General features: G+C 63.3%; 54 protein-coding genes and 1 tRNA gene (1 of these 55 only partly in view). 19 read left to right on the plus strand and 36 right to left on the minus strand.

The window, feature by feature from the left end; all coding sequences use genetic code 11:
- The 7 genes from EYS42_RS03200 to EYS42_RS03235 form a co-directional block, all read left to right on the plus strand.
- On the plus strand, positions 1-1,151 hold the 3' portion of the coding sequence (locus EYS42_RS03200; protein WP_130966386.1) for a sensor histidine kinase. 1,144 nt of this gene lie to the left of the window's left edge; the window shows 1,151 of its 2,295 coding nt (coding positions 1,145-2,295); its start codon lies beyond the left edge, outside the window; its stop codon occupies positions 1,149-1,151.
- 15 nt (positions 1,152-1,166) lie between these two features.
- Complete coding sequence (locus EYS42_RS17250; RefSeq protein ID WP_245503477.1) at positions 1,167-2,090, plus strand: response regulator; 924 nt, start codon at positions 1,167-1,169, stop codon at positions 2,088-2,090.
- A gap of 52 nt (positions 2,091-2,142) precedes the next feature.
- Positions 2,143-2,218: transfer RNA gene (locus tag EYS42_RS03215), tRNA-Phe, on the plus strand.
- Positions 2,219-2,559: 341 nt separating this feature from the next.
- A complete protein-coding gene (locus tag EYS42_RS03220; RefSeq protein ID WP_130966387.1) occupies positions 2,560-3,915 on the plus strand; it encodes a tyrosine-type recombinase/integrase in 1,356 nt (451 codons plus the stop codon).
- A 168-nt stretch (positions 3,916-4,083) separates the two neighbouring features.
- A complete protein-coding gene (locus EYS42_RS03225; protein WP_130966388.1) occupies positions 4,084-4,764 on the plus strand; it encodes an HNH endonuclease in 681 nt (226 codons plus the stop codon).
- Positions 4,765-4,938: 174 nt separating this feature from the next.
- Positions 4,939-5,178, plus strand: coding sequence for a hypothetical protein (locus tag EYS42_RS03230; protein WP_130966389.1), 240 nt, complete (start codon positions 4,939-4,941; stop codon positions 5,176-5,178).
- A 144-nt stretch (positions 5,179-5,322) separates the two neighbouring features.
- A complete protein-coding gene (locus EYS42_RS03235) occupies positions 5,323-6,045 on the plus strand; it encodes a rolling circle replication-associated protein (RefSeq protein ID WP_130966390.1) in 723 nt (240 codons plus the stop codon).
- Between the two features lie 58 nt (positions 6,046-6,103).
- On the opposite strand, the gene EYS42_RS03240 is transcribed toward EYS42_RS03235, so the two are convergent.
- The 22 genes from EYS42_RS03240 to EYS42_RS03340 form a co-directional block, all read right to left on the minus strand.
- The gene (locus tag EYS42_RS03240; protein WP_130966391.1) at positions 6,104-9,274 is read right to left on the minus strand and encodes a type I restriction endonuclease subunit R; all 3,171 of its coding nucleotides are present in this window, start codon (positions 9,272-9,274) and stop codon (positions 6,104-6,106) included.
- Positions 9,275-9,297: 23 nt separating this feature from the next.
- On the minus strand, positions 9,298-10,812 hold the full coding sequence (locus EYS42_RS03245) for a Fic family protein (protein ID WP_245503478.1): 1,515 nt from the start codon (positions 10,810-10,812) through the stop codon (positions 9,298-9,300).
- The gene (locus tag EYS42_RS17030) at positions 10,809-10,961 is read right to left on the minus strand and encodes a hypothetical protein (RefSeq protein WP_165456617.1); all 153 of its coding nucleotides are present in this window, start codon (positions 10,959-10,961) and stop codon (positions 10,809-10,811) included. The genes EYS42_RS03245 and EYS42_RS17030 overlap by 4 nt, the downstream gene beginning before the upstream one ends.
- A 136-nt stretch (positions 10,962-11,097) precedes the next feature.
- Positions 11,098-11,586, minus strand: a complete 489-nt coding sequence (locus EYS42_RS03250) for a hypothetical protein (RefSeq protein ID WP_130966392.1) — start codon at positions 11,584-11,586, stop codon at positions 11,098-11,100.
- A complete protein-coding gene (locus tag EYS42_RS03255; protein ID WP_130966393.1) occupies positions 11,576-12,931 on the minus strand; it encodes a restriction endonuclease subunit S in 1,356 nt (451 codons plus the stop codon). Before EYS42_RS03255 ends, EYS42_RS03250 begins: the two co-directional genes overlap by 11 nt.
- Positions 12,928-14,673, minus strand: a complete 1,746-nt coding sequence (locus tag EYS42_RS03260; protein WP_130966394.1) for a type I restriction-modification system subunit M — start codon at positions 14,671-14,673, stop codon at positions 12,928-12,930. The genes EYS42_RS03255 and EYS42_RS03260 overlap by 4 nt, the downstream gene beginning before the upstream one ends.
- Before the next feature lie 71 nt (positions 14,674-14,744).
- Entirely contained in the window at positions 14,745-15,695 is a 951-nt protein-coding gene (locus EYS42_RS03265; RefSeq protein WP_130966395.1) for a hypothetical protein, read from the minus strand.
- A gap of 1,466 nt (positions 15,696-17,161) precedes the next feature.
- The gene (locus EYS42_RS03270; protein ID WP_245503479.1) at positions 17,162-19,093 is read right to left on the minus strand and encodes an ATP-dependent nuclease; all 1,932 of its coding nucleotides are present in this window, start codon (positions 19,091-19,093) and stop codon (positions 17,162-17,164) included.
- Positions 19,094-19,290: 197 nt separating this feature from the next.
- Positions 19,291-19,587 carry a hypothetical protein gene (locus tag EYS42_RS03275; RefSeq protein WP_130966396.1) on the minus strand — a complete coding sequence of 99 codons (297 nt, stop codon included), beginning with the start codon at positions 19,585-19,587 and terminating at the stop codon, positions 19,291-19,293.
- Entirely contained in the window at positions 19,584-20,201 is a 618-nt protein-coding gene (locus EYS42_RS03280; protein ID WP_130966397.1) for a nucleotidyltransferase, read from the minus strand. The genes EYS42_RS03275 and EYS42_RS03280 overlap by 4 nt, the downstream gene beginning before the upstream one ends.
- Positions 20,202-20,203: 2 nt before the next feature.
- Positions 20,204-21,052, minus strand: a complete 849-nt coding sequence (locus EYS42_RS03285; RefSeq protein ID WP_130966398.1) for a pentapeptide repeat-containing protein — start codon at positions 21,050-21,052, stop codon at positions 20,204-20,206.
- A 333-nt stretch (positions 21,053-21,385) separates the two neighbouring features.
- Positions 21,386-21,853: an MbcA/ParS/Xre antitoxin family protein gene (locus tag EYS42_RS03290; RefSeq protein WP_130966399.1), complete on the minus strand. Its 468-nt coding sequence runs from the start codon at positions 21,851-21,853 to the stop codon at positions 21,386-21,388.
- A gap of 302 nt (positions 21,854-22,155) precedes the next feature.
- On the minus strand, positions 22,156-22,485 hold the full coding sequence (gene sorU / locus EYS42_RS03295) for a SorU family sulfite dehydrogenase c-type cytochrome subunit (RefSeq protein ID WP_371820138.1): 330 nt from the start codon (positions 22,483-22,485) through the stop codon (positions 22,156-22,158).
- 41 nt (positions 22,486-22,526) lie between these two features.
- Positions 22,527-23,753: a SorT family sulfite dehydrogenase catalytic subunit gene (sorT, locus tag EYS42_RS03300; RefSeq protein ID WP_130966400.1), complete on the minus strand. Its 1,227-nt coding sequence runs from the start codon at positions 23,751-23,753 to the stop codon at positions 22,527-22,529.
- A complete protein-coding gene (locus EYS42_RS03305; protein ID WP_004306457.1) occupies positions 23,750-24,382 on the minus strand; it encodes a hypothetical protein in 633 nt (210 codons plus the stop codon). Before EYS42_RS03305 ends, sorT begins: the two co-directional genes overlap by 4 nt.
- Entirely contained in the window at positions 24,379-24,912 is a 534-nt protein-coding gene (locus tag EYS42_RS03310; RefSeq protein ID WP_165456618.1) for an RNA polymerase sigma factor, read from the minus strand. The genes EYS42_RS03305 and EYS42_RS03310 overlap by 4 nt, the downstream gene beginning before the upstream one ends.
- Before the next feature lie 70 nt (positions 24,913-24,982).
- Positions 24,983-25,345, minus strand: a complete 363-nt coding sequence (locus tag EYS42_RS03315; protein ID WP_004306461.1) for a DUF305 domain-containing protein — start codon at positions 25,343-25,345, stop codon at positions 24,983-24,985.
- Complete coding sequence (locus tag EYS42_RS03320) at positions 25,342-26,727, minus strand: YncE family protein (protein ID WP_130966402.1); 1,386 nt, start codon at positions 26,725-26,727, stop codon at positions 25,342-25,344. Before EYS42_RS03320 ends, EYS42_RS03315 begins: the two co-directional genes overlap by 4 nt.
- Positions 26,728-26,897: 170 nt before the next feature.
- Positions 26,898-27,824 (minus strand): anti-sigma factor family protein, encoded by a 927-nt coding sequence (locus EYS42_RS03325; RefSeq protein WP_130966403.1) that lies wholly within the window; start codon positions 27,822-27,824, stop codon positions 26,898-26,900.
- 19 nt (positions 27,825-27,843) lie between these two features.
- Positions 27,844-28,347 (minus strand): RNA polymerase sigma factor, encoded by a 504-nt coding sequence (locus EYS42_RS03330; protein WP_054018143.1) that lies wholly within the window; start codon positions 28,345-28,347, stop codon positions 27,844-27,846.
- Between the two features lie 46 nt (positions 28,348-28,393).
- On the minus strand, positions 28,394-28,756 hold the full coding sequence (locus EYS42_RS03335) for a COG4315 family predicted lipoprotein (protein WP_054018144.1): 363 nt from the start codon (positions 28,754-28,756) through the stop codon (positions 28,394-28,396).
- A 69-nt stretch (positions 28,757-28,825) separates the two neighbouring features.
- Positions 28,826-29,257, minus strand: coding sequence for a nuclear transport factor 2 family protein (locus EYS42_RS03340; RefSeq protein WP_130966404.1), 432 nt, complete (start codon positions 29,255-29,257; stop codon positions 28,826-28,828).
- Positions 29,258-29,437: 180 nt separating this feature from the next.
- Between EYS42_RS03340 and EYS42_RS03345 the strand changes: the two genes are divergently transcribed.
- Positions 29,438-29,887 carry a hypothetical protein gene (locus EYS42_RS03345; protein WP_031943573.1) on the plus strand — a complete coding sequence of 150 codons (450 nt, stop codon included), beginning with the start codon at positions 29,438-29,440 and terminating at the stop codon, positions 29,885-29,887.
- Here the strand turns inward: EYS42_RS03345 and EYS42_RS03350 are convergent.
- The 4 genes from EYS42_RS03350 to EYS42_RS03365 form a co-directional block, all read right to left on the minus strand.
- Positions 29,869-30,786 carry an MBL fold metallo-hydrolase gene (locus EYS42_RS03350; RefSeq protein ID WP_130966405.1) on the minus strand — a complete coding sequence of 306 codons (918 nt, stop codon included), beginning with the start codon at positions 30,784-30,786 and terminating at the stop codon, positions 29,869-29,871. The genes EYS42_RS03345 and EYS42_RS03350 overlap by 19 nt on opposite strands.
- A gap of 154 nt (positions 30,787-30,940) precedes the next feature.
- Positions 30,941-31,984: a beta-propeller fold lactonase family protein gene (locus EYS42_RS03355; RefSeq protein WP_031943571.1), complete on the minus strand. Its 1,044-nt coding sequence runs from the start codon at positions 31,982-31,984 to the stop codon at positions 30,941-30,943.
- A 99-nt stretch (positions 31,985-32,083) separates the two neighbouring features.
- Positions 32,084-33,151 carry a YeiH family putative sulfate export transporter gene (locus EYS42_RS03360; protein WP_130966547.1) on the minus strand — a complete coding sequence of 356 codons (1,068 nt, stop codon included), beginning with the start codon at positions 33,149-33,151 and terminating at the stop codon, positions 32,084-32,086.
- Between the two features lie 62 nt (positions 33,152-33,213).
- Positions 33,214-33,480, minus strand: coding sequence for a hypothetical protein (locus EYS42_RS03365; RefSeq protein WP_031943569.1), 267 nt, complete (start codon positions 33,478-33,480; stop codon positions 33,214-33,216).
- Positions 33,481-33,625: 145 nt separating this feature from the next.
- Here EYS42_RS03365 and EYS42_RS03370 point away from each other — a divergent pair, with 145 nt between their 5' ends.
- Positions 33,626-34,558, plus strand: a complete 933-nt coding sequence (locus tag EYS42_RS03370; RefSeq protein WP_130966406.1) for a LysR family transcriptional regulator — start codon at positions 33,626-33,628, stop codon at positions 34,556-34,558.
- 233 nt (positions 34,559-34,791) lie between these two features.
- Here the strand turns inward: EYS42_RS03370 and EYS42_RS03375 are convergent, their stop codons facing one another.
- The gene (locus tag EYS42_RS03375; RefSeq protein ID WP_342635510.1) at positions 34,792-35,445 is read right to left on the minus strand and encodes an SOS response-associated peptidase; all 654 of its coding nucleotides are present in this window, start codon (positions 35,443-35,445) and stop codon (positions 34,792-34,794) included.
- Positions 35,446-35,470: 25 nt separating this feature from the next.
- Between EYS42_RS03375 and EYS42_RS03380 the strand changes: the two genes are divergently transcribed.
- Together EYS42_RS03380 and EYS42_RS03385 are read left to right on the plus strand one after the other, a co-directional pair.
- Positions 35,471-35,911, plus strand: a complete 441-nt coding sequence (locus EYS42_RS03380) for a LexA family protein (protein ID WP_130966408.1) — start codon at positions 35,471-35,473, stop codon at positions 35,909-35,911.
- 9 nt (positions 35,912-35,920) lie between these two features.
- A complete protein-coding gene (locus tag EYS42_RS03385) occupies positions 35,921-37,225 on the plus strand; it encodes a Y-family DNA polymerase (protein WP_130966409.1) in 1,305 nt (434 codons plus the stop codon).
- 34 nt (positions 37,226-37,259) lie between these two features.
- Here the strand turns inward: EYS42_RS03385 and EYS42_RS03390 are convergent, their stop codons facing one another.
- Positions 37,260-37,511 (minus strand): helix-turn-helix transcriptional regulator, encoded by a 252-nt coding sequence (locus tag EYS42_RS03390; protein WP_130966410.1) that lies wholly within the window; start codon positions 37,509-37,511, stop codon positions 37,260-37,262.
- 287 nt (positions 37,512-37,798) lie between these two features.
- On the opposite strand from EYS42_RS03390, the gene EYS42_RS03395 reads away from it, so the two are divergent.
- A complete protein-coding gene (locus tag EYS42_RS03395; RefSeq protein ID WP_130966411.1) occupies positions 37,799-40,003 on the plus strand; it encodes a hypothetical protein in 2,205 nt (734 codons plus the stop codon).
- 711 nt (positions 40,004-40,714) lie between these two features.
- Here the strand turns inward: EYS42_RS03395 and EYS42_RS03400 are convergent.
- Together EYS42_RS03400 and EYS42_RS03405 are read right to left on the minus strand one after the other, a co-directional pair.
- Positions 40,715-42,334 (minus strand): glycosyltransferase, encoded by a 1,620-nt coding sequence (locus tag EYS42_RS03400; protein ID WP_130966412.1) that lies wholly within the window; start codon positions 42,332-42,334, stop codon positions 40,715-40,717.
- Positions 42,331-42,972 (minus strand): hypothetical protein, encoded by a 642-nt coding sequence (locus tag EYS42_RS03405; protein WP_130966413.1) that lies wholly within the window; start codon positions 42,970-42,972, stop codon positions 42,331-42,333. Before EYS42_RS03405 ends, EYS42_RS03400 begins: the two co-directional genes overlap by 4 nt.
- A gap of 374 nt (positions 42,973-43,346) precedes the next feature.
- On the opposite strand from EYS42_RS03405, the gene EYS42_RS03410 reads away from it, so the two are divergent.
- Complete coding sequence (locus EYS42_RS03410) at positions 43,347-43,706, plus strand: DUF2237 family protein (RefSeq protein ID WP_130966414.1); 360 nt, start codon at positions 43,347-43,349, stop codon at positions 43,704-43,706.
- Positions 43,707-43,709: 3 nt separating this feature from the next.
- Here the strand turns inward: EYS42_RS03410 and EYS42_RS03415 are convergent, their stop codons facing one another.
- Together EYS42_RS03415 and EYS42_RS03420 are read right to left on the minus strand one after the other, a co-directional pair.
- Positions 43,710-43,931 (minus strand): DUF2805 domain-containing protein, encoded by a 222-nt coding sequence (locus EYS42_RS03415; protein ID WP_130966415.1) that lies wholly within the window; start codon positions 43,929-43,931, stop codon positions 43,710-43,712.
- Positions 43,928-44,437 (minus strand): thiol-disulfide oxidoreductase DCC family protein, encoded by a 510-nt coding sequence (locus tag EYS42_RS03420; RefSeq protein ID WP_130966416.1) that lies wholly within the window; start codon positions 44,435-44,437, stop codon positions 43,928-43,930. Before EYS42_RS03420 ends, EYS42_RS03415 begins: the two co-directional genes overlap by 4 nt.
- Before the next feature lie 182 nt (positions 44,438-44,619).
- Here EYS42_RS03420 and EYS42_RS03425 point away from each other — a divergent pair, with 182 nt between their 5' ends.
- From EYS42_RS03425 to EYS42_RS03435, 3 genes are all read left to right on the plus strand, one after another.
- Positions 44,620-45,426: a hypothetical protein gene (locus EYS42_RS03425; protein ID WP_130966417.1), complete on the plus strand. Its 807-nt coding sequence runs from the start codon at positions 44,620-44,622 to the stop codon at positions 45,424-45,426.
- 74 nt (positions 45,427-45,500) lie between these two features.
- Positions 45,501-46,106: a histidine phosphatase family protein gene (locus tag EYS42_RS03430; RefSeq protein WP_245503480.1), complete on the plus strand. Its 606-nt coding sequence runs from the start codon at positions 45,501-45,503 to the stop codon at positions 46,104-46,106.
- Positions 46,107-46,145: 39 nt separating this feature from the next.
- On the plus strand, positions 46,146-47,132 hold the full coding sequence (locus EYS42_RS03435) for a helix-turn-helix transcriptional regulator (RefSeq protein ID WP_130966418.1): 987 nt from the start codon (positions 46,146-46,148) through the stop codon (positions 47,130-47,132).
- On the opposite strand, the gene EYS42_RS03440 is transcribed toward EYS42_RS03435, so the two are convergent.
- Positions 47,133-48,506 carry a VWA domain-containing protein gene (locus EYS42_RS03440; protein ID WP_165456619.1) on the minus strand — a complete coding sequence of 458 codons (1,374 nt, stop codon included), beginning with the start codon at positions 48,504-48,506 and terminating at the stop codon, positions 47,133-47,135.
- Between the two features lie 82 nt (positions 48,507-48,588).
- Complete coding sequence (locus tag EYS42_RS03445) at positions 48,589-49,140, minus strand: metal-independent carbonic anhydrase family protein (RefSeq protein WP_130966420.1); 552 nt, start codon at positions 49,138-49,140, stop codon at positions 48,589-48,591.
- Between the two features lie 179 nt (positions 49,141-49,319).
- Between EYS42_RS03445 and EYS42_RS03450 the strand changes: the two genes are divergently transcribed.
- Positions 49,320-50,918: a sensor histidine kinase gene (locus tag EYS42_RS03450; RefSeq protein WP_130966421.1), complete on the plus strand. Its 1,599-nt coding sequence runs from the start codon at positions 49,320-49,322 to the stop codon at positions 50,916-50,918.
- Positions 50,915-51,649, plus strand: a complete 735-nt coding sequence (locus tag EYS42_RS03455) for a response regulator transcription factor (protein WP_130966422.1) — start codon at positions 50,915-50,917, stop codon at positions 51,647-51,649. Before EYS42_RS03450 ends, EYS42_RS03455 begins: the two co-directional genes overlap by 4 nt.
- A 62-nt stretch (positions 51,650-51,711) precedes the next feature.
- Here EYS42_RS03455 and pedF read toward each other — a convergent pair whose 3' ends face one another.
- Positions 51,712-52,206, minus strand: coding sequence for a cytochrome c-550 PedF (gene pedF, locus EYS42_RS03460; RefSeq protein ID WP_130966423.1), 495 nt, complete (start codon positions 52,204-52,206; stop codon positions 51,712-51,714).
- Positions 52,207-52,721: 515 nt separating this feature from the next.
- Between pedF and EYS42_RS03465 the strand changes: the two genes are divergently transcribed.
- A complete protein-coding gene (locus EYS42_RS03465; RefSeq protein WP_130966424.1) occupies positions 52,722-54,776 on the plus strand; it encodes a sigma-54-dependent Fis family transcriptional regulator in 2,055 nt (684 codons plus the stop codon).
- Here EYS42_RS03465 and EYS42_RS03470 read toward each other — a convergent pair.
- A complete protein-coding gene (locus tag EYS42_RS03470; RefSeq protein WP_130966425.1) occupies positions 54,750-55,736 on the minus strand; it encodes an MBL fold metallo-hydrolase in 987 nt (328 codons plus the stop codon). The genes EYS42_RS03465 and EYS42_RS03470 overlap by 27 nt on opposite strands.
- Positions 55,737-55,969 lie beyond the last annotated feature (233 nt).

Here is a 55,969-nt window from a genome sequence, read left to right on the forward strand (position 1 = left end):
ACGCCCGCGCCCGCGTGCAAACCATCCTGGACAACCTGAACTCGGGCGTGATCGTGTTCGACGCGCAGGGCCACATCGACACCGTGAACCCCGGCGCCACCCGCATCCTGCGCGCGCCCTTGTCGGCCTACCGGGGCCAGCCCCTGAGCGCCGTGCCTGGCCTGCAGGACCTGGCCCGCGGCATCAGCGACCGCTTTGCCGTGTACGCCAGCGACCCCGAGCCCGGCGAGCGCCAGCAGTGGCAGGAATCGTTCGAGCGCCCCACGGCCGACCCCGACATCATGCAGACCCTGCTGGTGCGCGGCGCCGACCTGCCCTCGCAGGCCCACCTCATCGTGTTCGACGACATCAGCGAACTGGTGTCGGCTCAGCGTTCGAAAGCCTGGGGCGAAGTGGCCCGCCGCGTGGCCCACGAGATCAAGAACCCGCTCACGCCCATCCAGCTCTCGGCCGAGCGCCTGCAGATGAAGCTGGAAGACAAGCTGGACGAGGCCTCGCGCGGGCTGCTGCACCGCAGCGTCAACACCATCGTCAACCAGGTGCAGGCCCTCAAGCGCCTGATCAACGAGTTCCGCGACTTCGCGCGCCTGCCCACCTCGCGCCTGGCCCCGCTCGACCTGAACGCCCTGGTCCAGGAAGTTCTGGGCCTGTACGGCCAGGCCATCGAAAGCGGCATGCTGCTGGTCAACCTGGAGGCCGACCTGCCGCACATCGAAGGTGACGCCACCCTGCTGCGCCAGGTGGTGCACAACCTGCTGCAAAACGCGCTCGATGCCGTGCAGGACGCACCAGCACTGGGCCGAGCCCCCCAGGTGTCCATGACCACGGCCTGGCGCGGTGCCCACGATGGCAACCCGCCCTCGGTGCGCCTCATCATCCGTGACAACGGCCCGGGTTTCCCGGAAAAAGTGCTGCAGCGCGCTTTCGAACCCTACGTGACCACCAAGCACAATGGCACAGGCCTGGGACTTGCTGTGGTCAAGAAGATCGCCGACGAACATGGCGCCCTGATTCGGCTCAGGAACCTGTCAGACTCCGGGAATCCCTCAGCTCCCCCCGGTTCAAAGGGGGCGCAAGTTTCGTTATCATTTTCAAAGCTGTCATCCAATCAATCTCAGGGAAGTGCGTTGCTGTCCGAGCCACCTGCCTGAGGTCCATCAGAATTCATGGCCACCATCCTTGTAGTTGACGACGAACTCGGCATCCGGGCGCTGTTGTCAGACATCCTGACCGACGAAGGTCACACCGTAGAACTTGCCGAAAACGCTGCGCAGGCCCGTGCCATGCGTGAGCAGTGCAAGCCCGATCTCGTGCTGCTGGACATCTGGATGCCTGATGTGGACGGTGTCACCCTGCTCAAGGAGTGGGGTGCCAATGGTCAACTCACCATGCCGGTGATCATGATGTCGGGCCACGGCACCATCGACACGGCCGTGGAGGCCACCAAGGTGGGCGCCCAGTCGTTCCTTGAAAAGCCGATCACCATGCAGAAACTGCTGCGCTCGGTGGATCAGGCCCTGGCCAAGCCCGCCCCTGCGGCACCGCCCCCCGCCGTGCGCCCTGTGGCGCTGGGCAGCAGCCACATGGCCAATGTCACCCCGATCACTGCCGCGCCGTCGTACGCCGCAGCACCGCAACTGGTCGCCATTCGGGGCGGCGAGTCGCTGGGCGGACACATGAACGGCATGGGTGGCTCGCACATGAGCACCCACATGGGTCACCACATGGGCAGTCCCATGGGCAACCATGCCGGCAGCCACATGGGCGGCATGGGCGGCATGGGCGCACCCGGCACGGGTCACCTGAGCAGCCACATGAACGGACACCTCAATGGCCACATGGGCGCACACCATGGGGTGGGCGGCAGCACCGGAGTGCTCTCGCACGAGCAGCTGTTCGAACTGGACCGCCCCCTGCGGGAAGCCCGCGACGACTTCGAGCGCGCCTACTTCGAGTTCCACCTGGCCCGTGAAGGCGGCTCCATGACCCGCGTGGCCGAGAAAACCGGCCTGGAGCGCACCCACCTGTACAGAAAGCTCAAACAATTGGGCGTCGATTTGTCGCGCAACCGCAAAACGGCTGCAAATTGATGTATAGTCTAGATCTTCGCTGATCGCTGCAACGCAGAAATCAACGAAGCAAGGCCTGGTAGCTCAGTTGGTAGAGCAGCGGATTGAAAATCCGCGTGTCGGTGGTTCGATTCCGCCCCAGGCCACCAGATCCAAGCCCTTGAGAAATCAAGCGCTTACGAAAGGCGGCCACACAGTGGTCGCCTTTTTTCTTTGGGTCTCACCCCGCTGTCTGACGTTTTTCTGACGTTTTTGACCGGCGGCACCCCAAAGACACTCAGATCGTGCCCCCTCATGCTGGGTGCCACGCAAGGTGTCATGCACCTTCGGGTCTGTTTGGGCGCAAAGAGCTATACGCAACTCCACTACCGGAGTTGTTTTGTGTTCCCTGCACCTTTTGCCCCAATCTGCGCAACCTGCGCAACCTGCGCAACCTGCGCCCCGCTCGACCTGAGCGCCTTGAGCGTCCTCCTCACCCGCAGGAGGCTCCATGGCTAAGCCCTACCTTGAACCCCGCACCCAGGCGTGGAGCTTTCGCCTGCGCATTCGAGGCGAAGACATCTACCGCACCGGCTTCAAATCAGAAGCCCTTGCACGCAAGGCCTTGCTTGAGCTCACACAGTGCCTGAAAGCTCCTGGTCGCCCCGCCCTGGCAGGCCCCTGGAAAACCACCCTCGCCCAAGCCCTGCTCGACTACGCCTGCGAGCGCTTGCCCTCGCTCAAAAGCGGCGAACAAGAAGCACGGCGCATCAACCGCTTCCTGAGGCACGCCAACACCCCGCTGCTGGCCCTGCAGCCGGTCACGCCCAATGCCTGCGACGCCCGCAGCAATGAGTCCCAGTCCGTCTACTGGCGCGTCGCCTGTGTGCCCCCCGATCCCGAACGCCGCATCCCCAACGGTCTGCACAAGCACCGACAAGCCCAACAACAAAACAGCGCCGCCAGCGAGCTCCTGCGCGCCCAACTGGCCAATAGCAAAGTGGCCGACATCACCAGCCACACCATCCAGCAACTCATCGATGCCGTCGTCTCCGAAGGCGCCAGCGCATCGACCGTGCGACTGGAACACGCCATCTTGCGCCAGTTCTTCAACTACGCGCGCGACACCTGGCACTGGAAATTTGAAGTTGGCAACCCCGCCACCGGACGCAAGCTGCCCACGGTGGACAACGCGCGCGACCGTGTGCTGACCAACAAGGAATGGCATCGACTGTGCGAAGCACTGAAGGCCACACGCAACCCTTATGTGCCTCTGGCCCTGGGCCTGCTGCTGGAGTCGGCCATGCGCTGCTCGGAAGCGCTGGTGCGCATCGCCTGGAAGGATTTCGATGAAAGCCAGTGCCTGCTGCACCTGCGCGCGGCCAAAGCCGGCAAACGCTCGGTGCCGCTGAGCCCCGGCGCCATGGTCGTGATGCGGCAGCTTTGGCACCACGCACGCGCTGTCGGGCCCGTCTCTCCCGACAGCCCGGTGTTCAATTTGAGCTACGAAGCCTTGAAGGCCGCCTGGCAGCGCGCCTGCGAGCGCGCCGATGTGCATGGCGTGCGCCTGCACGACCTCAGGCACACCAGTGCCACCCGGTTCGCGCTGGAGCTGCACGGCAACATGCCCGCCCTGAAAGTGATCACCGGCCACAAGACCGACTCGCAGCTGCTGCGGTACGTGAACATCAATGCGGGCGACGTGTCTCGACTGCTGCATAGGCGCCCGCTGGATCACGATGACGCCCCGGCGGGCTTGCGGGTGATCCGGGCCGAACAAGTCTGGACACTGCCCAACGCACCGGCACCGGAGCTTGACGACTTGCCAAGCAACGTGATCGCCCTGGCCAGCCGACAGCGGCGCTGAGGGCAGACGCACTCCATCAGAGGCAGGCCTGACGAGATGAGTTCGCGATGAGTTCGCGACGAATTCGCGCTGACTGCGCAAGGCCTGCGTATCGCTTCACTCACCGGGCGTGCACCCGGAGCAACCGCTCGAGCCCCATCCACGCCCGGTTCAGACCCCGCACACATCATGCAAAAGAAGTTCTCGCCCGATTCATTCATCGGCATGCACGCATCGCATTGCTTTTGCCCGTCATGGCTCAGCCGCACAGGAACTGGTTACCCCTATCTGTCAGGCTCCGGCAACATCGGCATGGTCCCTGCCCACAGGGCTGCATTTCAACTGTTTCTGGGCTTGCTCGAGCCCGGTCAGATGGTGCTGCATCGGTGTGGTGACCCCGGCTGCATCAACTTGTGGCACCTGTACATCGGAAACAGCCAACAAAACTCCCGAGACCGGATCCTGCACAGGGATGCCCAAACACGGTGGGGGCCCCTTGCACTGCATTACCACTCAGAAGCGGGCCTTCATGTGTCGATGCGGCAGCCTTTGGCCATCAGCTGGCATGTCTGCCGTGTGGCCGACAGATTTGAGGGCTTCGATCCGTCGCAGTGTTTCACGCCGAACTGGCTGCAGCTGACGTCAGACGGGTACCTTCAACTGCCGCGAACGAACGCACTGGGTGTTTTGGCTGGCGCTCATCGCCTGGCCTATTCCATGTATGTGGGGCGATTGAGCAAATACGACGTGGTCGAGCAAAAGTGCGGCAACCAGCTGTGCATCTGCCCATTTCATCTGAGCATCACAGGCCGCATCAGCCAGCTGGATTGGGAACAGCGTTACGACGGGCGTTTCAAGAAAATCGTCTGACTGCAGGGCGATTGCATGGCGCACAGCACACTGCTGCTGTGCCTGCAGCAGATATTTGTAAAGACGGGCCGCGTTTTGGCGCCCTCTCGCTATACAGGTCATGCGAGATTGCGCCCCTCACCTCACTGAGGCCACTTGGCCCCACTCCATCTGCCAAACGGCCAGATGGAGAGCTTGCTGCCGATCATCGGTGACATCCGTCAGATTGCCGCATGGGAATGGTTTTCACACCATTCCCTTGACTACTCGCGCGCAAAAACACCGCCGCCTGATGACATTCAAAGCCTGCCTGGATCGAAGAAAACGATCAGCGAATGTCGTCACGAGAGCCGCTTGCAACCCTGCTCGATGTTGGGCAGCCAGGTGTCATTCACACGCGCGCCGCGCACGACATCACTTGCTTGGACTTTCTGAATCCCATTTTCTCGGCTCGAAATCGCACGCCGGCATTCCACAAACCACTCACGGTGCCGGCAGTGGTGAATTGCGAGTTGAAGAGCGAGCGTGCAGCCGCAGGCTCGTTCCAACCTACTCGAATACCCGAATCGGACTGTCAACATGACCAAAGAAAAAAATCCCCCTGCTCATGGCAGCAAAGAATTTCTTGAGCTTGTCAACAAGAACGAATCAAGTCAGAAAATCAGCCGGATCAAGAACATGCAAGCCAAGCTGAGAGCTGTGACGAAGCAGCATTTCCGCATTGCAAAAGAACAGCGTCTTTCGGCCTTGGCCCTCACCCTCACCCTTCGAAAAGGTGAAAACCCTCAAGGCAAGCAGATTTCGCAATTCATGGACAGATTGCGAAAGCACTTCAAAGGTCATGTCCCTGTGCTGCCCTACACGTGGGTTCTGGAAAAAGGTGGGCAGTTCCATTACCACCTGACGGTGTGGTTGCCTCGCGGCAAGAAGATCTCTCACGCGGACCTCGAACGCTGGTGGCCCCACGGTTTCACGCACACCGAGATGTGCCGCGACCCTGAGGGTTGGACCCGTTACATGCGCAAATCGCCCACCAAAGATGACCTGCCCAAAGGCATGCGCGCCTATGGCTACGGCGGCATGGACCCAGATGCCAAGGTGGCGGTTCATGACCAATGCCTGCCGCAATGGGTCAAGAAAATGGCCCCCTTCTTGAGCAGCCTTCGGCGGTGCCCCGGCGGTTACATCGACACGATGAACGGTGTGATCTACCAATGCCCCGTGATGTGGACAAGCAAAGGATTTGTCGCCAAATTCTCAGAACCAATGCGTGCGCCGGCGCCATTGCCTGTCACCGCGTGATTGGAGCGCTTGCTGTTGCACAGACCTCGCCTTTGCCAGATGAATCATGCCGGGCTCATCACAGGCTTTGCCTGTTGACGTGTGCACTTCGAGCCCCCTTGCTCCGCAGTGCCTCGTACAACTCGGCAGGCCCCAGCAAGAGCCCCTTGAGCCCCTGGCGAACCTTCTCGGAATCCAGTGCCTGCTTGCTCATGGTCGAGAAGGCATCGAATGCATCGATGATGGCATTGAGCTGCTCTGACGTGAAATCTGGTGAGTTGCTGAACTGCTCTTTCGTGTTGTTCATCGCCTGTTGAACCAGCAGTTCCGACTCCATCATCTTGCCCTTGATGTTGTCCACGAAAGCCAGCATGTCATGGTCGGTGAGTTCGCCATCAAACAGGCCGTTCAACTTCTGCACAATTTCAGACAGCTTGATCTTCTCCTTGTCCTGGATCTGGCCTGAGCCAGACGCCGTCATCGGGTCAAGCTTGTAGTCACCGTCCGTCTCACCCAGCACCAAAGCTGGGCCGCCTTGCTTCTTCAGCTTGTGGTGCGTCAGGCTCACCTTGGACAGATCCACCCCTTCGCGCTCTTTGCCAAAGTCGAGCAGTGGCATCAGGCGCTTGAAGAAGATGGCACGCTTTTCGATGGCCGTGTTGCCGTAGTCGAACATCTGCGACAGGAAGGCATACACCCGCACAAAAGTGCCCAGGTCGCGCTTGAACAGCGTGAGCGCCTCCAGCTCATCCTTCGCGGCCTGGCCATCAGGGCCCAGTTCGCCACCGGGCAGCTTCTCTGATGCGGTTTTGAATGCCTCGCTGGCCGCTTTGAAGCGCTTGAGCAGCCGGTCGGCCACGGGCTCGATGGCTGCCACCAGTTGCGCTTGCGTGGCCTTGGGGTTCAGCTCCACCTGCACCACGCGCTCCACCTCGAAGTCGTCGTAGTGGCCGGTGGCGTCCAGCTTGGCGCGCAGGTCAAAGATCAGGTTGGGGTCGGTCACACCAGCCAGCTCTGCCGTCTCGTAATAGGTCTGGAAGGCGGCCAGGATCTCTTGCGGGTCGTTGGCGAAGTCGAGGATGTAGGTGGTGTCTTTCAGGCCATGTGCGCCGTTGTATGCCCGATTCAGGCGCGACAAGGTCTGCACGGCCTGAATGCCGGCCAGCTTCTTGTCCACGTACATGCCGCACAGCAAGGGCTGGTCAAAACCCGTCTGGAACTTGTTGGCCACCAGCAGGATCTGGAACTCGTCGGTGGCAAAGGCGTCTCGGATGTCGCGGCCTTTCAAACCTGGGTTCAGCTGGGTGCTGTTTTCGGTCACGGGCTCGGGCAAGGCCTTGGGGTCATTCACCTCACCTGAATAAGCCACCAGAGTGCCCAGTGTGTAGCCCTGGGCTTTGATGTACTCGTCCACCGCCAGCTTCCAGCGCACGGCTTCCACGCGGCTGCCCACCACCACCATGGCCTTGGCATGGCCCTTGAGCAGCGGTTGCACGTTTTCCAGGAAGTGCTCCACCACCACCTGCACCTTCTGGGCGATGTTGTAGGGGTGCAGGCGCACCCAGCGCATCAGGCCCTTGAGGGCTTCGCTGCGCTCCACCTCTTTGTCATCCCACTCCTTGCCGTTGTGGGCCAGCTTGAAGGCCAGCTTGTACGAGGTGTAGTTCTTGAGCACGTCGAGGATGAAGCCCTCTTCGATGGCCTGGCGCATCGAATAGACGTGGAACGGTGCGGGCAGGTTGTCAGGCCCGGCCGGTAAATCAGGGTTGGGCCTGCGGCCAAACAGCTCCAGCGTCTTGGCCTTGGGCGTGGCGGTGAAGGCCACATAGGTCACGGCCGATGCGGTGCCTGCCACGCCAGCCTTGGCGCTCATCTGCGCGGCCAGGATGTCTTCGGTGCCCACCTCGCCGCCATCGGCCAGGTCTTGTAGCTCTTGCGCGCTGAGCACCTGCTTGAGCTTGCCTGCGGCCTCGCCGGTTTGCGAACTGTGGGCCTCGTCGGCGATCACGGCAAAGCGCTTGCCTTGTGTGGCGGCCAGCTCTTGCACGGCCTTGAGCGCAAACGGGAAGGTCTGGATGGTGCACACCACGATCTTCTTGCCGCCTGACAGGGCCTCGGCCAGCTCGCCGCTTTTGCTCTGGCTTTCGCCCTTGATGGTGGCCACCACGCCCGCCGTGCGCTCGAAGTCGAAGATGGCTTCCTGCAGCTGAGTATCAAGCACGGTGCGGTCGCTCACCACCAGCACGGTGCTGAACAGCTTGTTGTTGGCTGCGTCGTGCAGGTCTGCCAGGAAATGCGCCGTCCAGGCAATCGAGTTGGTCTTGCCACTGCCCGCACTGTGCTGAATCAGGTACTTCTGGCCCACACCTTCGGTCAACACGGCTTGAACCAATTTTCGGGTGGCGTCGAGCTGGTGGTAGCGCGGGAAGAGATAGCCCACGGGGCGTTTTTTGTCGTCCTTCTTGGTCACCAGGTAGCGGGCAATGATCTCCAGCCAGCTGTCGCGCTGCCACACCTGTTCCCACAGGTAGTGCGTGCGGTGGCCTTTGCCATTGGGTGGGTTGCCCGCAGCACCGTGGTCGCCCATGTTGAAGGGCAGAAAGTACGTGCTGGGCCCTTGCAGCCTGGTTGTCATCATCACCGTGCGGTTGGTGACGGCAAAGTGCACCAGCGCCCCACGGGGAAACTCAAGCAGTGGCTCTGCAAAAGCTTTGCCTTTTGGCTTGGGGATGCGGTCGAACTTGTATTGGTCCACCGCCTCGTTCATGCCCTGTGTGAACTCGGATTTCAGCTCGGCCGTGGCCACCGGTATGCCGTTGAGGAACAGCACCAGGTCGATGATGTCATCGTGGTTGGTGCGCACCTGGCGCACCACGCGAAGCCGATTGGCTGCGTATCGGGCCTGCAGCTCGGGGTTCATGGCCAGCGCGGGCTTGAACTGCGCGAGCTTCACCGGGCCCTTCGGGCCCATCAACTCCAGGCCCACGCGCAGCACATGCAGGGTGCCCTGGTCGTCCAGCAGCTTGCGCAGGCGGTCCAGCAGTGTGGCTTCGGCATTGGCGCCATGCGCCTTGACGATGGCGGCCCAGGCGTCGGGCTGGCTCTCTTGCACCCAGGCCATCACGTCGGCGGGGAACAAGGCGCGGGGCGTGTCGTAGCCTTTGGCATCGCCTTCTGCATAGAGCCAACCGTTGGCCGCCAGGTGGTTGCAGATGTCGTTTTCGAATTCGATTTCTTTGTGCAAGGCCAACGTTGACTCCCTGTGGTTGGTGCTCAGTTTTCTTCTTGATCGTCGTCGTCCAGCGGCTGGCCTTGCATCGCGCGGCTGACCGCCTGCTCAATGGCGTCCAGCACATGCGCCTGCACCCTTTCGGCATATCGCTTGCGCCGGTTGTTGGACAGCGAACCGCCATTCTGAAAGATCGTCACGATCAGGTTGGCCAAATCGCTGCCGCGCAGGTCATGGCGTTCGTTGATGTGGCGCTTCACCTTGTCAAACAGCCCCAGGAACTCCACCTCTTGGCGCATGTGCGTGTCCAGCGAGGCCTCGGCCATGGCCAAGGTGAAGGTGGCTGCCTCGCTCAGGTCCATGTAGCGGAACCACGTGTCTGCTTCGGGGGCCCATTCGTAGGTGTAGTGGTCATCGCCCCCCCAGGTCACCTGGCACAACTGGCGGGCCGGCTTGCTGAAGGTGGTGAGCGCATGCAGGTAGTCGGCCTCGTGCTTCTTCATGGCCACCGAGATGGGCAGCAAAAATTGCAGTGGCAAGCGGCCCGACTGGCCCAGGCAATGGTGGATCAGGTAGCGCGACAAACGCCCATTGCCGTCCATGAACGGGTGGATGAACACGAACGCGAACGACACCACCGCGGCATGCACCAGGGGGTCCAGCCCTGCCGCCCGCTGGTTGGTCAGGCGCATCAGCCCATTCATCAGGGCCACGGCCAGCTCAGGCTCGGGCGGCACGTAGGTCACGCCTGCGGCACCGGGCACATCCCGCTGCAGGCGGTTCTGCTCGGTGCGGAATTGAACGGCTTTGTCAAACGGGTTGGAGATGACGGCGTTCTGCAACTCCACCAGCCATTCTTCGGTGAGCGGGCGCTGCTCATGGGCGCGGCGCAACAGGGCCGCAAACCGCTCGGCCTTGTCTGCTGTGGGTGCCTCGCCCTCGATGGCGAACGAGCCCTCGGTCTCGCTCAGGTAGGCCCAGTTCAGGGCGCGCTCCAGCATGGCCTCGCCCACGGCTTCAGCGAAGGCTTGGGCTTGCCCCAGGATGTCTTTGTCGATGAGCGCCATCAGTGCCGGTGTTTTGCGCACCACCGGGCAGAAATGCAGATCACCCAGGCCATTGAACTCGATGCGCCAGCGGGCATCTCGCTGGGCGGGGCCGACAAAGTATTGCGCCGGTTCAAACAGAGGGGCATAAGCGGCGGCGACGCCAGGCTCACCCAGGCCGGGCAGCCGCTGCTGATGCCAGGCTTCCCACAGGTGGCCCAGCTTTCGGCCATAGATGCTGTTGGGCGTGGCCTGCACCCAGGCCGCCAGCTCAGCCGGGGGGATGCGCTTGAGGGCACTGACCAGCAAGTCGAGCCTGACACCCTCGTGCTTGAGGGCAAACAAGGCCTGCTGCAGCAAGGTGGGCTCAGGCGCCAGCTTGTGCGGCACCAGCAAGGCGCCGTCTTCCAGCCGCTCGATGCGGTTGACTGGCGCCAGGCGAGCGCGCTGCTTGCCCAGGAAGTCTGGGGCCCCCACCGCGTTCTGGATCCAGGCGTAGCCAATGTCGCTCATGTCAGCAAGGGCCTTTCGGGCAGGAAAATCTTCAGATTCAAAGAATTATCCTCAGAAACCTTGCTTGCAATGATTTTTTCTTCAGGCCACACAACAAGCCACCAGATCCCATGGGCGCCGGCCAGCGCGCAAGAAAAATCTTCAGTCAACCAATTTTTTCATCAGAAATTGGCCAGTTATGAACTTTTTATTCAGACAGCTTGCCGCTAGAACCGGCTTCAGCTGATCGCCAGCCATCGAGTGCAAGGCCATGGGCTCACCTGTGTGATGTTTGTTTTCGTGTTTTCAAGCTGCGCGCTCGGCTGCTTTGCAGATTCGGTGCCAGCTGTACGCCGCTTCGATGCCAAGGGCCAGATGAAGCAGTTTGCAGAGGTGGTCATTGGGTTCCGGGTGGCCGTGGGCCGCCTCCAGCAAGTCCCTGAAGAAGCAATCCATGACCTCGGCCCAGTGCGAGATGTCCCGCCCGAATGCATTGCACACTTGGACCAGTTCTGCCTGAAGCGCCTCCAGCTGATGCAAGGGGAATTGCTGCTCACGTTCAGGCATGCCAGATTTGGCCAGAACAAGCAGGCCATCGGCCATCCATAGACCAAACCCATGCCGCGCGGCTGACACCAGCAAGCCTGGCTGCGAACGCCAGCGCTCGGCGGCCTTTGCAGTAAGACCCAACATCATCGACACGGCCTTGAGGGTATCGGGCAGTTCATCTTCGCTCGCGCAACAGGAGTACTCCAGTTGTTGCAAGAAGAGCGACGCTTCGTCTTCAAGCAGCATGGGGTGACTCCAGCGAACGCACGTCGATCTGGCCAGTGACCGCAGCGGAGATGAGGGCGGAGCGGCGTTCCTTCAACAAAACTTGCGTTTGCTCAGCTTCGCGGATCAGAGCCAAAAACTGCTCGGACTGCTGCTTCACCCACGAGGAAATCTGGAATTGCTCGTCAAGCGGGGGCACCAAAACCGGTGTCTTTCGAAGTACTTCGAGCGTGATTTCTCTGAACGTTGCCCCCTTGGCCATCCGGTCAAAGTATGTCTGCGCTCCGTTTCCGTTGATGAAGGCCAATAGGTATCCGGGATCGGTCTCTAGGCCAGGTGCGATCCGCGCAGTCCCTTGTGTCAAGTTAGCCCCATCAAGCTCCTTAGGCACAGGAAGACACTTTCCAACTGTTGCCCGAATCGCAATGACCAGATCACCCGCAGACACCTTCGAACGAGCATAAGACGCATCGATTTCGGGCGATGTTTTTGGATAGCCGTCCAGCGGCAGCTCATCGCCCGCCATGTCGCTAGTTCTGATGTATGGGATGCCGTCTTCGACATCCGGGCCAGCCTGAACGATGCCGTAAGTGACTGACGTACCGGGTTTGACGACTCGCTGAAGCCTGTTTACTTGCCAATGCTCCGGCACCTCCCCCAACCACTCGACGCCCGAATCCTTCATCGGCACCGACGGGTCCAGCCCCTTGGTCACGGCATGGGAGATGACGGCCTGGCGCTTTTCCTTGAGTAGGGTAATGAGCTGTTCTTGCTCGGCCACCAGGGCGTCGATCTTGGCGGTTTCGCGGTCGAGGAACGCCTTGATGACAACTTGCTCATCCACGGGTGGCAAGGCAATCACGAAGTCCCGAACAAAGTCATCGGGCACACGCTTTTGCCCGCCTGCGCCATACATGCTCGCCTCGCCTTGCTGCATGAACGGTCGAGCGGTGAAGATGCGATGCAAGTAGCCGCTATCTAAATGCATCGACAATGGCCTGGCCACGATCAGCTCGGTCGTGCCAAAGCCAAGCCCACCATGCAGGCCACGCATCACAGCGCCTTTGCCGTTTTCAAAGCATGGGGTTATCTTTGCAATGGCAACATCGCCTTCAGCAAAGTACGTGTACCCGGACTCCAGTTCGCCAATGGGGCGAAGACGATCCAGCGCTAGGGAACCATCTTCGCCAATGGCCTCCATGGGCAAGAATGTGACTTCGCTGGAACGAGACAGCGCGGCCGTTTCTGACTTGCTCGGATTCAACTGCACGACTCGACGTAGCCGCTTGACAGACCAGTGCGAAGGAACAGCACCCAACCAAGCAACCCCGCTGTCCTTGTACTCCGGATACCTCGAAAAGCTCATGCCGACAGCCCCTTGATCATGTCCAGGATGCGACCGGTGGTGCGCTTCAGGTCGGCATCGATCTCGGCCAGCGGGCGCGGCGGCTTGAACACATAGAAGTGCCGGTTGAACGGAATCTCATAACCCACCTTGGTCTTGTCCGGGTCGATCCAGGCATCGGGTGCGTGGGGCAGCACCTCGCGCTTGAAATACGCGGCCACGTCTTCGGTCAGGGGCACGTTCTCGGTGTCGCGCAGGGCCGAATCAGGCTGTGGCTTGCCTTTTTGCTTGCCCTTCTCGCCCACCACCACCTTGCCCTCGGCATCGCGCAGCGGGCGCTCCACGGTGATGGTGTGGTAGCCAAAGGCCTCGTTGGCAAAGATGCGACTGATGGGCTTACCCTCGTCGTCCGTGGCTTCTTCAAAGCGGCCAAACAGCTGGGTGATGTGGTCGATGTGGGCATCGCTCAGCTCTTTGCGCTTGCTGCCCAAGCTCTTGCGCAGCTTCTGCCACATGCCACTGGCATCGATCAATTGCACCTTGCCCTGGCGCGCCTTGGGCTTGCGGTTGCTGATGACCCAGATGTAGGTGCCAATGCCGGTGTTGTAGAACATGTCGTTGGGCAGGCCCACGATGGCCTCGACCAGGTCGTTCTCCAGCACGTAGCGGCGGATCTCGCTTTCGCCACTGCCCGCACCGCCCGTGAACAGGGGCGAGCCGTTGAGCACGATGCCGAAGCGGCTGCCACCGTCTTTGGCGGGGCGCATCTTGCTGAGCAGGTGCAGCAAGAACAGCATGGAGCCGTCTGACACGCGCGGCAGGCCGGGGCCAAAGCGGCCGTCGAAGCCGCGTTGCTCGTGCTCTTTGCGCACTTCCTTTTCGACCTTCTTCCACTCCACGCCAAAGGGCGGGTTGGCCAGCATGTAGTCGAACTTCATGGTGGGGTGACCGTCGTCGCTCAGCGTGTTGCCAAAAGCGATGTTGGCCACGTCTTGCCCCTTGATGAGCATGTCGGCCTTGCAGATGGCGTGCGACTCGGGGTTCAGCTCCTGGCCGTACACCGTCAGGCGGGCCTGGTGGTTCAGCTCGGCCAGGTACTCACCGGCCACGCTGAGCATGCCGCCCGTGCCGGCGGTCGGGTCGTACAGGGTGCGCACCACGCCGGGCTTGGCCAGCACCTCGTCGTCTTCCACGAAGATGAGGTTGACCATGAGGCGGATCACCTCGCGCGGGGTGAAGTGCTCCCCGGCGGTTTCGTTCGAGATTTCAGCGAACTTGCGGATCAGCTCTTCGAACACCAGGCCCATCTGCATGTTGCTGACGGCCTCGGGGTGCAGGTCGATCTGTGCGAACTTCTCGGCCACCTGGTAAAGCAGGCCAGCCTTAGCCAGGCGGTCGACCTGGGCCTGGAATTCGAAGTGGTCGAAGATGTCGCGCACATCGGCTGAGAAGCCCTGCACGTAGGTGAACAGGTTGTGGGCGATGTTGTCGGGGTCACCCAGCAGCTTGGGCAGGTCCAGCTCGGATTGGTTGAAGAACTTCAGCCCGGTCTTTTTGAGCAGGAAGGGCTCGGGGTTCACGCCGAGTTTGGTCTTGGCTTCCTTCTCGGCCAGCACGGCGGGCTTGGTGGCTTCGAGCACGCAATCCAGCCTGCGCAGCACGGTGAATGGCAGGATGACCTTGCCGTAATCAGATTGCTTGTAGTCGCCACGGAGCAGGTCGGCGACGGACCAGATGAATGCGGAAAGTGCTTGTTGATTCATGTTTTTTCTTCATCGGGCACTGCACGGCAGCGCCTTGAAAGTATCGTGGATGTCAGGCTTCGCTCTGCGCTTCATGCCCTGTCAAATGCCTCCTGGCTGGCCTCGCGCCAGATGCTTCTGACCGCACTCTCCAGGCAGGCTTCAAGGTCATGCATGGTCCAGTCTGTTGGGTCATTCGATGTCTCGGCCCAGTCATCGCCAATGCCCGTTTGCAGCAAGGTGTCACCGTTCAGCAACCAGTACGCCCACTGCGTGGCCGTAGGCAGAGCTTTGAACTCGGTGAAAACGGCATCCAGTACCTGGGCCTTCATTGCCTCGTTGACCAAGCTGGCTCCCCGGCATTCAGCCACCAGCTCACCCCACACATTGCTGACTTCACCCTGCGCTTCCAGCAACGCAGGCATTGAACGCAACCTTGATTTGGCTGCCCCGGCGAGATCCACGCCGCCGCACAACTCTTGCGCAAACAAAATCGCCAGACGCTTGAAATGTTCCGCCTGTACGGTCACCCCAGACACCTCTTGCTCGCGATCAACCTGGGCTTCATGCAAGGCCACATCGGTCAGCACGTCTGCCATCTGGCGAAGCCTTTGCAGGCGATCCGGAATGAAAATTCCCAGGGTGTCGCCGAATGTCAGTTCACACCCCGGCTTCAAAAGTGCCGCGATGACTTCAGCAGGAAATTCGTGGCTGGGATGGTCACTGAAGTCGTAGTTGTCACCGCCGCACTGGGTGATTTTTCCCAGATCGTCAACACGTCGCTCACACAATTTCCCTGCCTCATTTTCGAACTCCGTGACCTGTATAGCCCAGCCGGACACAGCCAATTCAGGTGTCACAGCAACCAGGCGGACCGAGATCACTGCGTCATCCACAAGGCCGGAAAACCGCTGTCGGATGGCCGGCAGCAGCTCGATCGCGCGCCCGTCGTAGCCAGTTTTCAAGCAGTCAGAGGGTAAAAGCCAGGGCCAAAAATCGAACGGTTCGGAGGCTTTTGGGGCGTCGGCGACGGTGGAATTCATGAAGAAAAGACCCGTTTTTTTTGATGCAAGGGGGGCCTTTTTTGACATGGCCAACCAGCCCGAAACCATGCCACATGACATCGATTTCCAGCCCCCCGGAGCAGGGGTACAGGGTCAAAAAAACACGGTTGGCGCAGCAGGGCACAGGGGGTGCCGATGGGTGAGGCTCGCCTGAAGGCAGCTTGACGCGAACGGAAATGTGCGACGGGCTGAATGGATGACATGCAGGCATATAGTCAGCCAGCCCCTCGAGGCTGTGGGCTGCTGCCTAAGGTCAGCCAGCCCCTCGAGGCTGCATGACTCTACTCTAACGTCAGCAAGCCCCCCGACCCTGCGGTTCAGAACGTCCCCAAAAGGGTCCGTTGGGCGCCGGCAGTTGCGCCCCTCAGAACTCATTCATTTCGGTGGTCAGGCTCTTTCGTAGCAACGCTTGACGACCTTAAGGATGACGCCAATGATGTCTGAGATCCCGACGATAGCGCACAGCCAACGCACTCGCTGCACACTTCCCGGAAGCAGTGATCCGGGGGTTGCCAGAACTTCTGCGTGACGACTTCGCAGGCAACGGATCTGTTTCCGTTGCTGATCACGAGGTGACGCTTCGTCGCATCCAAAGCAGCGCTCGATACACCGCCTGGTGGGCGGCCGTTTCTCCACCAAGCCAGCACTCAAGGCACCCCCGTCACCAGGGACGCTCCGGGCTCACTGTGCACCCTGGATTGGGGAAATGGGAGGATCCTTGCAACAAATTCGAGCCCATGCGCTATACCGATTGCGAGACGGTTTTGAACGGGTTGTGCGGCGTACGGATCAATCAGGCCATGGTCTGTAGGCCCGCTCAAACCTGCAGAGATTGACTCGAAGGTCATGGACACATCTGACATTTCGTGCGGCGCAAAACGTCTGTGCCTTCATCGTTCCAAGCCGAAAAGGCCTGCGCAGGCGACTCAGCCGGGTGAGTCCGTCAACGCACTGGACCACGGGACGACCGGGCACTGAAACTGGCCAATCGTGGGAAGGAAACTTTGTGATTGAAGTGGTGACGAGCACTTGGCTTTGGCAAGGCTCGACAGGTGCATCATTGACGAGCATGCCGGGGAGGCCCTCCGGAGGTGCCCGATGGATGACGATGTTGAGGCATGGCGCACCTCCGGCCTGGTGGCGGTTGCTTAGGCGATGTGCGGAGCAAGACCAGGATCACTGCAGCTCTTCAAGGACATTTTTCGCTCCGACTGCGTATGGTTTTGCATGCCCTTGGTTGAACTCCCTGTGAATCACCTTTAGCTCGACAGACACCGATGAGTGTTCGACGAAGCTTGCTGAAGCGTAGGTGTGTGATTGGCGTGTCGGTTGGACTACAAAGGCGAACCTTAGAGACCTGCTCTTAGAAGAGCTCGATGATGAAGGGCGGCTATGCAGCGGGAGCAGGCGTTGAGTGGATCAAAACTGAACGGCCGTTCTCAACCTTATTGTTGAGCGGGGTCGTAAGCAATAGCTGTTTCGATCCGTGTTTTGAGCTCCGGGGCTACGGTGTAGCCGCTCGGAATGACGAGAGAGTTCAGAAGCGCATCGTCAAAATTTTCGGCCTTGATCACAGTTTTTAGCGAAGCAAGCAACTTCTTGCCCTTTACCGTACTTGGCGAAGGGCCGCCTGCTGCTTGCCACATTGCTTCGGCATCCGGGGATCCTCCGTTCGGCCAGACAACCCGAACGACATTCTTTCTTTTTTCGAGAAAGGTGTCGCGTGCCTTGGCTACCTTCTTCGCAGCGACATCTCGCCATTCCTCGGCCACCTCAACAGAAACACCATAGAGTGCGGATAGGTATCCGGCCTGACAGAAATATGCCTCGATGTCGGAGCCAACAGTGACCCAGGGGAACACCCCTGGCGTCTTGAAGCTTGTCGTCCACCGGTCAGCCTCTTCAGCGGTCATGAAATCACCGTCTCGATGCAGCAGCGCTCGACTTTTGAGCTTCCCGTCCAACAAGAGTCCTGTAAGAAATTTGTCCCGCGGCAGATTGTCAATTCCGAAGCATCTACAGACTGCAATCTGCCGAGAAAGCTCCGGCCACTGTCTGAGTACTGCCCGAAGCGGCTTATCGTCCTCATCTTCCACGAAAAAGAGCGCTGCTTTGTCAAGCCCGCCCCACCCGAGCAGTCGTCGAATCACCTCGTCATCTTCTGTTTCAACGACCCCGCTCTTCATCCAAACGAGCTTGGCTGCAGGACTCGCGGCTCGAACGATATGGGGGCTATGGGTCGTTAGAACTACCTGAGTGTTATATTCGAGCGCTGCTCTTTCGAGTGTTTCAATAAGGCGCTCTTGCTTGTTTGGGTGAAGGTGTGCATCGGGCTCGTCGATGAGCATCACCTTGGGTTCAAACAGGATGAGATAAGCGAAGATTTGAACGACTTGGAGCACGCCGGTGGCTGCGGTTTCCAGTGGGCGGCTGTAATCGACTAGGTCGTCAGTCCTCAGAGTTGCCGAAATATGATAGTCCTCGCGCTCATCGAATGCGACGTTGACTTCGACACCTGGATGGACTTGATTTACTAGTGTGTTGAGCTTGGCAAGCCTTGCGAGCCCTTGGCTATCATCCGCCTCACCCTGCCTGCGGCTACGAAGATTAAGAAGGATATTGCGCAGAACGCCGCCTGCATCACCGCTAGCTGCCTGCCGGCGCAGCGTCGGTTGCGCAAGGATAGATTCCTTCTCAGATAGGCCCGCTAGGCCAGGTATATAGGTCGTGACGAACTGAAATCGTTGCTTATATGGTGTGACAGCGCCGCCGCCATCCATATATGCCGTAATTCCACCCCGATTTCTCGCGGCACGAATGCGGACTGTTGCTTGATTGGACTCCTCGCCGGTCGGGCGATGAGCAAACACAACTTCTACAGCATTCGAAGTTGAGTCAGATTTGAGTTCCCCATTGTTGAGCGTTGTGAGCGGCTCGCTTGAAGGAACGTAATCGAGCCGTTCAAAAGAAATCATCTCCTTCGTATTCTTCGGCAATACATAGCTGGCCGCTCGCGCAGCCCAGTGGATTGCTTGAAGCACTGACGACTTTCCACAACCATTTGGCCCAACGAGGATGGTGACGCCATCAAGGGGGATAGTCGCCTCCTTAACTGCCTTGAATCGCCTGACGGTTATCGACTCCAGTGGGGTCCACCGGCGCGCGCGAACAGATCGAGTGTCAGCAATTTCAACTATCGGAGGAGGAGAAGTCGAAAAACCGACTTCTGCGAATTGCTGACTGCCCCCAGTAAGTGTGACATCGTCGGGAACTGTTGCGACAAGGCCCTCCGCTCTCGCAAGGCCTACTGCTTCGCTTTGCTCCGAAGAACCTTCGTCAATAGGTTTCTCTGCTCCTTGATTGCTTTCATTGTTCATTTTTCTATTCTTGCACGGTTCTGGCGATTGGGTCTTATCAGTGGAGGGGCCCTGTGACCGCTTTCAGCCTTGAGCTGCCCTTGCTCGGTGAGTGGCTCTTCTGCAGCGGGTGCTCCTAGCAAATCACGAGATGAGTACAAATGCAAAATCGGGGCAAAAATGCGAGTTGATTGCTTACATCCCAAACCCGAAGAGCTTTAGCTTCTCTGCTGAAGCTCGAGTCGGATCTCTTCGGTAAGTCCTGACACCTCTGACGAACGATGCCGATACTCGGCTGTCACCTGCTCTTGGCTCTTATTGGCGAGGAAGAAAAGCTTTTCTGCTGCATCCCTGAGCAGACGGACTAGCTTCGAGCTTTGATCGAGATCGTTTGACCGTACCCAACGGTCTAATGCCCCACCTGACATCCCGTAGAGCTCCTCGCTCCAGCGCACACTGTTCACCGCGCGAAGGATCTCCCGCTGAGCGGCAATTCGATTGTTGAACTCAGTCATGCTGTCACCTCAGCAAGCAGTTGAGCCATCCAACCTTGGATGGGCGTAGCTCCCCGAAGCGCAAGCATAACCTCTTCGTTCGACAACGCGTCGCCAATGCCGCGCGTAGACAGAATCCTTGCGCGCCTGAGCACGTCAAAGACCCCTTCGTCCAAGTAGAGAGGCGCATCAATTAGCAGCGGTGAGCTTCTTGAGAAGACCGGTCGACCACGCCACAGCGAATAGCAGGTGGCAAAGTTTCTGATACCCAGAAACATGCAAGACAGATTAAATGTGGCGTTCACGCGGGTCTCGGACAACTGATCAAGTGACTCGGAAAATAGGCTGGCAAACTTTTTGCAATCTTCCGCACCAGCCCCGTAGGCCGCAGGCGCCCCTAGTGACTTGATGAAGTCGACGCCGTCGGACGAGAACAGGAGTCGAGACTCCAAGTGCAGGTGCCAAGCGAACGGGTTTCCCTCTGTCCACAATTCTCGCAGTCGTTCATGCTGATACACCGAAAACTTGTTTACATCAACATCAGGACTTGGCCCAGTGACACAGGCTAGTAGGTCGACGTCGGACGATCTATCAATCTCTCCGCGGCAAATCGAGCCGAAGGCGTAAAAATGCATGATCATCGACGGCCAAAGCGCTTCACTAGCAATGCAGTAAGCAGCGACAAGGCGATCAACCGTGTAGCGACGATCATTGATGCAGCAGCAGTCGTGTGGGAGGGTCTGGGGAGTGTGCCAAGGAAGATTGCCGGGGCGACTTTTAAGCTCTCCCAATAATCTTGGATCGTCGCCGAGCCATTGATCGCATTGGCGTCATAGATTGCAATGATCAGTATCGCGATTAGGATCGTCCGCAGCAGCCTGGGGATGCTCTCACCATTCCCCCAGATGCAATGAAGCGCCCAGAACTCGACCCAAACCAGGAACTGCCGAACCCGCATAAGTCCAGGGTATTTCTTCCGGTAGAAATCATCCTCGGATCGCCAAGACTGGAGCAGATGGCGTGATGTAGCATGGAGTTCCTGCGTGATCGCTTCATTTACGGCCTTCGCGTCGCCAATCTGCTGGAAGTTCATTCGTAAAGATCGCGCGAAGCGCATTTTGAGGTTTTCTTCTGGCGGTGCCCAAACAGTCAGTATGTCGGAGTCGATTTGGCAGCGCTCGAAGGTCGCGTAGTCAAACCTAGAGCCGGGGAAGCTCGACTGATGAAAGTTGGAGCCGATGAATCGACACCCCGTGAAGTTGCACGAGTCGAATACGCAACTGCGCAAATAACAGCCGTCGAACACGCTGTGCTCAAAAGACACGTTCTTGAACGTTATCTTGCGCCCATTGAGGCGGGTAAAGTTTTTGTACTTAAACGCAAGGGGTTCGTCTTGGACGTTTTTAGGGACGTAGTAGTCGGTGATAGTCTGCCTGTTGCCCAGCGACAAGTGTGTGGGAGTCGTTGGAGAGGTGTCGTCTGCCATCGTGTTCTCGCAAGGGTGGTGGTCAACAAACGCACGAGCCGCGTGTCTTTGCGATCGGGTAACGATCAAGTGCTTTATATGTGCTCATTATCATCTCCCTAGACTTGGGTTGCTATATGTTGCTCGCTGCGTTTCGGTCAACCTGTCGTTGATCGCACCGTAACCACAATAACAAATCAAATGCCCGGCCACCAAGGTATAGCGGGATCTATGGTGTCGACCGTCCGGTCATGGTCGCTGCTGACATTCGGGTCAATGCGCGCGAGTGACTCAGTTCAGCCTTCAAGCGACATGGCCGTTGCTTTGGCAACCGAGGAGCTTGCTTTCTGTGCGCTACTTCTTCCTGGCACCACAGCGTGCGATGGCGGCGTTCATGTCTTCAACTGAGACTCGCTTGGAGGACCGACCAAACATGCCCTTGAGGTTCCTAATCTCCGCAAGGCCATTGGAAGAGTCTCGCTCTTGAACAGGCATCTTTTCAGCTTCGCGCATCAAACTATCGCTAGCATGGCTCCCAGCCATCATGAGAATGGCCATGACTTTGCTAAGCCCATCGGGGTTCCGCACTGCGTCTTCAGGGCAAATTCCATTGAGCTGAGGATGTGGCGTTTCCAGCCAGTCCCGCACCCGCTCCCAAGATTGGAAGGCTGCGAATGCGGCCTGATCCAGTGCCGTCAAGCACTCATAGTCAGGGCTACCGAACTCGCGGCCAACCGGAGCTTTGTCTAGCCAAGCTTGCTCTTCATCTGAAGCCTGGTGCTGCGGCGTCGATGTGTGTTTCGGCTCAGTGTCTTTGGGCATATCCCGATACTACTTGCACAACACTTCCGATAGCTACGAAGAATGCATCGCTCTGGCTCATCAGAGTTCTAATTGAGGCACCAATGGATGGCGGTTCTGCAGCGGTTGCGGTCATTCAAGTTGAATGACCGAATGACCGCTTCCGACCCAATCCAGTCTGTCGAGGAGTTGAGAAGCAGTCGCTGCCGACGGCGGCGACCGATGAAGATGCCCTGCGTTTCGGTGCCAGTCAGCGTCTTGCGGCCCGCGCGGACGAGCCTTTATCGGTGGGGATGCACCACAGATTCCACCCACCTGAAGTTTCACTTGGCACCCCCGCTGGCCTTCGACACGTAGAGCGCCAGCGCCGCAATCTCTGCTTCGGTGAGCTTGTCCTTGTACGAGGGCATCTGGCCCAGCCCGTTGCGCAGCGCCTTCGCCACGCGCGCAGCGTCGGGCTTCAACTCGTCCAGCACCGGGCCGACGGCGCCCTCGGCGCCCGCGGCCTGCAAGGTGTGGCAAACGGCGCACGACGGGACGACGCCTTGCAGGAACAGCTTCTTCCCTAGCGCGAGTTGCGCGCTGTCGTCGGCCGCCAGCGCGGGTAGAACGGGCAGCGCCAGGCCGGCGACGAGCACCGACGCGACCCTCATTGCATGCAACATGAAGCGCTGCTGGATAGTGCTGCGCATGATCAGGCCACCGTCACTTTCACGGCGTGGTCGGCCCAGCTCGTGTTGTTGTAGCCGCCGGCGTTTTCCATGCGCTGCTCGGGTTGCACGTTGCCTGCCGTGTCGGTGGCGCGGCTGGCCAGCGTGTGGCTGCCGGCCGGCAGCCTGGCCGGCAGCACGAACTGGCGCCAGGCATAGCGGCCGAGGTCGGGCCCGGTGAGCCGCGCGTCGCTCCAGGTCTTGCCGCCGTCCAGCGACACCTCGACGCGCTTGATGCCGTTCATCCCGCCGAAGGCCACGCCCTGCACTTGCACCAGGCCGGCCCTCACGCCAGCTGCGTCGGGCGCGGGCGAGTTGATCCACGACTTGACCGTCATCTCTTGCACCGACGGCTGGCTCGGGTCGCCTTTGCCGCCCGGCGGCGAGATGCGGTACCCGTGCGACATGATCTTCGCGTCCGTCTCCTTGGCCGTGAAGGCCAAGCGCTTGATGTACTTGATGTTGTTCACGCCGGTGTAGCCGGGCACGATCAGGCGCAGCGGGCCGCCGTGGGCCAGCGAGATCGGCACGCCGTTCATCTCCCAGGCCAGCAGCGCGTCAGCCATCGCGGCGGCCGGCACCGAGCGCTCGACGATGATGCTCAGCGGGTCCAGGCCTTCGGGCAGCTTCTCGCCGCCGGTGCCGGTCAGGTAACCGGCGCCCGGCACGACGCCGCCCAGCGCTTCGGCCACCACGCGCACCGGAACGCCGGTCCACATCACGCAACCCGCCGCGCCCACCTGCCAGGGTGTGCCACTGGGCTTGCTGGGGAAGTAGCCGCGACCATTGCCCGAGCACTGCAGCACCATCGCGGTGGTCTCCACGCCCATCGTCTTCAGCTCGCGCAGCGTCAGCTTGCGCGGGGCCTTCACGCCTTCGATGGCCACTTCCCACGCGTCGCGGTCGGCCACGATGGAGGCGTCGGGCGCCGGCAGGTTGTTGCGGATGTAGAGCTGCTCGGCCGGCGTGATGACGCCACTGCCGAAGGCCGCGCGCTTGGTCTCGATGGTGGTGCTGCTGTGCACGATGACGCTGGCCGGGTCTTTCCAGTTCACGTAGGCGGGCAGCGGCTTGGGCGTGGCGCTGGCCACTGGGGTTTCGCCAGCCGCGGCGGCACCGCGCGTGAAAGTGGCCAGGCCGGCCGCGGCCAGGGCGCTGGCGCTGCCGGCCAGCATCTGGCGCCGCGGCAGCGAGTTCAAGGTCTTGTTCATCGGGTCTCCTTGGGGGTCGGTGTGGAATTCGGTGGGGACATGTCGGTGGCTGGACCGAACTGGCTTTGCGCCACGGCCAGGGCCTGCTTCTTCTGCGCCACCAGCACCAGCGGCTTGCCGTCGCGCGAGGTGATGACTTTCCAGTGCACGTTGCCCCACCAGCCGCTGCCCTCCGTCAGCGCCACCGCCTTGTCGAAGGCGAACACGGTGACCATGCCGCCCTTCTCGAAGAAGGTGGTGAGGTGGTAGACGAGGTGGCCGTCGATGTCGCAAGGCCGCATCAGCTGCGGGAAGCCGGGCACAACCTGTTGGCCGGCCAGCCCCAGGTGCTGCAGCAAGGGCGCGCTGGCCATGAAGGTGCCGCGCAGCGTGCGCTCGAAGTATTCGTGTTCGATGGCGCCGCGCACGAGTTCTGGCGGGCGCATGGCCAGCACGGCGCCGGTGCCGCTGCCTGCCAGCAGCAGGCCCAGCACGGCGCGCTGGAAGCTGCGCCGCGCCATTAGCGGCTGCGCCTTGCGGTACAAGTGCGGCGGGGCGTCGATGGGCTCGAAGGCCAGCGCCAGTTCGGCGCGCGTGCGCAAGTCGAACGCGCTGTCGGGCAACTCGGGCGGCCGGAGTTCGCGCTTCATGACGGGGTCTTCCGCAAGGGCGTGACCTGGGCGCCGCCGGGTGCCCGCACTGGCACGCCCATCACCTGCTTCAGCGCGTCGCGCGCGCGAGCCAGGCGCGACAGCACGGTGCCGGGCGCAATCTCCAGCGCCTCGGCCATCTGCGCGGTGGGCATGTCGTCGAAATAGAACAGCACCAGCACCTCGCGGTGGATGGGCGCCAGCCGCGCGAGCGCCTTGACCACGTCCAGCTTGTCGTCCAGCCCGGCGTCGGGGGCGGCCTGCTCGGGCTGCTCGTCGTCGTCCAGCGACTGCATGCCCGGCGCGGCCTGGCGGAAGGCGGCGCGCCGCATGATCTGGAACAGCCAGGCCCGCGCCAAGGCCGCATCGCGCAACTGCTCGCGGTGCTTCCAGGCGTTGGCAAAACAGTCCTGCACCACGTCTTCGGCGATGTCACGCGAGCCCGTCAGCGCCCAGGCGCTGCGCAGCAGGAAGCGGTAATGGTCCCGCACCCATTGGTTGTAGCGGGACTCGGCAGACTGGAACAGCATGGTGATCAAGAGCGGACAGCGCTGCGGTTCATTCCATCGCCATCGTCAGTGCTTACCCTCAGGCTGGGCATCACGGCCCGCGCGTGCCACCCAGCGATGGAAATTCGGCTGCCGAACCCGCGCTAGAGCGCTGCTGCAAGGCCGCCAGCCGCCGCGTCATGCTCTCGATCTCGATGGTCTGGCCGGCGATGATCTCCTCCGCCAGTTGCCGCGTGGCCGGGTCGCGGCCGTGCTGCAGCACCAGCCGCGCCATGTCGACGGCGCCGGCGTGGTGCGGAATCATCATCGCCAGGAAGTCGATGTCGGCCTGGCCCACGAAGCCCGGGCCGTGCATGTCTTGCATCATGCGGGCCATCGAAGCGTCCATCTCGCGCTCGAAGGCACTGACTCCATGTTGGGCGTGTCCGCCCCTCATGCCCTTCATGCCCTTCATGCAGTCTGCCCCTTGGCACCCACGCGCACGTAGACCAGGTTGATGCTCTTCTTGTTGCGCAGCGCTCCGGAAGGCAGGGTCAGGTTGCCCAGCGGAATCTGCGCGATGAAGACCGGCTTCAGCGGGTCGCTGACGTCGAAGGCGCTGCACACCGTCTGGCCGGCGTTGGGCGTGCCGGGCAGTTCGTCCTGCTCGTGCGCCACGTAGAGCAGCGTGTTCTCGGGGTTGGTCCACAGCCCGTGCGATTCGCGGCCGTGGCTGAAGAAGGTGCCGACCACCTTGCGCTGGCCGCTGGCTGCGCTGCGGTCGATGATGGCGATGGGGCTGGAGGCGACGCCGCCGGGGCCCCCGTCGTCGATGCGCGCCAGGCTGGCATAGACCACGCTGCCGCGCGCGTTGCTGACGAACTCGACGTGGTTGGGCCGCGCGCCCATGCCCAGCGGCACGCTGTCAATGAGGTCGAAACCGCCCCGCGTCGAGCGAGAAGACAGCGCATCGGCCAGCTTGTGCGAGAACCACACCTCGGCGCCGTCGGGCGTGGTCTTCATGAAGGGCGTGAAGCCGGGCTTGTCCTGCGCACTGATGTCCAGTGTCGTCACGCGCTGCGGCTGGCTGTGGCCATCGGCGCCCGGGTTGACACGGAACACGTCGACCTGCGACACCTTCTGGCTGGCCACGAAGGCCAGCGTGCCTTCGCGGTTGAACCATACCTGGGCCGGGCCGTTGATCGTCGGCAGGAACTGGCGGATGGCCGTCGAACCTGTGTTGTCGGTGCCCTTCAACTGACGCAGGGCGAGTTCGACGTTGACGATGGCGATGCGGTCTTCCCCGCGCAGCGTCACCCAAAGCTCCTTGCCGTTGCGCGTGAAGGTGGGCTCGTGCGGTTCGCGGCCCAGCAGCAGCCCGCTGCTCAGGCGTTCGGGGTTGGTCGTCATGCCAGCGGCCGGGTTGGGCGTGTTGCCGATGACGCGGCGCTGCTCGGCGTCGACGAGGTAGATGTTGCTCGAGCCGCGCCCGCTGGTGGCCAGCAGCCGGCCGTCGGGCGACGGCACCGCGCCGTGGGCGTCGATGCAGCCGTGGTACAGCGGCTTGTGGATCATCGCCGCGTGCGTCGGCGCCACGCCGGCGGTGACATAGCGGAAGGGCGGCCGCGGGTCTTCGTCGAAGCTGGTCAGGTTGATGGTGCTCTCGACGGTGTTGGTCCTGGGGTCGATCACGACCAGCGTGTTGGAGTCTTCGTTGGTGATGAAGACGCGGTCGCGCGGGTCGATGCCGGTGGCGGCGGCGGCGCTGGACGGCGCCTGGGCTTGCGCTGCGGGCAGCGCGCTGGCGGCTGCGGCGGCCAGCGAGTATTTGAGGATGTCGCGACGTTGTGTGCTCATGGGTGCTTTCTGTGTTCAGTGCAAAGGTGGACGGCAGTGTGTGACGCGTGACCTCGCACCCAACGACGGGCGGCGGCGGTGCGTCAGGCGCTCGCAGCCAAGAGCGCACTGCAGGGCGTTTCATTCCATGGCGGTGCAAACCACCTGCGCCGCGGGACTTGCTGTTGCCTTTAGCGCGGGGTGCCCAGCTGTTGGTAGACCTCGGTCGACACCCGCGCCAGCACGCTGCGGTCGACGTCTGACGACAAGGCGTAGCCGAAGGGTCCGTCGACCCAATAGAACACGTTGACGGCGCCTTCCTGCGCGAAGCGGAAGGCGGTGTCAGCGTTCTTCGCACCCGGTTTCGCATCCGGTTTCGCGGCCCCGCCCGAGCCCGCGGCGCTGCCCACGTCAGCGACGTCATTGGACACGTACAGCGTCAGCTTGCTGCCCTGCTCGTTGCGGTACATGAACTGAGCCACCGGCCCCTGGCCACCTGGCAGCAGGCGCCCGCCTTCCAGCGTGTAGCCCTGCGCCTGCAGGTGCGGCGGTTTCATCGGCGCGCCCATGCGCTTGGACAGCCAGGCCACGAGCTGGTCTTCGTGCGCGGCGTCCACTTCCACGGGCCGGCGCACATCGGGGCTGTAGACCGCATGCGCCACGGCGGCGCGCTGCGCGAAGCCACCCGCAGACACCAAAGTCAAACCACCTGGGGCCGGTTGCACAGCCGCCATGCGGGCTGCATCGTCACCGGCTGTTCCAGGTCCGACGCCGCGCAGCCCCCAGCCCGTGGCGCCGCTGATGACGGCGATAGCCAGCCCGGCGGCCAAGCGCTGCAGGTACCAAGGCGTCGGCGATACGGCGCGCGGGCGCGCCGACTTCAGCAGGCGTTGCGGCGGCTGCTCGTCCAGCACGGGGTCGAACAGGGCGTGCAGCTCGCGCTTCTGCGCACGGTAGGCCTCGACGCGCTGCGCATCGTCGGGGCGCGCGGCCAGGTAGGCGGCGATCTCGGCCTCACGCTCTGCGGGCAGACGGCCATCGACAAACGCATGCAGCTCGGCCTCGGTGACCGGGGGGGTGGGCGGGAGGGTGGGCGGCGATGGGCGATCGGTACTCATAGGGTGCTTCGCAATGCATTCATTTGACGACCTTCAGCCGCACGGGCTCGGCACGGCCTTCCATCAGGCCGCGCAGACGCTCGCGGCCGCGCGACAAGCGCGACATCACCGTGCCGATGGGAATGCCCAGGGCCTGCGCCACGTCGGCGTAGGCCATGTCTTCCAGCGCCACCAGCAGCAGCACTTCCTTCTGCTCGACGGGCAGCAGGTCCAGCGCGGCCTGCAGGTCCAGCACCGCCAGCCTGTCACCTTGCGTCGGCGCCACCGGCACCTCGGGGGTGTCGTCGTCCATGGTCACGGTGTGCAGCCTGGGCCGGCGCACGCCATCGGCGTGCAGGTTGTGCATGATGCTGAAGAGCCAGGCGCGCATATCGGCCACGCCGCCCCACAGGCCCGACTTGGCCCAGGCCCGCTCCAGCGTGTCCTGCACCAGGTCGTCGGCATCTTCATGGTTGTTCACCAGCGCCCGGGAATAGCGGCGCAGGCGCGGCACCCAGCTCAGCAGGTTGGAGTCGTCTTGCATCGGCGGCTCGCGGCGTGCGGGGCTGGGTGTGGATCGTCGACAGAGGTCATTCCTTGATTATGTGCCAGACGTCTTTGAAGTTGTCGCCAGCGCGGTCGCCGGGCTTCTGGTCGGCCTGGTAGGTGTAGACCGGCTTGCCCTTGTAGGCCCACTGGCGCGAGCCGTCGTCGCGAACGACGATCGTGTACGAACCGGCGGGCTGGTCGCTGGCGGCGGCCATCGCGGGCGGCCACAGCGTCGCGCAGGGGCCGTTGCAGGCGCTCTTGCCACTGCTGGCCATGTCCTTATCGAAGGTGTAGAGCGTCATGCCCTTGGCGTCGACGAGCACGCCGTTGGCGAGCTTGGCCGGCACGTCGGCCGCCATGGCGCTCGTCGGCGGCGCCGCGAAGGAAGCCGTGGCGATGAGCATCGCGGCCAAGGTGGGGAGATGTTTCATGGGGGCGTCCTGGGTAGAGTGCTGATGGGCTGAGCGGGTGGCTCAGTAAGCCGCAGCCACTGCCAGCTTGGGGTCGATCTGCCAGGTTTCGCTGACGATCTTGCCTTCGCGGTAGGTCAGCACGTAACGCACCTTGATGGGCATCTTGCCTTCGAAGACGACGTTGGCCGAGACGGTGGCGCCCTTGGGGTTGGCCGACTCTTCGATTGAGCCGATGGTGAGTTTCAGCGGGCCGACGGCCTTGCCGAACTTTTCCCAGGTGCCGCGGATGGCGTCGGTGGTGGCGTAGGTGCCGTCCAGCGGGCCGCCGACCCAGTTCAGCTGGGCCTGGTCGGCGTAGCCGCGCATCACGATCTGCGTGTCGCCCGAAGCGATGGCCTGGAAGTGCGTGCGGGCGTCGTCGGAAGGGGCGGCGAAGGCGCTGCCGGCGGCAAGGGTCAGGGCGGTAGCGGCGAAGGTGAATGTCTTGAACATGGAGGGCTCCGTTGAAGGCTTGATGTGAAGTGAGGGTGGTCGGTGGTGGATGAAGGGTCCATGAGGTCCCGACACAAGGGCAGACGGCGCCGGCAGGCGGTCTATTCCGGCCCACGCAAAAACTTTTTCTGTCACGCCATCGGCAGTTGACCCGCCCGACACGCTCCACCAATTGCTCCGATGAAGCGAACCCTGACCTTCCTGCTGCTGGCCAGCTTGTTCACCGCCGCGACCGGTGCGCTGGCGCAAGGCATCACCGACCCCATTGGCAACCTACTGCCCACGTACATCGGTCCGCAGAACGGCGACGTGGATGTGGCGAGCGCGTTCGCCGGCTACGACCCGGCCAGCGACACCTTCAGCTTCTCGGGCACCTTTGCCGACGCCCTCGGCACCACGGAGGGCGCCTTCTACTTGCGGGGCCTGGACCGCGGTGTCGGCACCGAAGGTTTCGTGAGCGGCAGCCCATCGGTCGGCCAGCGCATGAAGTTCGACGCCGCCGTGTTCCTGCGGCCCGACGGCATGGCTCGCGTGATCACCTTCGTGGGGTCGGTGGGCACGGGCGTCGAACTGGGGGCCGGTACCGGCACTATCGCCGGCGGCTGCGCGCCTCAGGGCGCCAGCCGCTGACCGTCTTGCGCAAACACCACCCCGCCGGCGTAGTGCGCGGCAATCGACGCCTTGACGGCATCACGCTGCGCGTCGAGCGCAGGTGACAGGTGGCTCAGCAGCAGCTGGCCGGCGCGCACCGCATCGGCCACTTCGCCGATGGCCTTGGGTGGCGTGTGCAAGGTGTACAGCACGTCGGGCGAGCCGGGTGGGTCGAGCACCACGCTGTTGAAGACCAGCAGGCTGGTGCCTTGGGCGATTCGCCGCAGACCCGCCAGCCAGCTGGCGTCGATGTCGCCGCTGAAGGTGATGCTCTTGCCGGCGTGGTCGATGCGGTAGACCACCGCCGGTGCGTCGCGGTGGTGGCCGGCCACGGAGCTGATGCGCAGGCCGCCCTCATCGAACACCGTGCGCACTTCGGGCAGGGCTGACGCCGTGGCGGGTGCGTCGATGTCGTTCACTTGAAAGCGCAGCGGCGCCGAGAAGTCCTTCAGGTAGCCGAAGGCGCCCTGCTTGCCGAACAAGAGGTCGATGAAGCGGCTGGTGGCCGGGAAGTCGGCATCGTCGGCATCGAGCGCACGCCGCCCTGCCGGCCCGAAGATCTTGAAATCGACCGGCCCGCGGTTGGACACCGCACGGGCCTTGAAGAGGCCTGGCAGTCCACCGGCATGGTCCACATGAAGGTGCGTCAGCAGCACGATGTCGGCCCGACCCAGCGCCAGCTTGGCTTCACCCAGGCGCACGAAAGATCCCGGGCCGGCGTCGACGAAAACACGCGCCACGCCATCCACCAACACCACGAAGGCCGAGCCCGCGCGGCCGGTGGCACCCGGGCCGCCCGAGCCCAGCACCACGAGTTCCAGCGCCGGCGGGGCGGCCGTCTGGGCCTGAGCTGCGAACGCGGCGGGCAGCGTGCACATGGCCAGACAAAGTGCCGCCAAGCGGCGCCGGCAGGGGTTGGCCAGAGTTTTCATTCGATCCTTTGTGCGGGCGGGGCGACAACGGGGCGAACCGGAAGCGGCAAGCCCCCGGCTCGGTCGTGCGGTGCGCCGGTTCTCTGACAGTTCCCGGTTTTCAGTACGCCGCCACCGCCTGCGCAGCGGCCACCGTGGCGACGATTCGCTGCCCGGCACGCTCGACCTTGGAGATGCTCAGGTCCTCGTTCAGCACGTAGGCCGTCTTGCCGTCGCGCGTGAACACGATGGCCTGGCGCGGCTGCTTGAAGCCGGCGATGGTGGCGACCACCTTCAACGTGGCCACGTCGATCACCGACACCGTGTTGTCGGCCAAGTTGCCCGAGTAGACGAAGCGGCCGTCGGGCGTGAGCGCGGCGCCGTAGGGGTCGCGGCCCACCGGCACGGTGCCGGTGACGCGGCGCGCGGCGATGTCCACCACCGCGATGTCGTTGCTGCCGCTGTTGGCCGCAAACAGGGTCTTGCCGTCGGCGGTGACGGAGATGGCGCGGATCTTGTTGAAGCCGGTGATCTCGCCCTCGATCTTGTCGGTCTGCGTGTCGACGATGGTCACCTTGTCGCCCAGGAAGTTGGTGACGTAGAGCTTCGCGCCGTCCGGGCTCAGGCGCACGCCCTGGCGCGGCTGCGCAAAGCCGGTGATCACCGCCTTGGCCTGCCCGCTGGCGGTGTCCAGTCGCGTCACCGTGCTGCTGGCCTGGTTGTTGACATACAGCGCGCTGCCGTCCTTGCTGAGCGCGGTGCCGAAGGCGCCGGGGCCGGCCGCCAGCGTCGACGCGGTGGCCAGCGGCTTGAGCGTGGTGGTGTCCAGGCGCGTCACCGTGCCCAGGCTGCTGTCGGAGACATAGAAGCTCTTGCCGTCGGGCGCGAACACGATGTTGCGCGGCGTGACGTAGCCGCGCAGCACACCGCGCACGGCACCGGTGGCCAGGTCGTAGACGATGACGTCCGGGCGCTCGCTGTAAGACACCACGGCGGTGGCCTCGTCGGGGCTCAGCGCCAGCGAGTTGTTGCGGATCTGGCCGTCGAAGGTGACGCGGGCCGGGGTGGCTTCGGCGCCGTTGGCGGCGTTGGCGGGCACGCTGGCGGCGACGAGGACGAAGGTGCTGCACCAGGCCAGCGCGGTGGTGCGGAAGAAGGTATTCATGGGATGTCTTTCGGAGAGTGTTGAGAAAAGAGGGAAAGGCTTGCTGTGGTGGACGAGGAGAGCCCGTGGTTTATTCCGTCGGGCCGTGAATTCGAGGCTTCAGCCGAGCAGGGCCGGTACCCAGCGGTTGATCAAGGCACCGCCGACGATGAGCCAGCCGAACAGGATCAGCGCCAGCAACAGCGGCTTGGCACCGGCCTTGCGGATGGCGCCGATGTGCGTGGACAGGCCGAGTGCGGCCATGGCCATGGCCAGCAGCGCGGTGTCGATCTCGGTGGTCACCGCCACCACCGAGGCCGGCAGCCACTGCAGCGAGTTGAACAACACCACCGCGACGAAGCCGAAGGCGAACCAGGGCACGGCGAGCTTGCCTGGGGCCTGGCCCGTGGCGGCGGAAGTGTGGGCGTGGCGTTTGTCGTCACGTGCCAGCCAGGCCGACAACATCACCAGGAACGGCGCCAGCATCATCACCCGCACCATCTTCGCGATGACGGCCGAGTTGGCCGCGTCCGGGCCCACCGAACGCGCCGCGGCCACCACCTGGGCTACCTCGTGGATGGTCGAGCCGGCGTAGATGCCGAAGCCGTTGGCGCCACCCGGAATCAGCGCCCAGTGCTGGTTCAGCTCGAACAGCGCCGGGTACAGAAAGATCGCCAGAGTGCCGAACACCACCACCGTGGCCACCGCCACCGTTACCTGCTCGGCGCGCGCCTTGACCACCGGTTCGGCAGCCATCACCGCGGCGGCGCCGCAGATGGAACTGCCGGCGCCGATCAGCATCGCCGTCTTGCGGTCCAGGCCCAACCAGCGCGTGCCGATGAAGCAGGCCAGCGCGAAGGTCGAGCCCAGCACCAGCGCGTCGATGGCGACGCCGGCGATGCCGACGTGGCCGATGTCCTGCACCGTCAGCCGCAGGCCGTACAGCACGACCCCCAGGCGCAGCAGGTTCTGCTTGGACACGTTGACGCCGGCACCGCTGGCCGCGGCCAGGCGCGGCACCAGCGGATAGACCGTGTTGCCCACCAGCATGCCCAACACGATGGCCAGCGTCAGCGCACTGAAGCCGTGGTCCTGCAGCCAGCCGATGTGGCCCAGCGCGATGCCGGTCGCGGCCAGGGCGCCGCTCAAGGCCAGGCCGGGCAGCAGGGCTGCCAACTGCAAGCGCAACCGCGCTGCCCGGTGGCCGGCTGACGGGCCAGGGCTGGCTTGTGAGGTCGACAGCGCGTGCATCACGCCAGCACCCAGATCAAGGCGATGCCGGCGCACAGCAGCACGGCCGCCATCGGCACTGCGACCGGCATCCAGCGCAGCACCTGCGGGTCGATGCTGCTGTCGGCGGCCAAGGTGGTCGAGACGGCATGGGCCACGTCGCGGGTCGGCCCCATGAAGCCCGCCACTGGCCGCCGGGCAGCAACCCATTGAAGGGCATGCAGCGCCTGTGGGGCCAGCGGGCCGGGTGCTGCGGGGCGTGGGGTTGTTCGTTCAAGGGTCAGCATGTCGGGCTCCAGATGCCGGTGGTGGCGCGGCGGGCCGCCGCCCCGTGATCGAGCGGCCAGGCAAATTTAGAGCTTGGCAATCAACCCGTCCAACGGGTTGTATGACTAAGATGTACCTGCGAAATCGATAACAAAGGCAATCACCGTGGACGTGCTTCGACTCACCCTGCGTCAGCTGCAGATTTTTGTCGCCGTGGCGCGCAGCGGCAGCACCACGGCGGCCAGCGCTGAGATAGCGCTGTCGCAATCGGCCACCAGTTCGGCCGTCAACGAGCTGGAACGCCTGCTGTCGCTGCGCCTGTTCGACCGCGCCGGCAAACGCCTGCTGTTGAACGACAACGGCCGCGCGCTGTTGCCGCGGGCTTTGGCTTTGCTCGACGGCGCCGCAGGCATCGAGCAGATGTCGCGCGACGGCAGCGCGCAGGCGCAGTCGCTGCGCATCGGCGCCAGCACGACGATTGGCAACTACGTGTTGCCCAAGCTGCTCGCTGGCTTCATGGGGGCACAGCAGCCCGGCAGCGCCGCCGCCTGGCGGTCGAAGGTCGTTATCGGGAACACCGCCGCCATCTGCGATGCCGTGACCGCTTTCGAACTCGACGTGGGGCTGATCGAGGGGCCCAGCCACCAGCCGGAGCTGGTGATCACCCCCTGGCTGCAAGACGAGATGGTGGTCGTGGCTGCGCCCGACAGTGCGCTGGCCCAGTCAAGCCGGGCGGGCGATCGCATTCCCCTGCGCACGCTGCGTGAGGCGGTCTGGCTGGTTCGCGAAACGGGCTCTGGCACGCGCGAGGCCACCGACCAGAGCTTGCTGCCCCACCTGCGTTCTTACCGGCGCAGCATCGAGCTAGGCAGTTCGGAGGCCATCCAGCGTGCCGCTCAGGAAGGGTTGGGGGTGGCTTGCCTGTCCGCCTGGGTAGTGAACGATGCGCTGGAGGCTGGACGTCTGTGCCGCGTCTCCACGACATTGCCGCGGCAGCTTCGGCAATGTCATCTGGTTGTGCATCGTGAGAAGCAGTCGACGCCCGCGTTGCTGGCGTTCATCGCCCAGGCAGATGCGACTGCTGGGGCTGCCCGCTAACGTCCCGGCCCCGCTTCGCATGTCGAAGGTTCAGCCCTCGGCGACACGCGATTACCCTTCAGCTAGGCGCCGACGCCCGCTCCGCCCACCTGCCCATTGATCGAAGCTTTGATGCAATGAGCTGGTCTGGGTAATCGACGTCCGCTTCCGGACGCACCACCCAACGGCTGCTTGTGGCCGAAAGCTAACGTCCGGTGTGGGCTGATCGGAGGACTGCGATCAGCCTCAAGCAGTCACATGCTTGCGCCAGCGACCAACTTTTCCGCCGGCAAAGATCGCAGCATCGCCTCCGGCCTGTCCAGCGGGCTTAGCCAGCGATCAAAGTCGTTTTCTTCCAGCACCACCACCATCCGCTTCTCGTCCTCCGGCCGATGGAAGTTCTTCATCAGCGGGTGCTCATCGGCATTGACCGTCAACATGCTCATGCTGCGCACGATGGAGCCATCGGGCGCCCGCCAGCCTGTCCAGATGCCAGCAATCCCCATCGGCTTGCCATCGGCGCGAGCTATGCGCGTCGGCACTGCCCGGCCTGATCGCCAATCGGGCTCATAAAAGGCCTCAGCGGGGATGATGCAGCGCCGCCCCAAGCGCCAGGCATCCCGGTAGCTGGGCTTGGTCGCCACGGTCTCGCTACGCGCGTTGTAAGTCTTCTTGGCCAGGCTCGGGTCTTTCGCCCAGTGCGGGATCAGGCCGAACGAGCCCGCCATGGCCTCACGCCAGGGGGCCACACCATCGCCCTGCTGCGCCTCTCGCGGGTGGCGAATGAAGATGCCTGCGTAACCGGGCCACACATCGGCCACCGCGCCTGTGGGCATGGCCACCTTGAACAGCTCGTGCAGTCGTTCAGGTTGCGAGACGGCTTCGTAGTGGGCGCACATGCACAACATCGTAACGAGCACCTATACTGTATGCATGTACAGCACATTGGATTTCCGCCAACCCGTGCCCCTGTCAGAGTGCAGCCTGGTGCTGCCGCTGGCGGGCGACAAGGTGCGCGCCGGTTTTCCATCGCCGGCTGAAGACTTGACCGTCAAGCGCATCGATCTGACGCAAGAGTTGGTCACGCACCCTCAGGCCACCTTTCTGCTGCGCGTGAGCGGTGATTCCATGCGAGACGCGGGCATTTTTGACGGCGACATGCTGGTGGTCGACAAGGCCATCAAGCCCAGGCACGGCCAGGTGGTGGTCGCTGTGGTCGATGGCGAGTTCACGGTCAAGCACCTCTACCAGCGCGCAGGGCGGGTCAAGCTGCGCGCGGCCAACGCCACCTACCCCGACATCACCCCTCGCGAGGGCCAGACGCTGGAGGTGTGGGGCGTGGTCACGGCCAGCATCAAGCGCTTTCCCGTTTGAGGTGTTGCGGTGTTTGCGCTGGTCGATGGCAACAACTTCTATGTGAGTTGCGAGCGGGTGTTTCGCCCCAGCCTGAACGGCAGGCCGGTGGTCGTGCTGTCGAACAACGATGGCTGCGCCATTGCGCGCTCCAACGAGGCCAAAGCCCTGGGCATCAAGATGGGCGAGCCCTGGTTCAAGATCCGCCACCTGGAGGAGCAGGCGGGCCTGGTGGCCCTGTCAGCCAACTTCACGCTGTATGGCGACATGAGCGACCGCATGATGAGCCTGGCCGCTGGCCTGGGGCCCACGCAAGAGATCTACAGCATCGACGAAAGCTTCATCGGGCTCGAGGGTGTCAGGGGTGACCTGGTCGATAGGGCATGGAAGATTCGGGCTCGCATTCAGCAATGGGTCGGCATTCCCTGCGGCATCGGCATCGCGGGCACCAAGACCCTGGCGAAGCTGGCCAACCACATCGCCAAAACAGCCGAGCGCAAGCCAGGTCTCTACCCTGACTCGCTGGCCACGGTGTGCAACCTGGCAGCGTTGAACCACGACCAACTGCGTGAGGTGTTGTCGGCCACAGAAGTGGGCGATGTGTGGGGTGTGGGGCGGCAGTTGAGTGCCCAGCTCAAGGCCGTGGGCGTGCACACGGTGCACGACTTCGTTCAGTTGCCCGGTGACCTGGTGCGAAGCAAATGGGGCGTGGTGCTGGAGCGCACATGGCGCGAGCTGCGCGGTGAGCCGTGCATCGAACTGGACAACGTGCCAACCGCCAAACAGCAGATCGCCAGTACCCGAAGCTTTGGCCAACCGGTGACCGAGTTGAAGCACCTGCAAGAGGCCATCAGCGAGTTCACCACCCGCGCGGCCGAAAAGCTTCGGCGGCAGCACCACCTGGCAGGCCAAGTGCTGGTGTTTGCGAGAACCTCGCCCTTCAGAGACGGGCCGCGCTATTCGCGCAGCGTCGTGGTGCCGCTGCGCCGGCCCACGGCCGACACCAGCGAGCTGACCCACGCCGCGCTCACGGGTTTGAAGGCCATCTACCAGCCCGGCTACAAACTGGCCAAGGCCGGTGTCATGCTGCTGGACCTGCTCCCGGATACCGTGATGCAGGTTGAGCTGGGGTTCGACGAAGCAGAGCCCGAAGCACGTGACCGTTCGCGCTTGATGGTGGCCATGGACCAGGTGAACGACCGCTTCGGCAAGCGCACCTTGCTGCTGGGCAGCTCGGGCATTGACGAAGGGGCTGACACCTGGGGCATGAAGCAGGTCAGGCGCACGCCAAGGTACACGACGGACTGGCATGAAGTGCCCGTAGCACGCGCTTAGGCGTTGGCGCTTCCGCGCACGCCATGCTCAGCACTCAGGAGCCTGACCTGCCGTGGCGGCCCCGGTTGCTGGCGGCATGGCTGTCGACCCACTCACGCTGAGGCGCGAACCGGCGCTCGTGCCAGGCATAGACTGCGTCTTCGCGCCAGTAGACGTATCGGCCCATCCGAATGGGCCGCGGGAAGACTTCTTCTTTCACCATGTTTTCCAGGCAACGAGGCGAAAGTCCGAGCAGGCTGCACACGGCTTTTTTGTCGAAAAGTGGAAGGGGAGCTGGGTGTTTCATGACGGGGTCCTTTGAAGTTGACGACTCCGTATAGCGCGGGGATCAAAAATGCCCGTCAGAGCAAATCTGTTGCGCGCCAAACGCCGAGCTTCTACACTTTGAGCCGCTGGACTTGCCTGACACTTATCTGACGATCTTGTTTGCTTGGTCCAGCGAATGGCTGCGCTCAGCCTGACCAATTTCGTCTTCAAATAAGAATGTCCCCCAAGGAGCCCAGCGCAACCTCCGACGGCTTAATGACGTGGGCTGTCAGAGCGTCTGATCTACGCAAACCCGTGCATGTTGCGATGCTGGGGAGCTCAGAGGTCGGCGCCAAGTGTGAGTGCATCTGCCCATCTTGCAGGCAGCCGCTGTGGGCCATCAATGTAGGCAAACCACCTTCTCACTTTGAGCTGCCAGGAACGCAGCGCAAACATTTCAAGCACGAACATAGCGGCCAGGAGAAGTGCCTTTCTGGCGTTTCCAAGATCATCGCTCTTCAGTTGTTCGTTGATCAGGATGTCGTTGCCTTACCGCCAAGAAGGCGCAACTTACCGACGACTCTGCCTACCGGTGAAGTTGTTTACGTCAAACAGGAACTTCCAGGCGAGACTGTTCCCATCGTACGCAGAACTTGGATCGATGACGTAAGTGCACGACTGGAGCTTCCTGATGGTCGCATTCTCGTCGTGACTGTGCGCACCAAAGAACAAATCTATGACTCAGGAGAGAGTCGCTGCGTTCTCTCACTTGCTGACGTCGCTGACCCAGAAATTGCTTCTTGGGACACACGACAAATCTTGGAGTACCTGAGACTTCCCGGATGCGGCATAGATTGGGAGTCACACTGGCAGGACGACCAACTTGATGCGCGGCTTCCTGACGACATTGCCTCGACGAGAGAACAGTACTTGGATGGCATACCAGCTGAGTACCTGGAAGGCCTGGATGGAAAGCAAGCCAGCGAGACGGTTCTCCACTGGCTGATCAAGAAAGCCTTATCGTCCACTGGCGTGATTCGCGTGCCAGAGCACACGGTACCCGTAACCATGAACATGCCCAACGGCGAGACGCAAACTGCTCTTGCTTTCTGCCCAGGGTTTGATCTGTACATCGAAGACGTTCGGCTAGAGAAAGCTTTCGATTCGATGGTCCCTGACGTTTTTTGCACGGCTCGTAAGAGTTCGACTGTTGCTGATGCAGTGCCCTTCATGTTTGAAGCCGCCGTCACCAACTACCTTAGCCAAGAGAAAAAGCAAAAGATCATCAATGCAAGGGTGGGTTGCATCCAGATTCGTGCGGACCTTTTCCCAATGGCTCACAGGGCCAAGTCCAAGGAAATCATCTCTTTGATTCAAGGCACCTCCACCGCCAAGCAATGGATCGTTCATCCATGGATGGAGCCAGAAATCGCAAAAGCACGCAGGCAACTTGAAAACCGATTTGCTGCGATGCAACGAACTCAGAAAGAACTTGCGGCAAAACAGCAAGCGCGTCGACGCGCAGAACAGCAACAGCTTGAAGCAAGACAGCGTTTACAACGGGACCAACGCAAGCATGAGAGCTGGCTCAAGTCCGCCAGCACGTATCAGCTTGCAAAGGGTTTCATTAGAGCGATTCAGGCGGAGTGGTCTGATAAGCCTGCGATGGTCGGTACGTACGTGGTCACATCAGAGAGCATTGCTTTGGAGTTGCGGGGTCGATCTGTTCTTCCCGATGCTTGGCGCCCCCTGACGAACCGAGACGGTTTTTTTGCGCAAATCCTCCGGATTCGCATTGGTTCTGAAAGCCAAGCCATTGGCGACGCCGTTGCGCTGCTTGCTGCAAGCGCATCAAGCTATGCATGGCATAGATACCCCCAAGCGGTTCCGTTGCTGTTTGCGTTTGAGCGCTACAAGCCTCACCTGAACGATTTGCAGATGGCTACGCTGTCAAGGACTGCTGCCACTATTCGAGCTTCAGTAGAACAAGGGCATTCCAAGTACCTACGGTCTACCGACTGGGACGATTTTTTGATCGTCGCATTTCCCGAAATGGCGATTGATCTGCAGAGTCCTTTTGCTACAGAAGTGGATCAGGCACGCATAGTGAAAGAACAGGAAGTAAAGGCTCAGGCGGAGAGAAGGCGTCAGGCGACTCGTGCAACGAGAGTGGCGCTGAGAGATCGACTCAAAGCAGAACAGGAGCTTAGAAAAAGGACCGCTGAGCAAGCCGCAGTGCAAAGACTTGTGAGCGAAGCGCTTGACTCATACACCGGCAAGATCAGATGGGACGGCCCGTTGAGGCCAGAGTCAGACGCAATGATCATTTACTCGAAGTTTGGAGGGAAGTTTTTTCTCCAGCAACCAAGTTCTATGCAAGTGATCAAGGCAGCAATACAGTGTCGGGGCTGGCGCTATCCAGTCGACGCTGCATTAAGGTTCATCCCATTTCAAGACTCAAAAGATGTGCACCTTGCAGTCAATCTTCTCATGCATGCTGGATTGATTGCCTGTGACCTAAAACCTGCTTAGTCACGGATCAGCGAGCGGAAGACGGGCATCCGATACAAGCGCGACTCACTGAACATGTCAGCAAAGACCTCGCAAGGTTGTCTTCATTTCAAACGGTCGCTTATCCGTTTTTTGAGATGCTGCGGAAACATGAGGCAATACATCCAGGTGTAAACGTCAAGCGGACGCTTCATGACGCGGTCCTATGTTGATGATGACGCCGCATAGCGCTAGCAGAAGGCGTCCTGCCAGAGCAGCACTGTTGCGCGCCAAACGCCGAGCTTCTACACTTCGCACCGCTGGATTTGTCTGACACTTTTCTGACGATTTTTGTTTGCGAGGTCCAGCGAATGGCTGCGCTTGGCTGCGTTTGAATGCGTTTGAATGCGTTTGAATGCGGCTAAGTGCTTGATTTGACGAGAGTTTGCGTACAGCCGCGACCACCAAACCTAGGGTTTTCCCTTTGAAAATCCGCGTGTCGGTGGTTCGATTCCGCCCCAGGCCACCAAATGACAAAACCCTGTGCGCTCATGCAGCTCACAGGGTTTTTCTTTGCCTGACATGTGCCCTGTTGTCGGGCTTTGCGAGGCCAAGTTGCCCTGTTGCCTCTGAACGACAGCGCCAAGGCTGCCGGTCACATCCGCTTAGGCCGGCAGCGCCGACCCGTGCGTTGGCCGCCAACACAGTGCAGAGGCGCTTATGCTGGCTGAGTGATGCCAAGCGGCGATAAAGTCATCCCCCCAGTGCACGTTGAAGATAGCGGTAAGCAGCGTAAGGTGGCCGGCGCTCCGCCATGACTTGCTCCTCCAGGCGACGAGCATGCTGACACACAGCATTGGCCGCGTTGTGATACTTCTCTGGCTCCAACATGTGTTCCGATGCAGCGGCGAGCACGCGGCGTAGCTCCTCAGACGCACAGACATCATCTGTCGACAACCCAGACAACAAGACCAGGTCCATCTCAGACGCCCCGATCTGCTCCACGTTGGGGTCACGCTGGCGCCGCAACATGCGGTCCAACCCACGCTGCCCAGCAGAAGGCTTGTGCCGTGTCACCAACGTTCGCCGCAAATACCCACGGCTTCCCACCACACAAGAGATCAGCGCCATCCAAAGGCGCAGAGAGATGCCGTGCCGCTCACCTGGCCAGCCCCATGTCGCAAAAAATGACCGATGGGCCACCATGGCACCGCCGTGGAGCGCGGCTGGCGCACCCAGCCCGATTTTCGCCAGGTGATCGAAGTAAGAACGCGCGCGCCTGGCTCCGCCGACCATCTCGGACCAATCATGCGTCACAACTTCATGGCCACCATCGCGCATGAAGCGCAACGAGGCATCAATTTTCTCCGGGTCCCACACATCCCCCCGATCACAGAAAAACAGCACATCACCCTCAGAGAGTGAAAAAGCCTCCTTGATGGACTCCGCATAACCATGCCGGTTGTCGTGCACGACATTCCGGATTCGAAACGGCGCCTGTTTCGAAAACTTGCGGACCGCTCTCTTGGCGAAATAGGAGGCGCCATCGTCCACCACGATCAACTCATCAGGCAATCTTGTTTGCGCCCCGATACTCTGCAGCCTCGCCGCCAACCTGTCGTCGCCCCGACCGATGACCAGCAACACCGAGCATGTTGATGACCGTGGTCTCACAACTGCAGGCTTGATGGGATGGAAGAATCCATCACTTGCGGGCATGTAGGGATGTGGGTCCCACCGAATGGCGCGCTTGAGTGACCGAGGAAATTGCGTGACCGGTACACCGGCCTTGCGCAACGCGGTCCCAACGCGCAACTCGCTGATCACATCCACCACCGGCGCGTGATCCAGAAATGCCTGCAAAGCAGCGTGCGAAAAGAACATCCCCGCAAATGGGACCAGTCCCGCCGCAAACTTGCGATCGGCTTCGGGCAAGCGTTCGATTTCCTGAAAGTGAGGCCACTCCGCCTCTACGTAGCGACCTTTGGAGGTGTCTCGCTTTTCGCCAGGCAGAAAGAGGTCTCTGGCAGCACATTCCGCGTTCCATATCTCCGCATAGGCATCGGCCAGATCCACTGTGCACAAGCAGTCCCACTCCACGAACACATAGCGTTTTGCGCTCACGTTGCGGTTGGCGAACCAGCGCAGCAGCACGGTGTCACACCCGCGCCATCCGTCAAGTGACACCCACGGACCGGAAAACGCCCTGACATCGACCGTACCGGGCAACTGCTCATCCGCAGCATCGGTCAGAGGAATGATGCAGTGATGCGCGTTGTATTGCTTGAGAAGATTGAAGTGTCGAACAGTGGTCTCATCCAGCCGGTGATAAACATAGAGAATACAAAGTTCGTGCTCGGCTCTGGAATTCACGCCGTCTCCCAATTCGCAACATCCGGTTTGATGGGATGGAACAACAAACCCCTGGTGTCAAAGCCTTGGGGATTTTCATGAAAATAATCTGACCGAGAAGGTCGCCAGACAAAACTTCCTGGCTGCAATTGCCAGTCCGACGGGGTATTGGTGTAGTTCACCCTTTGCGAGTCCAGCGTGTCTCGGATGTCTCGCACAGATCGCCCCATGACAGAAGCAATTGTCGGCACGGTGAACTCGTAGTGCCCACGCCATTGTCCACTCCGCACGGCACCGACATAGTCCTCGACCAAGGCTTTGGACATCCGCATGATCGGCAAAAAGCCCCGCATCCACCGATGCATCGGCACGTCAGCAGGTGCCTTGGCAAACTGCCACCAGTACCAGTCTGGATCAGCAGGGTGAGACAGCAGTGTTGTGGTCAGGAGGTCTGTCTCATCGCTCACAAACTGCTTGAAGAAGTCAGCCCAGTGACCGGAGAAGTCAACGTCATACTCCATCACCCAGATGTGAGATGCGTCAATGGACCACGCGCAAGGCATGCAAACCGTGTCCAGATAGCCGCCCTGTACTCCGCCATTGCTCAACATGTCGGCATGTCGAACCCCAAGCAATGCTTCGGCGTCGCTTGACGGCATAGACCACTCAGGGTTGGGGTGGCGACCGTCATTCAAGACCAGATGCCAGTGAACCAGCCCCTGAGTCTCGGCCTGGAGGCGACAAAAATGCCGACGGATGCGGGCGGATGAAACATGCGTCAGAAAAATACCGTGATGCGAATGCCCCAAACCCACAAACATCCTTTCGCGCCCATGACCTGAGAATTATCCTTCACTGCCAGTGAATCGCCCCGTAGAACCTTGGGGCTTGTGAGACTCAAACGAGTGACGTGGAAAGCGCCGAGATCTGCTGTGGCCCCAGCTCTGCAAGGGACTGCTTGGGCGACCGGGCTGCATCACCAGGCGAATGGGTAGACTGCTTTCAGACTGTCCCATGCCCCTACTTGCCCACCATGCCCCTGAACGTCCTTGGCACCGAGCTGCAAGCCTGCTCGTACGACCCGCTGACCGGCTTTTACCGCGACGGTTGCTGCAACACCGATGTGCATGACCACGGCACGCACGTGATCTGCGCGCGCGTCACGGCCGACTTCCTGGCGTTTTCGCTGACGCGTGGCAATGACCTGTCCACGCCACGCCCCGAGTACCGCTTCCACGGCCTGCAACCCGGTGACCGGTGGTGCCTGTGCGCCCTGCGCTGGCTGGAAGCATTCGATGCGGGCGTGGCCCCGCCCGTGCACCTGGAAGCCACGCACATTAAGGCGCTGAGCGTGGTCACGCTGGAGCAGCTCAAGGCCTGCGCCCTGGGTTGAGGTCTATTTGTAGCTGGCGCGCCGATCGGCGAAGCGCCTGACGCGCCGGCGCCAGCTGCGGTAGCTGCCGGGCGACAGGTGCGATCGCATCAGCGCCTTCACCTGGTCGGGGCCCAAGCCGTGCAGGGCGCGGATGTCGTCGAAGCTGACATGGTCGCTCAAGGCCATCTGGATGATCTCGCCGATGAGGCCTGGGTCTGACGCCGATGGTGCGGGCTGGGTCATGCCGAACGCTCCTTGCTTCGCTCGATCTGCCGCGCCAGGGCCTGCAAGCGAGGGCGCACACGCAAGAACCCTCGGTAGGCCCATTCCAGCGCGGCCAGTGCGCCCGGCAGGCGCGCAAAACGGGCCAGCCATCGCCACCCGGGCAGCCGCGCCCACATGGCCACGAAAGCGGCCGCACCGTCCAGCAGGCGACCATCGGCGCCCTGCACATGAAAGCGCGCCAGCAACCGGGCCTGCTCATCGGGCGTGCGCGTGCTCTCACAGGCGCTGACATCGACGAAGCACAAGGCACTGGCCGGCTGCTGCTCGGCCAGCCCTTGCAGATGGGCGATCTCGCGGCGGCACAGGGGGCATGCACCGTCATACAGCACGGTCAGCACCTCGGGTGTGGTGGGCTCGGTCACATCGTCTCCAGGGTGGGCGAAGCGCAAGGCATCAATGGCAGCAACGCGCTCAGCCAATGCGCGCTCCAGTATCGGCTCACTGCAGCGCGGCGCAGCGGGCATGGGGCGCCAACCTGCTGCTGCGGCTGGACGCGCTGTGCGCAAGAGGCTGGCGAGGCCTGGACACCGGGGCCGCAGCTGGGCTGACACCGGGCTCGAATGCCTCGCAGAAAAGGCTCATCTCCTGAGCTTGTGCGCCGGCACCATGCCCGCTCACCCTTGATCCACAAACCAGGAGAACCCACATGCGCACCCTGAACACCCCCATTCCTCGCCACACCGCATCAACAGCCTGTGGCGCCGCACTGCTGACCCTGCTGGCTGCCGCGCTCACCGCTTGCGGTGGCGGTGGCAGCGGCGCCAGTCCCGCCAGCAACGCCCCGCCTGCCATCAACCAGGGCGCCTACACCGGCAGCACCAGCAACCCGGCCGCGCCCAGCTTCAGGCTGCTGGTGCTGGAAGACGGCAGCGTCTGGTCGGTGTACGGCCGCGAAGTGGCGGGTGCCCTGCAGGTCGCCGGCTTTCTGCAAGGGCAAGGCAGCTTCAACAACGGGCAGGTCACGGCCAGTGATGTGCGCGACCACTCGCAGGGCACCACGGCATCGGGCCAGCTCACGGGCAGCTACACCGCCGCGCCCAGCATCAGCGGGCAGGTGGCCTATGCCTCGGGCACGGTGACATTCAATGGCGGGGCCATTCCCAACAGCACCTATGACTACAACGCAGCGGCGCAGTTGAGCGAGGTCAGCGGCAACTGGTCGCTGAGCCTGAGCTCTGGCGAGACAGCGAACGTCACCATTTCCAGCACGGGCGCGCTGGGCGGTGTGTCGTCATTGGGGTGCCGCTTCTCGGGCACTGTCACGCCCCGGCCCAGTGGCAAGAACGTGTTCAACGTGAGCCTGAGCTTTGGCAGCAGCCCCTGCGCCCTGCCCGGGCAAACCGCCACCGGCGTGGCAGTGAGCTACCCGTTGGCTTCTGGCCAGCGCCAGCTGATCGTGCTGGGGCAAAACAGCGGCCGTACTCTGGGCCTGGCGGCGTTCGGGCTGCGCTGAAAAGGCTTTGACAAAGCCAGGGCAGCACCTTGAACGCCCTTGCCATGAGCGCGGCAGGCGGCACCATGAGGTCCATGAACCGCCGCACATTCGTCACCCAAGGTTGGGCCGCCGCCATCGGCCTGCTGGCCTGCCACACGCCGCTGGTGGCCCAGGCCGCCGGCTTGTCTGCCACGCCCCCTGCCGCAGGTGACGGGCGCGTGCTGCTGCTGAGGCATGCCCGGGCGCCGGGCACCTTCGACCCGCCAGGCTTTGCGCTGGGCGACTGCAGCACGCAACGCAACCTGAGTGCCGAGGGGCGGGCACAGGCCCAGGCCATTGGCCAATGGTTCGCGCGGCATGGCCCGCCCGTGGCCACGGTGCGCAGCAGCCCCTGGTGCCGGTGCATGGACACCGCCCGGCTGGCATGGGGCCGCGCAGAGGCCTGGGCGCCGCTGGGCTCACCCGTGGGCCTGGCGCCTGCCGCACAGCAACAGCAGTTGCAGGCCCTGCGTGAGGCCCTGCAGGCCTTGAAAGCGCAAGGCGGCCTGCACGTGTGGGTGAGCCACATGTTCGTGCAGCAAGACCTGACCGGGCAGAGCACGGCCGCGGGTGAGGGGCTGCTGATTCAGGCTGGGGGTGATGGGGTGGTGCGCGTGCTGGGGGTGTGGGGGCTTGAGCGCGGCATCCAATCTCCGTGAAATCAAGCCAGAATCGCGCGTCACATCACAGCATTCACCATGGGCGCCCAGACCGACCGCATCGTCAAGATCGAGAACCTGCTGCGCAGGCACCGCAAGGTCAATTTCCAGACCTTGCTGCATGAACTGGAGGTGTCGCGCGCCACGGTCAAACGCGACCTGGCCTTTCTGCGTGACCGCATGCTGTGCCCCATCGTTTACGACCGGGCCGAAGACAGCTACCGCATCGACACTTCGCACGCGGTGGGTGAACGGCACGAGATCCCCGGGCTGTGGTTCAACGGCAAGGAGCTGCACGCGCTGCTCACGGCCCACCAGCTGCTGAACGGGCTGGACCCGAACGGCGCCCTGAGCCGCCACGTGACCCCGCTGCTCGACCGCATCCACCAGCTGATCGGGCACACGGCCGACGACCAGGCGCGTGTGATGCAGCGGGTGCGCGTGGTCCAGGCCGGTCAGCGCCCGGTGGAGGCGCCCTGCTTCGAGGCCGTGTGCAGCGCCCTGCTGGCGGGCCAGAGGCTGCGCTTTGCCTACTTCACGCGATCGCGCCAGAGCCATTCGAAGCGTGAGGTGTCGCCCCAGCGGCTGACGCACCACCGCCACACCTGGTACCTCGACGCCTGGTGCCACCAGGCCAAGGCCCTGCGCCGCTTTGCGCTCGATGCCATGGGCCAGGTCAGCGTGCTGGACGACGCCGCACTGGAAGTGCCCCTGGCCGAGGTGCAGCAGGCACTCGACGGCGGCTACGGCATCTACGCCGGCAACCAGGTGCAATGGGCCACGCTGCGGTTCACTGCGCGGGCAGCGCAGTGGGTGGCCCATGAACACTGGCACCCCGACCAGCAGCTGCAGCCACAGCCCGATGGCACCTTGCTGCTGCGCCTGCCCTTTGTGGACATGACCGAGCTGCGCATGGACATCCTGCGCCATGGGCCCGATGTGGAGGTGCTGGAGCCTCCCGCGCTGCGCCAGGCTGTGGCCGAGCATTTGCAGCAGGCGCTGGCGGTGTATTCAGCCCCCGCCTGATCAGGCCACCTGCTGCCCTTGCCGCCCCTGCAAGCCACTGCGCCGCAGGAACTTGGGCACGGCCTCTTCGGCCAGGCCGCCGCTCAGGCACATCTGTTCGTCGCTGGCGCGCACCCGGGTCATGAGCGTGGCAGCCGAATACTTCATCTCCTTGCTGAGGGCGCGCACATCGCCCTCACGATCGGCCAGTTGCTGCATCGACGCCAGGATGGCCTGCACCCAGTCGCTGTGGCCGAACTCGGCCCGTGCGGCACGCAACAGCTCTTGCACGGCAGCGGCGTCGCCCCGATTGGCGGCTTCGCGCATGCGCTCCAGGGCCTGCGCAGCGGCCACCTCGGTCAGGCGGCGCTGCACCAGCTCATCGGGCGGGCACTGGGCCCAGTCGGCCGCGGCCTTCACGGGCAGCACCAACGGGGCGGGGGCCAGCAGCACGGTGTCACCGGCTGCGCCACGGCCGGACACCGTCACCTGCAGCACCGACAGGCCCTGGCCCACCGCAGGCAACAGCTCGGCCGGCACGGTCAGGCGCAGCAGGGCCCAGGCCTCGGCGCCATGGGCCACGTCGGGCAGGCGCAGCACGCCGTCGTGCCGGGGCAGGTCATTGAGCACGGCCACCTGCACGCCCTGCGGCACGCGGTATGACAGGCGCACATCGCCCATGCAGCGGGCGTCGATCAGCTGCAGCTCTTGCTCGAAGGGCAGCATCAGGTCGTCGGCCGTGTGGCCGTAGTACTGGCTGCCACGGCCTTCGCGGGCCATGGCCACCATCAGCTCTTCGTTGAAGCTCTCGCCCAGGCCATAGGTGCTGGTGCTCACGCCCTGGGCGGCCCAGCGGGCACAGTGCTGCGCGATCACGCCGGGGTCACATTCGCCCTGGTTGGCTTCGCCGTCAGACAACAGGATCACGCGGCGCAGGCCCGGCACATCACAGCCCTGCAGGGCCGTGGCGGCCTCGTGCCAGCCGTCATGCAGGGCGGTGGCACCGCCGGTCTCGATGCTGCGAATGGCCTGCACCACGGCGCGGCCATTGCCCACCTCCACGGCGGGCCAGATCAGCTGGGCGCTTTGCTCGAAGCACACCACGGCCAGGCGGTCGTGCGGGCGCAGGCGCCCCACCAGCCATTCGGCGCAGCGTTTGGCTTCGGCCAAGGGGCGGCCTTCCATCGAGCCCGAGGCGTCGAGCGCAATGGCCAGCGCGCGCGCCAGGGCATGGGCAGGGGGGGCGCCCACGGCGGTGGCGGCGACCTCGGGGCCCTGCACACGCACCAGCACCTCCAGCACATTGCTGTGGCCCGCCTGCAAGGCGCTGCGCACGGCACTGAGCTGCACGCGGGGGTGGGTGTCGGCGTTCAGGGCATGGGGGGTGTCGGACATGGGCTCACTCCTGGTTGAAGGCATGGGCCCAGTCTGCGCGGGCACAGGCTCATGGCATGAGCTTGTGCCCGCGCGCTCAGCCTCACAGGCCGGCGTATTCCAGCGACGAGTGGTGGACCACGATGCGCAGCTTGCCCGCGTCGTCTTTCACGTACTGCCAGGTCTTGTCGACCGTGGTGACCTTGCCGTCCTTGTTGGTGATGTTCACCTTGCCCATGCTGGTGGCGCTGTCACCGGCCAGGAAGATGGCGCTGTTCACCGGCTGGCAAGCGGTCCAGCCCTTCAAGGCAAAGCCTTTGTCCTTGGGGAAGGCCGCGTCACCGCCCACGAAGTACGCCAGGGCGCCTGCGCGGGTGGTGCGGAAGGTCTGCGGGTTCACGGTCAGGGTGGGCTTGAACAGCACGGCGCCCATCTGATAGCCGTAAGCGCTGTCGATCACCTTCTCGGCCAGGGCCTTGGCAGCCGCCTGCCCCGAGCGCTCGTGGGTGGTGCTGATGTCGACCAGGGCGCGGCACCAGGCCTGCTGGGCGGCCTCGACCTCGGCCTGGCTGATGGCCTGGTTGACGACCATGACTTGCGCCGAAGCCAGGGACGACAGGCCCAGCAGGGCGGCAGCAACGCTCAGGTGTTTCATGCAAAGTTCTCCTCAAAGTGAAGTTCAGGGTGAAATGAAAGGGGCACACAGGCATTGCAGCGCGCCGCTTTGAACCCCCGCTGATCGGGAGATGAGCAGGCCCTGTCGCCCACATGAACGCCAGATGAATTCCCCCCCGCGCGGGCCTCTGCAGGTGGGGCCCCACCTAGAATGGCCCGATGTTCCGCAGACGCCTGACCCTTGTGCTGGGCCTGATCGCCACGGTGGTGGTCATGGCCACCCTGCTGGCCGCCTGGTCACTGGTCGCGATCGAGCGTCAGGTGGTGCGGGGCCGCGTGGCCAGTGACATCTCCACGGCCTTCATCCAGCTGTCGGCGCAGAAGCAACGCCTGCGCACCTGGGTGGCCCAGGTGCAGCAAGGTGGTCATGCCGATGTGGCCGCCCGCGCCGAACTGCTGGCCGCACTCGACGGCACGCTGCAGCGGCTGAAGGTGCTGGTGCAGCAAGCCATTGAACTGGACGGCAGCCCCGAGGCCCGTGAGGAACACCTCAGGCGCACCGAAGCCCTGCAGGTGCTTGAGCGCAGCGTGCAGGCGCTGTCACGCGCCGTGGAAGAAACCCGCCCCCTGGGCCCGGATGCCGACATCCGCAGGGCCTGGGACGCCCAGTCCCGGGTGTTCGACCTGGCCGAGGGCTACGACATGCGGCGCCTGATCGCCGACAACATCGCGCGGGAAACTGCCGCGGTGCAGCGCGAGCGCTCGGCGGCCGACGCCACATTGGCCGCGGTGCGGTGGCTGTGGCTGGGTGCAGCAGGCTTTCTGGCGGTGTCGGCCCTGACGGCCGTGCTGCACTTCGGGCGCGCCTTGCGCCGCCCCCTGCACCTGCTCAGCGAAGGCGCCCAGGCCCTCCAGGAAGGCCGACTCAGCCACCGCATTCCCCTGCAAGGGCAAGATGAGTTTGCCGACGTGGCCCGCAGCGTCAATGCCCTGGCGGCCGAGCTGGAGCAACACCGGGAACGCGAGTCGGCCCAGCGCCAGTGGCTGGAAGACCAGGTCAGCACCCGAACGCAGGAACTGGCCGATGCGCTGGCTTCGCTGCGCGAGGCCGATGCCCGCAGGCGCCGCCTGTTTGCCGACATCAGCCACGAGCTGCGCACGCCCACCACCGTGATCCGGGGCGAAGCCGAGATCACCTTGCGTGGCGTGGACAAACCTGCGGCCGAGTACAGAGAGGCCCTGGGCCGCATCGTCGACACCGCGCGCCAGCTGGGCTCGGTGATCGATGACCTGCTGAGCATGGCCCGCAGCGACATCGATTCGCTTTCGTTGCAGCGCGAGACCCTCGACCTGGACGAGCTGGCCGCCGAGGCCATGGTGCAGGCTCGCCCCCTGGCCGAACGACACGGTGTGCAACTGGCGCCGCCACCTGCCCGCACAGGTCGGCACATGGTGGCCGGTGATTCGCTGCGGCTCAAGCAACTGCTGGGCGTGCTGCTGGACAACGCCACGCGCTATTCACGGCCTGGCGGCCAGGTGTGGCTGACGGTGTCGCTGGTGCAAGACGAAGCCCGCGCAGGGCGCGTGCAGCTGGAGGTTCACGACGAAGGCATCGGCATCCCGGCCAGCGAGATGCCGCTGGTGTTCGACCGGCACTACCGCGGCACGCGCGCACGGCAGCATTGCACCGATGGCAGCGGGCTGGGCCTGAACATTGCACGCGCACTGGCCCAGGCCCATGGAGGCATGCTCAGCCTGCATGCCAAGCCCACAGGCACCTGCGCCGTGCTGAGCCTGCCGATGGCGCCCGCACCATGAACATCCTGATCATCGAAGACGACCCGCGCATCGCCGACTTCCTGGGGCGTGGGTTGCGTGCCGAAGGCCATCGGGTCGAGGTCTGTGCCGACGGGCCTTCCGGGCTGACCGCCGCGCGTGAGGCCGCGCGTGAAGCCACTCGCGAGGCCTTGCGCGCACCCCACACCGCAGCCGCCACCACGGTGGTGATCCTGGACCTGATGCTGCCGGGCATGGGCGGCCTGGAGCTGTGCCAGACCCTGCGCGCCGAAGGCGTGGCCCTGCCCATCCTGATGCTGTCGGCCCTGGGGGGTGTGGAAGACCGCGTGACAGGTCTGCGCCTGGGGGCCGACGACTACCTGGGCAAGCCCTTTGATTTCGAAGAACTGCTGGCCCGCCTGGAGGCCTTGGCCAGACGCGGTCGCGAACCGCTCAAGGCCACCACCAGCCGGCTGCAGGTGGGCGATCTGGTGTTCGACCGCGAACGCATGCAGGCGAGCCGGGCCGGCCAGGTGCTGCCCCTGACGGCCAAGGAGCTGGCCTTGCTGGAGCTGATGATGAGCGCCCCAGGCCGGCTCTTCAGCCGCGAACGCATCCTGTCGAATGTGTGGGGCGCCAACGAAGATCCATTGACCAATGTGGTCGATGTCTACATCCGGCGGCTGCGCAGCAAGATCGACGACGGGCACAGCCAGCCACTCATCCACACGGTGCGCGGGCTGGGCTATCGGCTCGAGTCGCTCACCGACTGAACCCACAGCCAGAACCCGCGGTCTGAAATCACGGCCCGCGCTCACGGCGCGTTGCGCCTGGGTCACTCGCGGCGGGTTTCGATGTAGGTGCGCAGCGCCCAGATGGCTTCCTGGCTCAGCACGCCTTCGAAGGGAGGCATGTACACCCGGCCATCGCGCATGCGGCCACGGCGCACGGTGGCCACGAAGTACTCGTCCATCTCCTGGTAGCAGGCCATCTTCTGCTCGGCATTGGTCATGCTTTTGCAGTCGCCTTCGAACTGGCGAAGGTCGGGGGCGATGCCGCCCGAGATGGCTTCCAGGCCATGGCAGCGCGCGCAGTTCTGGTTGTAGGCCGAGGTGCCGATGCGCAGGGCTTCGGCGCGGGCCGGGCTGCTGGGGTTGTAGGGGTTGGCGTCCAGCCACTTGTCACCCAGCTGGGGCAAGGTGTGGGTGTCCACGGCCTGAGGGGCCATGTCGCCGTGGGCCATCACGGTGGCCGTGACGAAGGTGGCCAGGCCCAGGGTGATGGCACTGAGCAGCACGCGGCCGGCGCGCAGGTTGCGGGGCAGTTTCATGGTCTTGTCTCCAGGTCAGCGAGGTCGTTTACAGCAGATGGCGGGCTCCGGCTGCAAAAACCTTGCCAGTGCACGCGGGCCGCTTCAGGCGCCAGGGTTTGCACCCCATCGCCCCGGAACCCCGGTGAACACGGGCCTCTGCCCCCTGTGACACTGTTCCAGATTGGCGCAGTGTCACGGCACAGCGGTCTGGGCATGGCACAGGGTGAACCCTGACTCGACACGCACGGCGGTTGCCCCATGGGCTGTTTCATGCGCACCGGTCGGGCTTTTCGGCCAGTTTTCCGCGGGTTAACACCGAGTGGCCAGGGGTTTGCTATCTCTGGGCACGGGTCTGCGGCAGCCCCGCCCGTGACAACGGGTTAACCATGTTGATGCCGGCACCTTTGTGAAGACCATTGATGAGCCAGAACAACCAGCACAACCATGGCCAGCCGCCCCCACCACCGGCTGGTCCAGAAGACTGGGTTCTGGAGACCTGGGACGCTGACCCAGCACTGGACCTTGGAGACCACATGAGCGTCGTGATGCATGCCCCCGCCACCCTGCCCCCGCGGATGTCGCCGCTGCCGCCGCCCTTGCCCATGATCGGGCAGGACGCGCTGCGCAAGGCCCATCACCGCTCGGCACAGTTCGGTCTGAGCAGCAACGACCAGCCTGATTTTTCCAGCCTGCCCAAGGCCGACCTGGACGGCGCGCTCGACGAAAACCGCTTCCTGTTCCAGCACGCGGCGCCGGTGATGGCCACGCTGTACGACCAGATCGCCAACACGCATTCGATGGTGCTGCTGACCTCGGCCAAAGGCCTGGTGCTGCACTCGCTGGGCGATTCCGATTTCCTGGAGAAGGCCTCGCGTGTGGCGCTCACACCGGGCATGGACTGGTCCGAGCAGAGCAAGGGCACCAACGCGATTGGCACGGCCCTGTCCGAGGCCGAGGCCCTCACCGTGCACGGCAGCCAGCACTTCATGAACGCCAACAAGTTCCTGACCTGTTCGTGCGCGCCCATCTACGACCCGCATGGCGCCGTGATCGGGGCGCTCGACGTGACGGGTGACCACCACAGCTTCCAGAAGCACACACTGGCCCTGGTGCGCATGTCGGTGCAGATGATCGAGAACCACATGTTCGCCGACATCTTCCACGACGCCATCCGCATCCACTTCCACACGCGGCCCGAATTCCTGGGCACGCTGGTCGAAGGCATCGCCGTGTTCTCGCCCACGGGGCGCTTCATCTCGGCCAACCGCAGCGCGCAGTTCCAGCTGGGGCTGTCGTTCTCCGCACTGAAGGCGCACACCTTCTCATCACTGTTCGGCATCCCGATGTCGTCGCTGCTGGAGCTGTTCAGCGGCAGCTCGCCCACGCCCAAGCAGCTGGTGCTCAACAACGGCGTGATGGTGTGGTGCCGGACCACGCTCAAACGTTCGGCCCCGTGGTCGACCCCGCGCATGGACGACGCCGAACGCCAGCGACGCCACACCGCCAGCGGCATGCCCACCGTGATCGACGAGGCCACCACCCCTGCACAGGCCCTGCGCAGCCGCACGGGCCCCACGCTGGACGAGCTGGACACCGGTGACGCGCAGGTGCGCGCCGTGATCCACAAGCTGCGCAGGGTGGCGGGCAAGGACATCCCCGTGATGATCCAGGGCGAAACCGGCGCCGGCAAGGACCTGCTGGCCCAGGCCATCCACAACGATTCACCGCGCGCAGGCCGGGCCTTCGTGTCGATCAACTGCGCCTCGATCCCGGAAACGCTGATCGAATCGGAGCTGTTCGGCTACGAGGAAGGTGCCTTCACGGGCGCACGCAAGAAGGGCGCGGTGGGCAAGATCCTGCAGGCGCACGGCGGCACCCTGTTCCTCGATGAAATCGGCGACATGCCGGCCCACCTGCAGGCGCGCCTGCTGCGCGTGCTGCAGGAGCGCAAGGTGAGCCCGCTGGGCGCCGGCAAGGAGGTGGAGGTGGACATTGCCGTGGTGTGCGCCACGCACAAGAACCTCAAGGCCATGATCGCGCGGGGCGAGTTCCGCGAAGACCTGTACTACCGGCTCAATGGCCTGGTGGTGCGCCTGCCGGCACTGCGCGAGCGTTCCGACTTCGAGGCCATGGTGCACCGCATGGTGCAGCAGCTGTGCGAGCCCGGTGAAGCGCTGCAGGTGTCACCCGAGGTGATGGAGCTGTTCCGCCGCTACAGCTGGCCAGGCAACTTCCGCCAGCTGCACAACCTGCTGCGCACCGCTGTGGCCATGGCCGAACACCAGGGCGTGATCGAGCCCATGCACCTGCCCGATGATTTCCTGGAAGAGCTGCAGACAGCACATGACCCCGCATCGGCATTGACGTGCCCGGAGGCCCTGCCCCTGGTGGCCGAAGCTCAGGCGGAACCCACCCGGCCGCAAGCACTCGACCGCCAGAGCCTGGAGAACGTGACCCTGGCGGCCATGGCCCAGGCACTGCGCCTGCACAAGGGCAATGTGTCGGCGGCAGCCAAGGCCCTGGGCGTGTCACGCAACACCATCTACCGCAAGAAAGAACTGCTACCGCCCGACGCCCTGGGGCATTGACCCCGCGGCCTCCAGCACCTGCACCATGCGCTGCAGATTGGCGCGCTGACGGGCCTGCAAGGCCGGTGTGCGGGGCACGCCAGCCGGCCAGTGGGCACGGTCGATCTCGGCGCCGATCTCTTCAGGCAAACGCCCGCCTTGCAAGCCCTGCTGCACCTGGGCCTGCAGGCCCAGCAAGGCCTGGCGCGTGCGCTGCACCGCCGCCTGAACCTCGGCAGCACTCGCCCAATGGCCATGCGCCAGCAGGTGCTGCACGGGCTGGGTGGGGTGCCGCGCCTGCTCATCCACCCGCTGCAAGGCCTGCAGCCAGGCATCAGGCTCGGCGCGTGAGGCCTCGGGCAAGGGTTGCCGATCGACCAGCCCCCCGGCCCACAACACGCCCTGCGGCGCCAGCCACAACAGCGCATCCCCGGGGCTGTGGGCCTTGTGCACGGCCAGCACCTGCACCGACAGCCGCCCCACCGGCAGCACCTGCCCGGTCTGCAGCTCGCTCTGGCCGGGCTTGACGCGGCCCGGCTCCACGCCGCACACGGTGCAGCCGTCGGCCAGGCGCTTGACGATGGCTGCCGGCGCCCGAACCTGCCCTGCATCGGCCAGTTGCAGGCCTTGCAGGCCGCGCACGCTTTCAGGGTCGCCATGGGTCAGCACCACCCAGCGCAAACTGGCCTGGAAGCGGCAGGCCAATGTGCGCTGCGCCTGCGCCCCATGGGCCGCGCTGGGGCCCGGGTCGATCAGCATGGCCTGCCCATCGTCCACCACCGCCACCACGGGCTGTGGCGGCGCCTGCGGGTCACGTTCATCGGGCAGCCAGGCCCATACCGCCGCCGTGATCGGTTGCCACGGAACGGGCGGGCAGCCCGGCGCAGTGGCGTCTTCGTGCGCCTGCACGCAAGCTGCGAGCGCCCAGAAGGTCCAGGCCCAGGTCCGGGCCATGCGGCCCTTGGTGTGTGTGGTGTGCATGCGCCGCCATGCAGCACAAGCCGTTCCAGGGCCAGCGACCGCAGAAGCCGGTCAGCGCACGGCCTGGGGTTGTTGCGTCCTGGAACACCGTGTTGCCCAAGGGAACGCGGCGGTGTCACAAGCGGTGTGACACACGCGCCTCCAAGGCGGGCAGCACCTCAGGGGTTAACCCGCAAAAGCGTCAACTCCAGACACCCCTTGACGCGAGGAAACCCTGTGTTCATCGGGCTTGC

Origin of the sequence: Aquabacterium lacunae (assembly GCF_004310865.1) — a bacterium.
Taxonomy (GTDB): Bacteria; Pseudomonadota; Gammaproteobacteria; order Burkholderiales; family Burkholderiaceae_C; genus Aquabacterium; species Aquabacterium lacunae.

Coding starts and splice junctions, on each gene's coding strand:
- EYS42_RS03445 (WP_130966420.1), bottom strand. CDS start 49,140: ATGAAACACCTGAGCGTTGCTGCCGCCCTGCTGGGCCTGTCGTCCCTG.
- EYS42_RS03265 (WP_130966395.1), bottom strand. CDS start 15,695: ATGAATTCCACCGTCGCCGACGCCCCAAAAGCCTCCGAACCGTTCGAT.
- EYS42_RS03290 (WP_130966399.1), bottom strand. CDS start 21,853: ATGCCCAAAGACACTGAGCCGAAACACACATCGACGCCGCAGCACCAG.
- EYS42_RS03440 (WP_165456619.1), bottom strand. CDS start 48,506: ATGTCCGACACCCCCCATGCCCTGAACGCCGACACCCACCCCCGCGTG.
- EYS42_RS03420 (WP_130966416.1), bottom strand. CDS start 44,437: ATGCCCGCTGCGCCGCGCTGCAGTGAGCCGATACTGGAGCGCGCATTG.
- EYS42_RS03395 (WP_130966411.1), top strand. CDS start 37,799: ATGCTGGGGAGCTCAGAGGTCGGCGCCAAGTGTGAGTGCATCTGCCCA.
- EYS42_RS03310 (WP_165456618.1), bottom strand. CDS start 24,912: ATGCTGTTCCAGTCTGCCGAGTCCCGCTACAACCAATGGGTGCGGGAC.
- EYS42_RS03280 (WP_130966397.1), bottom strand. CDS start 20,201: ATGCATTTTTACGCCTTCGGCTCGATTTGCCGCGGAGAGATTGATAGA.
- sorT (WP_130966400.1), bottom strand. CDS start 23,753: ATGAACAAGACCTTGAACTCGCTGCCGCGGCGCCAGATGCTGGCCGGC.
- EYS42_RS03275 (WP_130966396.1), bottom strand. CDS start 19,587: ATGACTGAGTTCAACAATCGAATTGCCGCTCAGCGGGAGATCCTTCGC.
- EYS42_RS03305 (WP_004306457.1), bottom strand. CDS start 24,382: ATGAAGCGCGAACTCCGGCCGCCCGAGTTGCCCGACAGCGCGTTCGAC.
- EYS42_RS03270 (WP_245503479.1), bottom strand. CDS start 19,093: ATGAACAATGAAAGCAATCAAGGAGCAGAGAAACCTATTGACGAAGGT.
- EYS42_RS03425 (WP_130966417.1), top strand. CDS start 44,620: ATGCGCACCCTGAACACCCCCATTCCTCGCCACACCGCATCAACAGCC.
- EYS42_RS17250 (WP_245503477.1), top strand. CDS start 1,167: ATGGCCACCATCCTTGTAGTTGACGACGAACTCGGCATCCGGGCGCTG.
- EYS42_RS03285 (WP_130966398.1), bottom strand. CDS start 21,052: ATGGCAGACGACACCTCTCCAACGACTCCCACACACTTGTCGCTGGGC.
- EYS42_RS03330 (WP_054018143.1), bottom strand. CDS start 28,347: ATGCAAGACGACTCCAACCTGCTGAGCTGGGTGCCGCGCCTGCGCCGC.
- EYS42_RS03250 (WP_130966392.1), bottom strand. CDS start 11,586: ATGCTGCTTGAAGACGAAGCGTCGCTCTTCTTGCAACAACTGGAGTAC.
- EYS42_RS03235 (WP_130966390.1), top strand. CDS start 5,323: ATGACCAAAGAAAAAAATCCCCCTGCTCATGGCAGCAAAGAATTTCTT.
- EYS42_RS03325 (WP_130966403.1), bottom strand. CDS start 27,824: ATGAGTACCGATCGCCCATCGCCGCCCACCCTCCCGCCCACCCCCCCG.
- EYS42_RS03375 (WP_342635510.1), bottom strand. CDS start 35,445: ATGTTGTGCATGTGCGCCCACTACGAAGCCGTCTCGCAACCTGAACGA.
- EYS42_RS03405 (WP_130966413.1), bottom strand. CDS start 42,972: ATGCCGTCAAGCGACGCCGAAGCATTGCTTGGGGTTCGACATGCCGAC.
- EYS42_RS03430 (WP_245503480.1), top strand. CDS start 45,501: ATGAACCGCCGCACATTCGTCACCCAAGGTTGGGCCGCCGCCATCGGC.
- EYS42_RS03225 (WP_130966388.1), top strand. CDS start 4,084: ATGCAAAAGAAGTTCTCGCCCGATTCATTCATCGGCATGCACGCATCG.
- EYS42_RS03315 (WP_004306461.1), bottom strand. CDS start 25,345: ATGAAGGGCATGAAGGGCATGAGGGGCGGACACGCCCAACATGGAGTC.
- EYS42_RS03450 (WP_130966421.1), top strand. CDS start 49,320: ATGTTCCGCAGACGCCTGACCCTTGTGCTGGGCCTGATCGCCACGGTG.
- pedF (WP_130966423.1), bottom strand. CDS start 52,206: ATGAAACTGCCCCGCAACCTGCGCGCCGGCCGCGTGCTGCTCAGTGCC.
- EYS42_RS03255 (WP_130966393.1), bottom strand. CDS start 12,931: ATGAGCTTTTCGAGGTATCCGGAGTACAAGGACAGCGGGGTTGCTTGG.
- EYS42_RS03470 (WP_130966425.1), bottom strand. CDS start 55,736: ATGCACACCACACACACCAAGGGCCGCATGGCCCGGACCTGGGCCTGG.
- EYS42_RS03410 (WP_130966414.1), top strand. CDS start 43,347: ATGCCCCTGAACGTCCTTGGCACCGAGCTGCAAGCCTGCTCGTACGAC.
- EYS42_RS03465 (WP_130966424.1), top strand. CDS start 52,722: ATGAGCGTCGTGATGCATGCCCCCGCCACCCTGCCCCCGCGGATGTCG.
- EYS42_RS03335 (WP_054018144.1), bottom strand. CDS start 28,756: ATGCTCATCGCCACGGCTTCCTTCGCGGCGCCGCCGACGAGCGCCATG.
- EYS42_RS03350 (WP_130966405.1), bottom strand. CDS start 30,786: ATGTGCACGCTGCCCGCCGCGTTCGCAGCTCAGGCCCAGACGGCCGCC.
- EYS42_RS03415 (WP_130966415.1), bottom strand. CDS start 43,931: ATGACCCAGCCCGCACCATCGGCGTCAGACCCAGGCCTCATCGGCGAG.
- EYS42_RS03365 (WP_031943569.1), bottom strand. CDS start 33,480: ATGCTGACCCTTGAACGAACAACCCCACGCCCCGCAGCACCCGGCCCG.
- EYS42_RS03435 (WP_130966418.1), top strand. CDS start 46,146: ATGGGCGCCCAGACCGACCGCATCGTCAAGATCGAGAACCTGCTGCGC.
- EYS42_RS03345 (WP_031943573.1), top strand. CDS start 29,438: ATGAAGCGAACCCTGACCTTCCTGCTGCTGGCCAGCTTGTTCACCGCC.
- EYS42_RS03355 (WP_031943571.1), bottom strand. CDS start 31,984: ATGAATACCTTCTTCCGCACCACCGCGCTGGCCTGGTGCAGCACCTTC.
- EYS42_RS03320 (WP_130966402.1), bottom strand. CDS start 26,727: ATGAGCACACAACGTCGCGACATCCTCAAATACTCGCTGGCCGCCGCA.
- EYS42_RS03245 (WP_245503478.1), bottom strand. CDS start 10,812: ATGAGCGACATTGGCTACGCCTGGATCCAGAACGCGGTGGGGGCCCCA.
- EYS42_RS03220 (WP_130966387.1), top strand. CDS start 2,560: ATGGCTAAGCCCTACCTTGAACCCCGCACCCAGGCGTGGAGCTTTCGC.
- EYS42_RS03260 (WP_130966394.1), bottom strand. CDS start 14,673: ATGAATCAACAAGCACTTTCCGCATTCATCTGGTCCGTCGCCGACCTG.
- EYS42_RS03380 (WP_130966408.1), top strand. CDS start 35,471: ATGTACAGCACATTGGATTTCCGCCAACCCGTGCCCCTGTCAGAGTGC.
- EYS42_RS03340 (WP_130966404.1), bottom strand. CDS start 29,257: ATGTTCAAGACATTCACCTTCGCCGCTACCGCCCTGACCCTTGCCGCC.
- EYS42_RS03455 (WP_130966422.1), top strand. CDS start 50,915: ATGAACATCCTGATCATCGAAGACGACCCGCGCATCGCCGACTTCCTG.
- EYS42_RS03390 (WP_130966410.1), bottom strand. CDS start 37,511: ATGAAACACCCAGCTCCCCTTCCACTTTTCGACAAAAAAGCCGTGTGC.
- sorU (WP_371820138.1), bottom strand. CDS start 22,485: ATGAGGGTCGCGTCGGTGCTCGTCGCCGGCCTGGCGCTGCCCGTTCTA.